Source organism: Flavobacterium tibetense (assembly GCF_003293845.1).
Lineage (GTDB): Bacteria > Bacteroidota > Bacteroidia > Flavobacteriales > Flavobacteriaceae > Flavobacterium > Flavobacterium tibetense.
The window spans coordinates 57,672-112,884 of sequence record NZ_QLST01000008.1 but is presented as its reverse complement, the minus strand read 5'-3'; the positions used below and the strand labels follow the sequence as shown (position 1 = coordinate 112,884).

Here is a 55,213-nt window from a genome sequence, read left to right as displayed (position 1 = left end):
TCGGCATCATAACCATATTTACCATCAGTAGCATATTCAGAAATAATAAAAGCTTTGTCCTTAATTGGCGGTTTTACAGCTGAATTATCAATATTTTTAATTGTGGATTGGGTACTCACACAAGCCGTAGTAATTAATAGAATAATAAGAATAGAAAAATAACGCATTAGTTTTCAGTTTTAAAGGTTTCTTCTGTTGTTTCCGTGTTTTTGGTTCTCAATAGATAAGCTGCTAAAGCTCCAATTACCAATCCTGTTGATAAGCCTCCAGAAATACTTTGCCAAATGGCACTACTTAAGTTGAAATTTGTTTGAGCTGCTTCCAAGGATAATTTATTGTTTGAAACCGTATAATTAATCATGTTTTCAAAATAATTGGGTGAAATAAATTCATAAATCACAAATTGCGACATCGGGCTTAAAATTACTCCTACTACGGCAATTATCATAGCAGAAATAAATCCTTGTGTCCAAGACATTTGGTCATTATAATAACGTTTTTTCTTTTCCCAAAGTCCAAAAAAATACAACGCAAATAGAGGTAAAACTACTAACATGGTAAATAGCATTTGCCATTTAATTTTAATATCGTGATAGCCCAATTGCTTTTCCAAAAGCATCCATAATAACTGAGCTACTATAATTATAAATCCCCATTTTATTTCGATTGCAAATTTTTTCATTGGTGTGTACTATAAATTTATATCTCAAATTTACTACAAATATTGGTATTTCTTAGTATTCCCAATTCAATTTTCTATTTTTGTGGAAAAATTGTTGACTATGGAATATCTTTTAGGTACTTGGCATTGGTCTATTTCCGGATTTTTAATTGGAATGACCATGCTACTTCTTACTTACTTTGGTAAATCTTTTGGAATGTCTTCCAATTTACGAACCATGTGTTCAATGGCTGGTGCTGGTAAATTCAGTGATTTCTTTAAAATGGATTGGCGCGAACAGAAATGGAGTTTAGCCGTAGTATTAGGTTGTATTTTAGGTGGATTTATTGCTTATCATTTCTTGTCCAATGGAACAAGAGTAAATTTAAATCCTGATACTGTTGCACAATTACAAACGTTATCGATTGATGCTCCAAATGGAAAATTACTTCCAGATGCTTTGTTTAGTATGGAAACCTTACAAACACCAAAAGGATTTGCTATTTTATTAGTTGGAGGTTTATTAATTGGTTTTGGAACACGTTATGCAGGCGGTTGTACTTCTGGACACGCGATTTCAGGATTGAGTAATCTACAATTACCATCATTAGTAGCTGTAATTGGATTTTTTATTGGCGGATTAGTAATGGCGCATTTTTTATTACCCATAATTTTAAAGTAAAGAGAACATGAAACTAGCAAGATTTTTTCTAACAGGAATATTTTTCGGAATAGTATTGACTAAAGCTGAAGCCGTTTCTTGGTATCGCATTTATGAAATGTTTCATTTTCAATCTTTTCATATGTTTGGAATTATTGGTACAGCATTAGTAACAGGAGTAATTGGTTTGCAAATCATCAAGAAAAAGAAAATAAAAGATTTTAAAGGATTACCCATTAACATTATTGAAAAGGAAAAGGGATTTTGGCGCTATATTCTTGGCGGAAGTATGTTTGGCTTGGGTTGGGCACTAGTTGGCGCTTGTCCAGGACCGATTTTCATTTTATTAGGAACAGGAACTTATGCTATTGTGGTTGTGTTAATTGGAGCCTTATTGGGAACTTATATTTACGGCTTACTGAAAGATAGATTGCCTCATTAAAAATAAGTTAAAGTAAAGGAAATCACGTACTATCGGTTTTTGTTTTTGTAAATTTGTGTATAATTAAAATTTATTATTATGGAAACGACTATTTATATACAAAATTTAAAATGTGGCGGTTGTGCCAATACGATTACCAAAAACTTAACAACTTTAGAAGGTATTCAAAATATTACTGTGAATGTTGAAGAAAGTGCTGTTGGATTTTCGTATGCTAATGAAGACCAACTTAATGCAGTAAAAGATAAATTGAAAGTTTTAGGTTATCCAGAAGATGGTGCAGCTAATTCTTTAGGTTCCAAAGCCAAATCGTATGTGAGTTGCGCTATTGGAAAAATGAGTTAAAAACAAAAAAAATCCTGATTTAATCAGGATTTTTTTATTGTATCTCAGCACTTAAACCAGCGTCTAAAAGTGCGGAACATTTAGGTTTTAATTCGTCTAATGATCCTGTTTTTACGGTGCATTTTCCTTTATAATGAACTAAAATAGCACATTGTTCGGCTTGTAATTCATCGTGATTACACACACGAATTAGCGTGTCAATTACATGATCAAAAGTATTTACATCATCATTATGAAGCACAATTTCATGATTAATACCAATAGCTTCTTCAACTAAAACGTCTTCTTGTATTTTTTCTATAGTACTCATTTTCATTTCGTTTTAAAGTGTTACAAATGTAAAAAATCAAATTCAATTTTCAAAAGTCAATTTCAAAAATCAATTTCAAATATTAAAACATAAAAGTCATAAAAGTTTTTAAAAGTCTATTTTGTTTGCGTTTAAAAGTTCATAAAAGATTTTAACTATTTCTAAAATTATTCCAATCTGTGTTCCAAAAAATCAATCCCGAAGCTTCGGGACAAAATTCAACAACAAACCACAAACTTGAAACCTGAAACTTGAAACTTGAAACCTGAAACTTGAAACCTGAAACTTGAAACAAATATCTGAAAATCCAACATCTGAAAATCCGAAAATCCAAAATCTATTTTCTCACAAACTTCAAAGCCACCCAATTATTTCGTTCGAATTGCTTTTCGTATGTTAATCCTTTGCTGGTGCAACTTTCAGAGATTGCTGGAATATCTTCAGTATAAAAACCGCTAAGGAATAAAATGCCATTTTCGTTTAAGCAATCTACGTATTGTTGCATGTCGTTTAGCAAAATATTACGATTGATATTGGCAATAATTACATCGTATTTCTTTCCAGCTAACAAAGCGGCGTCGCCTTCGTAAACCGAAATATGTTCGCAGTTATTACGTTCCGCATTTTCAATAGAATTCAAATAACACCAATTATCAATATCAATGGCGTCGATTGGTTTTGCACCTTTCATTTCGGCTAAAATGGCTAAAATAGCAGTACCACAACCCATGTCTAGAGTTTTTTTACCAGTCAAATCCGTTTCCAATAAGTGTTGAATCATCATGTGAGTCGTTTCATGATGTCCCGTTCCAAAACTCATTTTAGGCTCAATTACAATATCGAATTCCGCATTGGTTTTTTCGTGAAATGGCGCTCTAACATGACATTTTCCATCAACATCAATAGCTTCAAAGTTTTTTTCCCATTCTTCATTCCAATTCACTTGCTCTATTTCTTCAAAAGTATACGAAATTTGAAATTCAGCATTCGATAAAATTTGGATGTCTTCCAAAATGTTTTCGTTCCAAAAATCTTTCTGTATGTAAGCCGAAATTCCTGTTTCAGTTTCAATAAAGCTTTCGAAAGCAGTTTCGCCTAATTCTGCAATTAAAATTTCAGAGCCTAGTTCTAATGGTGAAATCGTAAAATGGTAACCTATATAAATATTTGACATCTTATATTTTTTGGCAAAGGTATAAATAAAAAAAGTTCGAACTAGTATAACCAGCCGAACTCTTTTATGAAAACAGTATTTTTTAGAAATTAATTTGTGCTTGCAAACGCAATAAATTTCCTTCTTGATGATTGTCTCTTAATATGAAATCTTCATATCTTCTGTTTGAGATAGTATACATGGCTACTAATTCAAAGTTTTTGCTAAACTGCCATTCTACGCCTAACTCCAATTCATTTACTTTATAACTTCTTGCATCCCTTTCATGTTTTTTTCCACCCATATAATATTGGTAACGTGTGAAAGGAAAAATAAATTGGTCTTTATGTTCAATTCTGTAGGTTAATGTGGCATAACCACCTTCTAATTTTTTGGTTTCAATAGTATTGGTTTCTTTGTTGAATTCTGGACCTTTTCCAATGTTATACTCTGCTTGAATACCAAATGGTTTTGGATACATAATGAAAGAAACCGCAGCTCTTTGGTCTGTGTAATTTAAATCGTGAGTAGTGGTTACACCAGAACTAACAGATGAAGTAGGCATTACCCAACGACCAGAATACCCTTGAATTCCTGGTTCAATTATTTGATTTTTTATTGTAAACGGATAAGCAATTCTGGCAACAACGTGTAAATTGTTGTTCAATTCTGGTCGGTTAGCCGTTTGCCCGTTGTAAGCTCCAATTCCAAAAACACCGTAATCTCCCGAACCTTTGAAATTGTTTTTTACAACAGATGAATATAATTTTCTGATTCTTTGTGGCGCCCAATAGAAAAATGCACCCATATCACGCTCGTTTGAAACCGCACTATTCAAAGCATCATTACGGTCAAGCGGTAAACGATTTTGACTCGATTGCATGTTTTCAAATCCAAACGGAACTTTACTTTGTCCAATTCTTATTCGGTATTCATTTTTCTCATCAAAACCAATATCAAAATAGGCATCACGCAATTGACCAAAATTTAGTCCAGTACTACTTGCTGAACTTGCAAAATCCGGTTGAATATAGAAATACACATTTTTATATACTTGTCCGTAAAAAATAATTCGAACTCGTCTTAAGAAAAAGCCACCTTCATCACCCCAAGAACGATCACATTGTTCACAACCTAAATCGGGATTGGTTTCTAATAATCGATTGTAACGAGCCTGAACATAACCCCTAATTTGAAAAGTGTCATACCATTTTGTTTCGGGAGTTGAAATGGCTTTAACTGTTGAATCCATAAGGATTTCTTGTGCTTGAGCTACATTAGTTAGTAGAAAACCTAAAATTAGTAATTTAAAAAATTTCATGTTGTTGTGTTGTTGTTTTTTAAAAATTTTGGCAAATGTATTAACATTGGACTAGTTTAATGTTAAGCTAATGTTATTAAGAAGTATACTTTACATTAAATAAACAATTCATAAATCATTTTTTAGTTATTTGATAATATTGTTTGTTTTTAACGTATTTAGTTTGGTAAAAGGATACGAAAACTTAGTTTTTTTTAAATTTTGACTGCTTTTAGGTAGTTTATATTGAAAGTATTAATTTATTGTTATTTGTAAGGTTGTTAAGAATTGCGCATTGGTTTTTTATCAAAGAATAGAAATAGGGTTTAAGCAATTGGATTTTAAGATTTTTTTTCTACTTTTGTTCTTCAAGGAAATGGTGTTCTTCCTACTTAACCGCTTATTGAGAAGCTGATGACGCCTGATAGTGAAATGATGTAATCATGTAATCAGGTATTTTTATGAAGTTTAATTGGCCGTTTTTTATTTCCCAAATTCAATTGTTTTTTCAATCTAAAAAGATGGTTTTTAGTTATGTAATCCAATGGCTTTTTATTGCCGTTGTGATTGGAGCTTGCATTGGAACTGCTTCCGCAGGATTTCTAATTTCATTAGATTGGGTAACGAATTACCGTGAAAATCATTTGTGGATTATTGCTTTGTTGCCCATTGGAGGTTTACTCATTGGATTGCTTTATCATTATTACGGCAAAAATGTAGTAGCTGGAAATCATTTACTTTTTGATACAATTCAGGAACCCAAAGCAATTATTCCATTTCGAATGGCGCCTTTTGTTTATTTAGGAACCATTGTTACGCATTTATTAGGAGGTTCGGCAGGTAGAGAAGGAACAGCATTACAAATGGCTGGTGCTATTGCGGACCAATTTTCAAAACCTTTTCGATTGTCTACTGAAGAAAGACGGATTTTAATTATTGCGGCAATCGCGGCTGGTTTTGGTTCTGTTTTTGGAACGCCATTAGCTGGAGCTGTTTTTGGATTAGAAGTCATTTTGGTTAGAAAATTTCGCTATAATGCTATATTTCCTGCATTTGCAGCGGCATTTTTTGCAGATTGGGTTACCAGAGCTTGGAACGCACCGCATACGCATTATGTGGTGAGTTTTGTTCCTGAAATTTCAACAATTACTTTGTTTTACAGCATTATAGCTGGAATTGCATTCGGGCTTTGTGCTAGACTTTTCACGCAGTCGATGCATCGTTTGACTGTTATTGTTGCAAAAAAAATCAGTTTTCCACCATTACGACCTTTTTTGGGTGGAATTTTAATTGCTGCTGTTGTATTAGCCATTGGAACTACAAAATATATTGGTTTAGGAATTCCAATAATTGAAAGTGCTTTTCATCAAGAACTTCCACCGTATGATTTTATACTGAAATTACTGTTCACCGTGGTGACTTTATCCGTTGGTTTCAAAGGAGGTGAAGTTACGCCGTTGTTCTTCATTGGCGCTACCTTAGGAAATGCACTAGCTTTTGCACTTCCGTTGCCCATTGGTTTACTTTCAGGAATGGGATTTGTAGCTGTTTTTGCAGGAGCAACTAAAACTCCTATTGCTTGTTTTCTTATGGCTATTGAACTTTTTGGTGTAGAAAGTGCTGTTTATACTGCAATTGCTTGTATTGTTGCGTATTTGGTCTCGGGAAATAGTAGTATTTATAGCAATCAGAAGTTGGGCGCACCAAATTAAATTTAAAACAGTTTTTTGTAATTCCAATTATTGTTCGTAATTTTACGAAATGAAAACAACAAAGGAAGCCTATTTTACCACTACTCAAATTGACACCGCACGTTTTGCTAAAGCATTTAGTCATCCAGTGCGAATTGCTATTTTAGAATTGCTAAATTCACAAACGTGTTGTTATCATGGCGATATGGCGGAAGAGTTGCCTATTGCGAAATCAACACTTTCTCAGCATTTGAACGAATTGAAAGATGCAGGGTTAATTCAAGGAACGATTACTCCGCCAACAGTTAAATACTGTATAAATCGCGAGAATTGGGCTTTAGCCAAGTATTTATTGGGAAGTTTATTAAAGTAAAAAAATAACTATAATATTCGTTAAACTACGAATTACGAATAATAACATTAAAATATAAGAATCATGAGTAAAGTAATTAAAGTGTTAGGTCCAGGATGTCCGAAATGTAAAACTACTTACACTAATGCATTGGAAGCAGTGAAACAAAGTGGAGTTGCGGCAGAAGTAATAAAAGTAGAAGATATTATGGAAATGATGTCTTATAATATTTTGACAACTCCAGTATTAATGGTTGATGAAGTCGCAAAAATTAAAGGGAGAATCGCTCAAATTGATGAAATTGTGCAATTATTAAAAGAGTAACAATGGAAGCACAAAATTTAGTAAAAGAAATTTGTCCAACAACCACTCAAGCGTATATTGCCAATGGCGCTTTATTGGTTGATGTGAGAGAATTAGATGAAGTTGCAGAAGTAGCTTTTGATGTGCCAAATATCATTAGTATTCCACTTTCTGAATTTGAAAATCGTTTTAACGAAATTCCAAAAGACAAAGAAGTGGTGATCGTTTGTAAGAGTGGTGTAAGAAGTTTGAGAGCGGCAGGTTTTTTAATTAATCATGGTTATGAAAATGTTGTAAACATGAAATTTGGAATACAAAGATGGCTTGAAAAAGGATTTCCTGTAAAAGGTGAAATCAAAAAAACAGAAAATAATTTGGGTTGTTGTTCTTCTTCAAGTTGTTGCTAATTTTAAATTCGAAACATGTTTGATTGGATACAAAATTTTGCCGATTGGTTAATTTATTCCATTTTTTCTATTGATGCATCAAGTCATTTGGGAAAAGCGTTGAATTTCTTTGTCTATGATACATTAAAAATTGTATTGCTACTCTTTTTGATTGTTTTCATTATGGGAATTGTTAATGCTTATTTGCCTATAGAAAAATTAAAAAACTATTTGACTCAGAATAAGTTATTTGGTTTAGAATACTTTTTTGCATCACTTTTTGGTGCCATTACGCCGTTTTGTTCTTGCTCATCGGTTCCATTGTTTATTGGTTTTGTTCGCGGCGGAATTCCGTTGGGAGTAACTTTTTCCTTTTTAATAACTTCTCCTTTGGTTAATGAGGTTGCAGTAGCTATGTTTTTAGGAATGTTTGGCATAAAAGCAACAGTAATTTATGTTACTAGCGGTATTTTGTTAGGAACTTTTGGAGGTTGGTTATTAGGTAAAATGAAATTGGAACATCTATTAACAGATTGGGTTAAACAACTTTTGAATCAATCCAGTTCACAAAATGATTCGTTTGAAGAAGAGCAACTCACGTTTCGTCAGCGATTACCAGAAATAACCAGAAGTGCTTGGGGAATTGTTAGAGGCGTATTACTTTATGTAGTAATTGGAATTGGAATTGGAGCAGCCATGCACGGTTATGTTCCCGAGCAGTTTTTCGCAACTTATTTAGGTAGTGGTGCTTGGTGGACGGTTCCATTGGCAGTTATTTTAGCTGTACCAATGTATGCCAATGCAGCTGGAATTGTCCCTGTGATTCAAGTTTTTGTAGCTAAAGGCGTTCCAATAGGTACCGCAATTGCATTCATGATGGCAACTGTAGGTTTGTCTATTCCAGAGGCTACACTTTTAAAAAAGGTCATGACATTTAAGCTAATTGCTATCTTTTTTGCAGTGGTGACACTATTTATTATTTTATCAGGATTTTTATTTAACGCATTATTATAAACTTATGAATTTTAAAGACATCCATACCAATGAAAAAGATTTGGAAACCAAAATCTTATTTACACCTAATGATGGAAAAGCAATTGCAATTCGATTAGCAAATCAGGCCATTTTGAAAGAGCATATTACAACTGTTCCTGCTTTTCTAATTTGCATTTCAGGAGAAACGCTTTATGAAGACGAACAAGGAAAATCTATTCTTCTAAAAAATGGTGATTTCACATCCATTGAACCTAATGTAAAACATTGGCTAAAAGCAATTTCAGAAAGTCATTTATTACTTTTAAAATAATTTTTAATCGCAACTATTTCAATATGAAAAAATTCCTATTATTATCCGTTTTGTTGTTTGTTTTGCAATCGTGTAAAAAAGAAACAACCAAATCTAACGAACTTTCAACGACCAATGAAGCCACATTTTTTGAATCTCCTGTCGTAATCCAATTCCATTCGGAAAACAGATGCATGACTTGCAATAAAATTGAAGCATTGACATTGGAAACATTAAAAAGTCATCCAGAATTGGAATTCAAATTAGTGAATGTTGATGATGCAAAAAACGAGAAAATAGCAACAGCATTTGAAGCTACAGGAACGGCTTTGTATTTATATAATCCAAAAACAAATGCTAAATTAGATTTAACCGATTTTGCTTTCATGAATGCTGGTGACGAAGAAAAATTCAAATTGGAACTGAACCAAAAAGTCAACGAATTTATTCAATAAATGGATTTTTTAAACCAATTAGCACAAAATCAAGATTTTCCTATTTTGGCTGCTTTTGCATTAGGATTACTGACAGCGGTTAGTCCTTGTCCGTTAGCAACAAATATTACAGCAACGGCATTTATTTCGAAGAATATTACAAGCAAACGAAAAGTAGTTTTAAGTGGATTGCTCTATACTTTTGGAAGGGTTTTTTCGTATACGTTAATTGGGGCATTAATTTATTTTGGATTAAGTAAATTTCAAGTAGCGAAACTTTTTCAGGGAAATGGAGAGAAGTTTATTGGCCCAATTATGATTGTTATTGGATTAATAATGCTCGATGTGATAAAGTTGAATTTTGGAAAAACAAGTAATTTAACCAACCAACTTTCAGAACAATTTAAAACCAAAGGTTTACTAGGTTCTTTTTTAATGGGAGCTTTGTTTGCCATGGCTTTTTGCCCATATAGTGGCGCCTTGTTTTTTGCTATGTTAATTCCAATGACTTTGGCTTCTGATTTAGGTTTAGTTTTACCTGTTGTATTTTCCATTGGAACAGGATTACCCGTAATACTTTTTGCTTTAGTTATTGCTTATAGTATGGAAAAATTAAGCTATTATTTTAAAATGGTAACTCAAATTGAAAAAATAATGCGAAAAGTTGCAGGAATTACCTTTTTCCTAACGGGACTATACTATATCAATATCTATTTAAAAATAATCAACTTTTAAATTGTACTTTTGCACTTTAAAAGCACACCGAATATGCAAATTGGCGAATACAATACATTAGAAATTTTAAGAGATACAAAAGTTGGATTATTTTTAGGTGATGGCACTAACGATGTGTTATTACCCAATAAATATGTACCCAAAGAATTTCAAATAGGAGATAGCTTAACCGTTTTTGTATATTTAGATCATGAGGAAAGACCCGTTGCTACGACTTTAAAACCTTACGTAAAACTGAATGAATTTGCTCATTTAAAAGTGAATTATATCAATGAATTTGGTGCGTTTTTAAATTGGGGAATGGAAAAGGATTTGTTTGTTCCGTTTAGAGAGCAAGCCCGACCAATGGAAGAAGGCAAACGTTATTTGGTCTATTGTTTCATGGATGAGAAAACCAATCGTTTAGTTGCTTCAAGTAAAACCCAACAATTTTTAGACAAAGAAGAAGCCAATTATGCCAATGGTGAAGAAGTAAACTTAATTATTTCGCACATTTCTGATGCTGGAATTAATGTAATTATCAACGAAAAACACCGCGGTTTAGCTTATGCTAATGAAGTCTATGATGACATTAAACCAGGTTTGCGCATGAAAGGGTATATCAAACAAGTGCGACCAGATGGCAAATTAGATGTTTCCTTAAGAAAATTAGGAGTGGAAGCCATTGAACCTTCGGCACAAGTTATTTTAGACGAGTTAAAAGCCAACAAAGGTTTTTTACGTTTAAATGACAATTCGCACCCAGAAGATATCAAAACGGTTCTAAAGATGAGTAAAAAAACCTTCAAAAAAGCCATCGGAACACTCTACAAACAAAAACAAATCGAAATCAAAGACGACGGAATTTACTTGGTATGTTAAACCTTAAAAGATAACAATGCCGACAATAGAAATAGCATCATTTAACTCAATAGGACTTGGACTAAACCAAGCAGATTTTGATGTTGCAATAATTGAAGATAATAAACTTGAAAGTCACCGTGGACTTTTTAACGAGTTGCTTCGACAACAAAATGGGGTAATTGTTCACATTGGTAATCCTGATTTTAAAGACGACAAAGAAGGTGGTTTTTTTGCTGGACAAATTATTGATTGGGACTTTGAACCAAAAGAAATTTTCTTCCCAGAGTTTGACGAAAACGACCCGACAGAAAATCGTGGAGCAAACCAACAATTTAAGTTCAAGTTTTTGAACAATTACAAAACAGACATTGACAATTTATTAAAAATTGCACTTGACAATTCGCCAATTAAAAAGGTCTGTTTTTTAACTGACTATCAATTTGGACCTGAAGAGGGAAAGACTGAAATAATTTACACAATTACAGACTTTTGGAAAGAACACGACAACGAAGGACTTGAATTAAATACTTTGTATGAAATGTATGGAAAATAGAAATTCAGTAAATCACATGAGTTTGACAAAAGAAAATATGGATTCAGTGTTTAAATATTGATTTTTGTTTCGTATCAAGTTCATCGTTGGTAGATAGTTTAGAAGTTTAAATTCGCTTGTTTGCAAAGCGCCAAAATGATATAATTCATGAACAAAAAGAATATTTATTTAGCACTAAGTCTGCTTTCTTTTTTGTTATTGGTAATCGCCATGTTTACCAATGGTGTTAAAATTACTTTATTCGAAATGGAATTTACTGTAATTTGGATTCCCGTTTGGATTTTGTCTTTATTTCTTCCTTTATTCATTTTAGCTGAATTGGCTTTACATCGTGATGAAATTAGTAAACGATTGATTATTGCTTTAGTATTTACAATCGTAAATATGTTTTACATCATTCGTTTTTTTGGATTTCAATTTTTCCCAGAATAAAATTAATCCAATTCAAACGGATAATTACCAAAAAGTGAAGCTAAACGCTTGGCTTGGTAAACTTTTTTGGTGTATTTATTGGACAATGCAATAATCGTAACTTTTTCATTTTTCAATGACACATAGGAAGTGGTATTACCGTGCCACCAACCGTTATGATAATGTACAGTGGTTCCGTTGTCAAATTCATTCAAACGAATGCCTAAACCATAATTTTTTACTCCTTTTTTCTCGTAACTGTAGCCTTTAAATGCTTCTTCTTTTGAAGTTTTAGAAATAAACGCATCGGAATATAAAGCCAAATCTAATTTCAATAAATCTCTTGGTGTTGAATAGATGTTTTTGTCACCATAAATAGCATCTAAATGGTCTAAAGGAACTTTTTGCCACGTACTTTTGTAAGTCAAACTAGCTAATTCTTGTTGATTCTCGAAGTCTAAAACAAAAGAGCTATTCATTTCCAAAGGTTCAAAAACACGCTTTTTTACTGCTGTTTTGAAATCGAGCTGGGTTATTTTTTCTACTACCAATGCCAAAAGTGCGTAATTGGTATTACAGTAAGCGAATCGAGTATTGGGTTTATATTCTAAAGGAATTCCTTTGGTACTTAGTAAATCCAGGATTATTTGATTGGTTAATGTTTTGTTACTGTTCCAAATGTTTTTATTTTCAGAAAAATAGGAATAGTGCGGCAATCCACTACGATGATTCAATAGCATTCGAATCGTAATGGCTTCATGCGGAAATTCAGGAAATAGCGATGTTACTTTTTGGTCTAAATCCAAAAGTTTTTCATCTACCAATTGTAAAATTACAGCCGCTGTAATCACTTTACTAATAGAGGCCAAATGAATGGGAGTTTCATTTGTCATTTCTTCTTTGGTTTTGTAATTAATGTAACCGTTATAATTTTCGTAGATAATTTCTCCGTTTTGGGCAACTAAAAAACCACCACTAAATCCATCATCAGCAATCACATCTTGGTAAAATTGGGCAACTATTTGTTTTTTTTCTGCTACATATTTTTTTGGCAATTTTTCAAATTCAACTTCATACGGATTTACAGGAATAGGTTTAATATATTGCGCAATTTCTTTAGGTTCTTCTTTGGTTTGACAAGAAAAAACAACAATTAGGATTAGGAATAGAGTGGGGACAAATTTTATCATTTTTTGGCTTGAATAATTTCGATAGTGGGGTTAATAGCTAATAAATCTTTTATGAAAAGGTCAACATTTTCGGGCGAAATGTAAATATCATCGTATTTGTTGTAAGTTATAATAATTCCAATGTGACTCAATCCCAATTTCCATGTTACTGGAACAATAATTCCTTTGTGATGTTCGATTTTTCTGATATTTTTAATTTTAATTTTCGATCGAAAAACAGAAGATTTGCAAAATAACTCTTCGTTTTGAATCCTATAATTGGTGTTAAACAAAATGGTGATAAAGAAAATAATGAAAACCAAATGAAAAATACTTATCAAAATAATAGGCAAAGTAAAGCCTTCTTCCAAAATTGGAAAAACAAGTATAACTAGCATAAAAACCATCAAAAACCAATACAACCAGATAGTTAGCTTGTGTTTTGCAGAAGGATAAAATTTCACTTACCAAGTTTTAAGATTCGTCTTGCAATATAATGCAAAAAATGAATTATTTTTACGGAAATTTACATTTAACATAATTTACAATCATCTATTAAATACTTAAGAAATGAGCAAAATCGAATGGGAAACCGTTAGAGAATTTGAAGATATTACATATAAAAAATGCAATGGAGTAGCAAGAATCGCTTTTAATCGACCTGATGTAAGAAATGCATTTAGACCCAATACTACTAAAGAATTAATCCAAGCTTTTTACGACGCACAAGAAGATACTTCAATTGGCGTTGTTTTATTGTCAGCTGAAGGACCAAGTTCAAAAGACGGTATTTGGAGTTTTTGTAGTGGTGGTGACCAAAAAGCCCGCGGACATCAAGGTTACGTAGGTGAAGATGGTTACCACAGATTAAACATTTTAGAAGTACAACGCATGATTCGTTTTATGCCAAAAGCGGTGATTTGCGTGGTTCCAGGGTGGGCTGTTGGTGGTGGACATTCGCTTCATGTGGTTTGCGATTTAACTTTGGCGAGTAAAGAACACGCCATTTTCAAACAAACGGATGCTGATGTAACGAGTTTCGATGGCGGTTACGGTTCAGCGTATTTAGCTAAAATGGTGGGACAAAAGAAAGCCAGAGAAATTTTCTTTTTAGGAAGAAATTATTCCGCTCAAGAAGCTTTTGAAATGGGAATGGTAAATGCCGTAATTCCACATGCGGAACTAGAAGACACAGCTTACGAATGGGCTCAAGAAATTCTAGCGAAATCACCAACGTCAATTAAAATGCTAAAATTTGCCATGAATTTAACCGATGACGGAATGGTAGGCCAACAAGTTTTCGCAGGTGAAGCCACGCGTTTAGCCTATATGACAGACGAAGCCAAAGAAGGAAGAGACGCATTTTTGGAGAAACGTAAACCGAATTTTGAGAAGAAGTATTTGCCTTAAGAAAGGTGTTAGGTGTTGGGTGATGGGTGATGGGTGATGGGTGAAAGAAGATAGATTTTAAGATTTCAAGTTTGTAGTTTATTGTTCTTGGTTTGTTGTTGAATTTTGAATTTGAACTTGATTTTTGATTTTTGAACTTGATTTTTGTCTTTGTTCTTGAACTTGATTTTTGAACTTGAAATTACTCTTGATTTTGTCATTCCGAGCTTGCTAGGAATCTCCTACGAAGTAGGCTAATCCTTGAGCGAAGCGAAAGCAATTGCCCTTGATTTTTGAACTTGTAATTGATTTTTGAATTTGAATTAAATATTGCCTTTGGGTGTCAAAACACTATGAAAAACAAATTTTTAGCCCTATTTTTAGGTTGTACAAGCCTTTTATTTGCCCAAGAAGAAGTTAATGAACCAACAAAATTTCAAGTTGGACTGCATTATGTTGGCAACATTAGAAACAACAATATTATCAGCGATGGATTCAATGGAATCATAGGGATTTCAGGAAGTTATGCTGTTTATCAAAATGAAAAAGTAGCAATTTCTGGTGGATTAACAGTAGATTATTTGCAATCAAGAGATTTATTTTTACCCAATGATATTCTGATTTGGAACCCAAATGCAGCAATAGAAGTGAATATTTTTAATGGAAAAGTGCGACCTTTTTTAGGAATTGGTTACGCTTTCTTTTCTAATGATTTAAAATTTGCAACAGGTGTTTTTGATCCTATGGATCCTGCGATTACCGTACGAGAGAAAAAGCTTAATTTTAACGGATTGACAATTAATCCAGGATTAAAATACCATGTTTCTGATTTGCTTTTTCTTGAAGGAAGTTACAAATATTTCCCAGTAAATTCAAGTGATTTTGAAGGTTCAGCTAATACACATTTTATTACTTTTGGATTAGGAATTAAATTTTAATTATGCAACAACAGCCATTCTCAAACGAACCCCTTTCCATTTCAGATTTACCAAAATTTGAAACGGTGCCCTTGCAACCTTTACAAAAGAAGTATTTCAAAGTAATTGCTTTCAATATATTGGTATTTACCATTTTTCTGTTTTCAGGAATTTCAATTGCTTATACTATGTTTATTGAAGAGTTTACGGTCATGACTGGTGTAGTTGTGGTTGGTTTTCCTTTGGTTGTAATAGTGATAATTTTATTTTTTGCCCGATTGGGATTTCGTAAAAAAGGGTATGCTTTTCGTACACACGATGCCATTTACAAATCAGGAATTATTGTAGAATCCACTACGATTATTCCTTTTAATAGAGTGCAACATGTGGCTTTGCATCAAGGGTTTATCTCTAGAAAATTAGGTTTGGCTACTATCGAATTGTTTACCGCTGGTGGTAGTACTTCCGATTTGCAAATTCCAGGCTTATTGTTGGCTGATGCGCAAAAAATCAAAGAATTAATTGCCAAAAAAATAAATCCAGCTGCTACTGAAAATGTAGTATCAATTGAAGAAGAAAATAAACCTCAAAGTGAAGCAAACGATGCCTAATTCTTCCAATTTCTCTGAACCGCAACGACAATCACTCATTGGAGTCGTGGTTTTATTTGCCAATACCATTCAAAAGACAATTCGTGCTTTTTGGCCATTGGTTTTGATTTGGATGGTGCGTATTGAGTCCATGAACAAGTTGGTTTTGTTCGGAGGAACTTTCGTGGTTTTGGTATTGTTGGCGCTTTTTTCTTATTTGCAATACTATTATTTTACCTTTCATATTGACGAAGAAACCGAAGAATTTGTCATTCAAAAAGGCGTTTTCAACAAAACCAGAATTACGATTCAATTACATAAAATCCAGCAAGTGAACATCAATCAGAGTTTGATTCAGAAATTGGTAAATGTGCATAAATTGGAAATTGATACTGCGGGAAGCGACAAAAAAGAAGCTTCCATTAGTGCTATTTCACACGAATTGGCATTGGCACTAAAAGAACGATTGATTGCGCTTTCAAAAACTTCCAATGAAACAGCAGTAGATGAAATTTCCGAAATAGAAGAGAAGCAAACCTTCATTGCAATCAATTTAATTAGTTTGCTAAAAATTGGAATAACATCTAATTATGTGAGAAGTTTTGCCTTGATTTTATTGTTTTTCTCCACCATTTTAGAGAATATACAAAAGGTGGTTGGCGATGAAGTTTTGGATGAAAACCAAGTCACTAATTATTTGGATTCGTTGCCTATTATAACTTCAATTGTTTTGGTTTTTGGTATCTTTTTTACACTGATTTTGACAGTAAATTTGGTTCGAACGGTAATTAAATATTTCAATTTTACGATCCAAAAAAGTCGAAATTCCATTTCATTGCACTATGGATTATTGGCAACAAAAAATATATTATTGAATCCAAATAAAGTCCAAAAAGTTACCGTTAGTCAGAATTTTTTCCAAAAGAAATTGGACGTAACTTCAGTAAAAGTATATCAAGCATCGAGCGGTGAGCAAGAATTAAAAGCGAAAGATCAAATTGAAATTCCAGGTTGTTCTGTTGCTGAACGCGATAAAATTTTGGCTCTTTTATACCAAAATCTTCCAGTAAAAGGTAAAAAGTTCAAACCCAATTGGCGAAAATTGGCAGTAAACTTGTTTTTCTTCTTACTTTTTCCCATTGCCATTACGTTTTTCTTGAATTGGAGTTTTCAGTGGATTGAATGGGATTTATGGATGATTTACAGTTTGATTTTCATCGTTTTCGCTGGAATATTGGTTTGGTTTTCTTTTAAAAATTACCGATTATTTGTTTCCAATACATTCATTATAAAACAAAATGGCGCTTGGGATATTGATACTTCCATTATAGAACCGTATAAAATTCAAGCGATTGAAACCCATCAGTTTTTTTGGCAAAAAGTAACCAATATTGGCTCCGTAAGTTTGTCAACCGCTGGCGGAACCATTAGTTTTACAACAGCCAATTTTGATGAAATTAAACAATTGGTCAATTATTGGTTGTATCAAGTGGAGATTTCTGAGAAGAATTGGATGTGATGATGATGGGTGATGGGTGATAGGTGGTAGGTGATGGGTGATGGGTGTTTTTGCTAAACTTTGTTTAGCGTTAGCCTAAGGTTAGGAGTTTCCTCGCAAGCTCGGAAAGACAAAAATGTAAACCTGAAACCTGAAACTTGAAACCTGAAACTTGAAACTTGAAACTTGAAACTTGAAACAACAAACAACAAACAACAAACAAACAAAAATAATGAAACACTGGATACAAGCCGCACGATTACGAACTTTACCGCTTTCCGTTTCGGGAATTATAGTCGGAAGTGCTTATGCTTATCATCAAGGATTTTCGGATTGGCGTATTTTGGTATTGGCGTTGTTAACTACATTAGGTTTACAAGTTTTGTCCAATTATGCCAATGATTACGGAGACGGAGTAAAAGGAACCGATGCCAATAGAATTGGTGAAAAACGAATGGTTGCCGCTGGAATCATCACATCGGCTCAAATGAAAAAAGCGGTTTTGATTACCGCTGCAATTACTTTTGTTTTGGCATTATTGCTAATTTACATCGCATTTGGAAAAGAAAACTTTGCCTTGAGTTTGATCTTTATTTTATTAGGAATTGGTTCTATTGGAGCAGCAATCAAATATACGGTTGGGAAAAATGCTTATGGTTACAGTGGCTTTGGTGATTTGTTTGTGTTTCTTTTCTTTGGTTGGGTTTCTGTAATTGGTTCCAATTTTTTGTTTACGCACTTCATTGATTGGAAGTTATTTCTACCCGCAACAGCTATTGGATTATTAAGTGTTGCTGTTCTAAATTTGAACAACATGCGCGATATTGAAAACGATAAAATTGCAGGTAAGAATACATTGGTAGTAAAAATGGGATTGGTTTGGGCAAAAAAGTATCATCAAATTATTTTATTAATCGGGATGATTTGTTTCATGGTTTTTATTTTATTAATCAAATCTTCTTTGTTGCCTGTTTTACTAATTAATATTCCTATAATTATGCATATGAATAAAGTTAATAAATCAGAAAGTTATGAAGACTTTGACCCAGAATTAAAAAAAGTGGCACTAAGCACATTTGCATTAAGTGTATTATTTTGGTTATCTTTATATTTATAAATTCAGTCTTACTACTTTAGTCTAAAATCTTAATACTATCATTATGAAAATCACTTTTTACGGACACGCTTGTATCGGAATTGAAGTAAATGATACACATATTCTAGTTGATCCTTTTATTTCTGGTAATCCAAAGGCTTCTCATATTGATATTCATTCATTGAAAGCCGATTTCATTTTGTTAACACACGCGCACCAAGATCATATTTTGGATGTAGAAGCGATTGCAAAACGAACAGAAGCAGTAATTGTTTCCAACTACGAAATTGCTTCTCATTACGGAAATAAAGGGTTTAATTTCCATCCAATGAACCATGGTGGCAGTTGGGATTTTGAATTTGGCACCGTAAAATATGTAATTGCACATCATACCTCTTCATTTCCTGATGGAAGTTATGGCGGTCAACCGGGCGGATTTGTTATAGAAGGCGAACATAAAAACATCTACATCGCTGGTGATACGGCTTTGACTATGGATATGAAATTAATTCCAATGCGAACGAAATTAGATTTAGCGATTTTACCAATTGGAAGCAACTTCACTATGGATGTCGAAGATGCCATCATCGCCTCTGATTTCATCCAATGTGATAAGATTTTAGGCTATCATTTTGATACATTTGGTTACATCGAAATCAATCACGACGAAGCCAAACGCAAATTTTTCGACAAAGGAAAAGATTTGATGCTATTAGAAATTGGAGCTTTTGTGGAACTTTAATAGAATAATTTAACCGTAAGGTTCGCAATTTTATAAGATCTTCGTGAAACTCTGTGTAAAGCTTCGTGCAACTTTGTGTACCAAAAAAATGATAGCAACCTACAAAAAATACATCCTAAATTTCAAACGCCCAAGCGGCACTTCTCGTGGTGTAATGACCGAGAAAGAAACTTGGTTTTTGATATTGGAAGAAAACGGAAAAATCGGAATAGGTGAATGTGGTATTTTACGAACCCTTTCCATTGACGACCGACCAGATTATGAAGAAAAATTGCAATGGGTTTGCCAGAATATTCATTTGGGAAAAGATAAATTGTGGGATGAATTAATGGAATTTCCTTCCATTCAATTTGGCGTTGAAATGGCTTTTCTTTCGTTACAATCGAAAACACCCTTTGACTTATTTCCTTCGGAATTTACAGAAGGCAAAAAAAACATGTTAATCAACGGTTTGGTTTGGATGGGCGAGGAGCACTTCATGAAAACCCAAATCGAAGAGAAATTAGCACAAGGATTTTCGTGCATCAAATTGAAAATTGGTGCTATTGATTTCGAAAAAGAATTAGGATTATTACGATTCATTCGTCAAAATTTTGATGCTAAAACCATCGAAATTCGAGTAGATGCTAATGGTGCTTTTAATTCAAATGAAGCTTTAGATAAATTAAATCAATTAGCTGAATTTGAATTACATAGTATTGAACAACCAATTAAAGCGAATCAAATTCAAGAGATGAAAATACTATGCCAAAAAACGCCTTTCCCAATTGCTTTGGATGAAGAGTTAATTGGTGTTTTTGGAATAGAAAAGAAACGAAAATTATTGGAAGAAATTCAGCCGCAATACATCATTTTAAAACCTAGTTTGGTGGGTGGTTTCAAAGGAACATTAGAATGGATTTCCATTGCTGAAAGTTTAAATATTGGTTGGTGGATCACTTCTGCTTTGGAAAGTAATATTGGGTTAAATGCCATTACGCAATTTACTTATACTTTAGAAAATCCAATGCCACAAGGTTTGGGAACAGGAGGTTTGTATACCAATAATTTTGATTGCCCGTTAGAAATTGAAAACGGAAACATTGGTTACCATCCAAATAAAGATTGGGAAATATCGAGTTTACTATAAAAAAAACTGTCTAAAAAGTTTTAGTTTGATTCCAAATTTACTTTTTAGACAGTTGTGGATTTAGTCTTTTTTTACTTCACCACCATCTTTAGAAACTTCAATTTCTGTGTTTCCATCAGAATATTCAACACCATCAGCGTTTACTTTTATTTTTGTTCCTTCATTTTCAGTTGCTTCTGGTGCAACTTCAACTGGAGCAGCTTCAATTGGCTCTTCTTCTTTTTCCTTACATGAAACCAAAACTACCATTGTTAAAGCGCCTAATAATAAACTTAATTTTTTCATCGTACAAAATTTTATTTGTTTGACTTACAAGGTAATGCTAATAAATGAGTTTTTCTTCTTTTTTGTGGTTTATTATTGTTTTAATCAATACAAAAACCTTGATTATAAAGAATAAAGTTGTGTAGTTTTACCGATTAACTTACTAAATTTGCACTTTGTATTAGATATTTTATAATCCGCTATTTTATATGTTTCGTTTAAAACTACCAACCGACCCAAGATGGGCAAATATTGCCGAAGGAAACTTAGAAGAAATTCTAACTGATCATGCTTGGTGTGAGTTGAAAGCTGCTTCCAATGCGATTATGTTAATTAATATGTTACCTGAATTTACTGAAATTACAACAGAGTTAACCAAGATCGCCAAAGAAGAGCTAGATCATTTTGAGCAAGTGCATGAAATTATCAAGGCTCGTGGTTGGGTATTGGGTCGCGAACGAAAAGACAGTTATGTAAACGATTTATTCAAGTTCATGAAACCAGGAAACCGCAAGCATTTGATTGTGGAACGCATGTTATTTGCTGCTATGATTGAAGCCAGAAGTTGTGAGCGTTTTAAAGTGCTTTCAGACAATATTCAAGACGAAGCATTAGCTAAATTTTATCGTGAATTAATGATTTCTGAAGCCAATCATTATACATCATTCTTACAATTTGCTCATGAATTAGCAGAAGAAGGGTATGATGTTAAAAAACGTTGGGAAGAATGGTTAGAATTTGAAGCAAAAGTAATTGCAAGTTACGGGAAATCAGAGACGATTCATGGATAAAAAGTTTACAGTCTCAGTCTCAGTTATCAGCTAAAAACTGTGACTGAAAACTGCGACTGCGACTATCAACTATTCTTCGCTTCAATCCACTTACTCATATATTTCGTGCTTTGTAAACTTTGATGTTGTAGTATTTGACCTAAGAAGTTTTGGTTTCTATGAGATTTCAAATTCATTTGAAGTGTTTCTACTTTATTCATAAAATCACTCGCAAATAACTCTTTTTTGAATCGTTTTTCAATGATTTTGTAACCGTTTTTCTGAGCGGTTTCCCAAAGTGTTTTATCGCTATACAATTTTACCGATTTGGTAATAAAATCATTTTCATCTGAAGTGATAAATCCATTCCAATCTAAATTTCCGTTCATTCCTTCGGCGCCCATTTCTGTTGTAATTGAAGGTAATCCCAATTGCATCGCTTCAAACAATTTGCCTTTCAAACCTGCTCCGTAAGGAATTGGTGCTAACAAAACTTTTGCTTTAGAATACGCTTCAGCAACACTTTCGGCTCTACCTTTGATTAGAAAACCTTCTTTTTCGTTGTGTAATTGCTTGGCTTTTTCGGTTACATAAGCGCCATAAACATGTAATTCGGCTTCTGGAAGTTGCTTTTTTATTGCTTTCCAATATTTTTTCAATTCCAAAACCGTTTGCCAATTGGGTTCGTGCAAAAAGTTGCCAATACTAATAAAATGCTTTCTTTCATCGAATTTGGGAACATTGGTAGTAATTTCTTCCGACAAAAAGGGCAAATAATGTAAAAGTGAGGCATTAATTTGAAACGTTTCGGTTGCCAATTGCATTTCGTATTCCGAGATAATTAAAGTCAAATCGCATCTATAAATCGAAGCCATTTCGCGCTTAAAAACATCCGAAATATAATCTTCAAAAACCAATTCCCGATTTTGTTTAAAAGTAACTTCGCGAGCTTTTCTGAGAAAATGTAAGTCTTCCGTATCTAAAACTCGTAAAGCATTTGGACAGTTTTCCATTACACGCCAACCGTATTGTTCTTCTATCATGAATCGGTCAAAGAGTACCACATTTGGGTTTAGCTCTTTTATAATACTGTCAAAACTACTGTCATTCAGTTGAATAGGTTTGGTTTGAACTGAAATTGTATTCAAATCAAAAGAAAAATCCGATTTTGAAGCCGAACACAAAAATGTAATTTCATATCCTTGATTTTGGAACAATGAAATGATTTGCAGCATTCTACTTCCAGCAGCTGTTGAATTAGGTTCAGGCCAAACGGCTCCTATGATGATTAAATGCTTCATGAAACAAATATAGTTATTATGGGAAAAGTAAAAAGGGAAAAGTAAAAAGTAAAAAGTATTCAGTAAATTTGCCTAATCCCTAATCCCTAATCCCTAATCCCTAATCCCTAATCCCTAATCCCTAATCCCTAATCCCTAATCCCTAATCCCTAATCCCTAATCAATGACTTTTTTCAAATTTTGTCCGAGTTGTGCTTCCACGCATTTTGAATTTCCAGAGAATAGAAGATTCTTATGTCACGATTGTGGATTCACTTATTATCATAATATTGCTGCAGCGGTAGCTATTGTTTTTACGTTTGAAGATAAAGTTTTGTTTACGGTTAGAAATGTTGATCCCGACAAAGGAAAATGGGATTTACCAGGCGGATTTATCGATCCAAATGAAACCGCAGAAGAAGCAGCTTCTAGAGAAATCAAAGAAGAATTAGGTATTGAGATTTCAAATCGTGATTTAAAATACATCACGACTTCGCCCAATAATTATTTGTATAAGAATGTGCCATACAGAACTATGGATATTTTTTACGAATGTCAATTGACTTCCGATGTTATTAAAATAGAAGCAGAAGACGAAATACAGGAATTGATTTGGGTAAAACGTTCTGAAATTGATTTGAATCAAATTGGTTTTGTTTCGATTCGAAAAGTGATTGGGGAAAAATATTTAACTTAAGCACAATTAAAATGTCCGCTTGGCATTGGGCGGTAAGCATAATATTGCAACACTTCTTCAATAGCTAGTTTTAATGCTTTATTTATTGGAACTATTACATTTCCCAATTGAAAATCGATTTGGGATAAATTCATGTAATAATCGGTGAAAATGGGAATAGGTAATCCTTTATTGATTAATTCGGTTGACTTATTGTAATTTTCGGCTTGACCTTCTTTGATGATTTTACAAGTCGCCAATCGCAATTGACCGTATTTATCAGTATTAGCTCCAAATCCGAAAAGACGGCAAATTAAGCCTCGATATTGATAATTACTGCAATTTCCTTTGTTTTTATCCAACAACGAAAGCGGATTGTAAATAAAACATCGGTTTACTGTTGATTGGTTTAGTGTGGTTAATACTTTTTCGGCTTCACCATTTAGAAATAGATGAAAAGCCCAAGGTAAAAATTCTAAAGGTGACGCATCAATTTCAGGATGATTGCAACATTTGCCGCAACCAGCAACGCAACTCAATTGGGTATGCGATTTGAATTCGGTTATTTCTATATCTAGATTATGGAATAATTCTTCTACCAAAACAACCCGTTGCTCAATGGTCATAATTTTTTACCGAAGGTAGACTATATTTTGATAGTATTTTCGAATTTCAGTTTTATTTTAACTACTTGAAAATAAAAGAATTAAATCGGTTTTTTGTAGTTTTCTGGAAAATCTCTGTAGGCATAATATTGTAACACTTCTTCTAAAGCAGTTTTCATAGCTTTATTTACAGGTTGAAAAGTATTACCTAGTTTAAAATCGATTTGTGAAAGTTGCATATAGTATTCCGTAAAAATGGGAACCGATACATTTGCATTTATAGCCATTGTAGCTGCGTCATAATTTTCTTTTTGACCTTCTTTTATGATGTTGCAAGTTGCAATTCGTAGTTTTCCATATTTATCGGTTGTAGCACCAAAACCGAAAAGTCTACAAATTAAACCGCGATATTTGTAATTGCTACAATTGCCTAGTGTAAATTCTGCCAATGATTTTGGACGATATAAAAAACAAGTTGATTTTGTATTTTGTTCCAATTCTAAAAGCGTTTCTTCGGCCAGACCCTTTAAGAAAACATGGAAAGCCCAAGGTAGAAATTCTAAAGGAGAAGCATCAATTTCTGGAGTTGAACAACATTTTCCACAACCAGCCATGCAACCCAACTTTGTTTCCTTTTGAAATTCTATAATTTCCACGTCCAAATTTTGGAACAGCGTTTCTACTGATCTAACGCGATTTTCTATAGAATTATCCATCTTTTTTTTGTTGGTTTACAAGGAGTTAAGATACAAAAAAAGCGCTCAAAAAAATTGAACGCTTTACTTTTTTAGTGACCTCGACTGGATTCAAACCAGTAACCTTCTGAGCCGTAATCAGATGCGCTATTCAGTTGCGCCACGAGGCCGATTTTGTGAGTGCAAATATAGATATTATTGTGTAAATTGCAAACCTAAACATGAAAAAAAACATAAAAAATGAATATTGAAAACTACATCCGTGATATTCAGGATTTTCCAAAGAAAGGAATTGCCTTTAAAGATATAACTCCGTTGTTAAATTCACCAGAAGCCACCAATGCTTGCTTGGATTTATTAGTAAGTCAGCTAGAAAATCAAAAAATTGATAAGGTTGTTGGGGTAGAAAGTAGAGGTTTTTTCTTTGGGATTTTATTAGCCCAACGATTAAATGTAGGTTTTATTCCTGTACGTAAGCCCAATAAATTGCCATTCGAAACCATTTCAGCAAGTTATGAGTTGGAATACGGTACCGATACTTTAGAAATTCATATTGATGCGATACAACCAGGAGATAAAGTACTCATCCATGATGATGTTTTAGCCACTGGTGGAACTGCAAAAGCCGTTTGTGAATTGGTAGAACAATTAGGTGGCGAAATCGTGCAAGTCAACTTCTTGATGGAATTAACTTTTTTAAATGGTAAAGAAAAATTATCTGGTAAATCTGTTTTTTCTGCTTTGGTTTATTAAATTTGTAAAAAAAAATAAATATGAAAATTCAAGTTTATAAATTATTAGTGCTATGCATTTTCTTTGTTTCTTGTTCAGAAGGTGAAAATGAATGCAGTTACGAAGCTAATTCTCCAACTTTATTGGTTGAGGGTTCAAATACAACAACTATTAATCAACCTATTGATCTTACATTGACATACGAAGTTATTTCGGAATGTGGAAATTTTAAAAGTTTTACGGAACAAGTTACGGGTAATACAACAGAAATTATCGTTAAAGCTCGTTATGTTGGGTGTGATTGTCCACAGTTATTAACCAATAAAACAACAACTTACACTTTTAATAAAAGTCAAGTAGGAACTTATGTTTTAAAATTTAGAACATTTAACAATTTTATTGAACACACCATAGAAGTAACTAATTAATCCAAAGCTCTAACTGTAACAAAATAGCGCCAAGCAATAATAGCTTTTTGCCATTTTTTTGCTTTTATAGGATCTAAACCTTGCTTGGTAAAACTTGGTAATATAGCTTTATTTATTTTAGCTAGAATTTTATACATCGTTTAATTTTTTGCAAATATAAACAAATAAAAAAATCCCGAACCTTCGGGATTTTTTGGCTTATTTGATGAAGTTTTTTTTAAGAATTATTCTATGATGTAAAGTTTTTTAATCACCTTACTTTCTTTTGAATCTGATTCCAATTCAATTTTTATATCTTTTATTTTCTTTAAGTCATAGTTTTTGAAAAATTCGATATTGTCTTCCAAAATTTTACCTTTTGACTCAATTTTTAATCGGTTCAAAAAATGTGTTGGATAGCCAGGAAACTTAATTTTATCACCATCAAAAACAACGACTACAACACCATTTTTTAATTCAATTGTCTTGGGTTCTGGTTTCTCTTGAGGCGTAACTTTTAGTTTTATTTTTTTATTGTTTTCTAAAATTTCAACATCTATAATCCTATCTGAATTTATATTTTTCAAATAGCTAATACTGTTTTTAATTAAGACATCATTGGAATAAAATTCCACATTATTTAAATCTAAAGCCGGATATTTTGGAGCTTTGAACATATTTCCCGATACTATTATGGTTTTACCATTACTAAGTTCAAAGACTCTTGTTTCAACAGTACTTTTAGTTGTTTCTAATGAAATTATTTCTTTCGAATTCCAACTTCCAGCATCTTCTAAAACATCACCAGAAATTGTTACAACTCCATTTTTTTCTTCAATTTTGTTTGGAGTTTCTGCGTATAGCCATAAGTTTTTATCTTTTAAATCGTCATAACTATATTTTCTTCCTCCAATAATATACGTTTTTCCTTTTTCAAAATTTAACTTTATATTTTTTGGTTTGGTATTTTTAAATTCTTTAGCCTCATAGCTAATTTCTTTATTCGTACCTTCTGAAATTGTTGATTTTCCTTCAAAAACTAAAACCCCATTTTTTCCTTTTTTTCCATACTTTTTAATTGCTTCTTCAGCAGAATAATGAATAATACTTCCATCAAGAACAATTTTTTTACCTTTTAAATCTTCACTTTTATATTCTTTTCCATTAATAATATAAAGTTGGTTTTTATTTGGTTGTGTTGGTAAGTTTTCATTTTCTACTTTCTCATACATTTCTTTCAACAAAGGGTTGTTTTCCATATCATACTCTTTCGTATTAATGAAAATAACACCATTTTTTGCTTTATTACCATATTTTTTTACTGCATGTTTAGCTCCTGAATTTCCAGACGAACTAATGGTTTTTTCATCAATTTTATCCAAATCTTTATAGCTAATTTCTTTTCCATTGAATAAAATCAAAGCTTTTTTGGCATCGACCATTTTATTGTTTTTGATTCTTTCGATGTGAGTTAAGGCTTCATTTTCTGAATAATCAACAGCTAATTCAATAGCATAAGCAGCTTCCGAATCAGTTTTTTTTGCTTCTTTTTTAGTTGTAATTTCATAATAATTGCCATCTTCTTTAACGTCTAGGTTGTATTTTTCTTTAACTTCTTTGGCAGTTATTTGCTTCATTACATCAATTTCATGGTCATTAGGAATGGCAATTTTCTTGTTCTCGGTTTGTAGTTTTCCGTTGATAATCAATTGGGCTTTTTTGTTTCCAATTACTATCTCATCTAATGTCCATGAGTTGGTATCTAATTCTGATTTTTTCTTACCAATATTTAAAGTTCCTTCATAATCAGAATTGCTATATTCATAATATTTAGTTTCAGTAAGTTTTCTAAAACCAAAATAATCATCTGAATTTTGGTCTTCGTTTTTATACAATTCAATAGTTTCAATAGGAATAGATTTATCAACTTTATATTCTTTAATTTCTCCTTGTTTGGAACGAAATTCAATTTTTATTCGGGTAATTTCTCCTGCTTTGTTTCTTTTTACATTCGAAAATTTTAATTTAAGATTACTATCGGTAAAAAGTTCTTCAAGCTCTTTAAAGTTAGCATCCGTTGTTTTGGCGTCAATTATAACAGAAAAGCCATCTGAAACTATATTATCATTTTTGTTTTCATCTTTAACTTGTGCAACTGTTTCAATTTGGAACATTAAAAAGAAAGCAGTCAATAACGGAAGTACAACGGCATACTTCCAAAGGCTTTTTTTATTAGACGGTGTTGTATTTATCATAAGAATACGTTTTTTAATTAATGATTGATAAAAGGGATTGGTTAAGGCCAATTGTGAACCACTACAAGTTGCTTTAACAATCAAGTTTTGATAGATGAAACTATCGGTTTGGGCTACCGTTTGCGCATCGGCGATGTACTCCAAATTTTGTTGCATGGCTTTTTTGTACCACCAGCACACCGGATTCACCCAAAAAACACAACAAAACAACTGACTAAACAAAACATCAATTGAATGTTTTTGCCTTACATGAACTGTTTCATGCTGTAAAATAGCTGCAATTTCCGTTTCTGTATAGTTTTTTTTCTGGAAAACTACATAGTTAAAAAACGAAAAGGGCTGACCAGACGTTTGCTCGATTAAAAAATAAGAACCCACTTTTGTTTTTTTATTTTTGACCAGGAAGACAAGTAATTTGGTTAGTTCGACCAACATTTTTCCCACCAAAATCAAAATTATCAAACCATAAAACAGTAAAAAAATAGTATTCCAATCAATGGATTCTTCAATGATTACAGGTGTTTCTGTTTGTTGAAAAGGTATAAATTCAGGAAGTTCAGGCATTGGAGTAGGAGCTACCCAAATAATTTTGGTATAGGTAAGCAACGGTACAACCAATGACAAAATAATTCCCAATAAAAAATACCAGCGACTCCAGTTGAAAAAGGTTTCTTTCTTCAAAAAAAGAAAATACATTAGATAAAAACCGATTAACAATCCGTTTACTTTTAGAAAATAGGTGATTAGCGTTTCCATACGCAAGCAGTTTATAAGTAATTACTCTTTTTTTGATTTTTCAATGATGGCAAGAATTTCTCGTAGCTCGTCAGCCGAAATTTTTTCTTCCTGGGCAAAATAGGAAACCATACTTTTGTACGAATTATTGAAGTAATTTTCAATAGCCGTATGCATAAACGTTTTTCGGTAATCTTCTAATGAAACTATTGGAAAATATTGATGCGAATTTCCAAAGGCACGATGCGAAACATATCCTTTTTCTTCTAAAATCCGGATGATTGTTGATAACGTATTATAATGTGGTTTGTCATCGGGAAAAGCTTCCAAAACTTCTTTTACAAAAGCTTTTTCAAGCTTCCATAATACTTGTATTACTTCTTCTTCTTTGTTGGTCAATTTTTGCATAACTAGTTAATTTTGTGGTTCTATCAGTTAACTAGAACAAACTTAAAACTATTTTTTTAGTTACACAACTATTTTTTTAGTTTTTAAACTAAATTTTTAGTTTGTTTTCTCTTCTAACCAAAATCATTACCCAATAACACAGCAAAGCACCAACTAATCCAAGTGTCCCCATGAATAACCAATTGGCTTGGTAACCGTAATTATCAATGATGGTCATTCCTGTTTTGGCACTTAAAATATGCGCTAAACTATAACTCATAGTAAAAATTGCCATATAACGCCCTTCATGACCTTTAGGCGCACGACTCAAAGCAAACGAATTAGAAAACGGAAACGCAAACATTTCACCAATGGTCATAAATAAAATCATGATGATTAAAATACCAGCCCAAAAATTAAATAACAACAAGAGCATGCTCATTGCCATTGCGAAAGTTCCAATGGTAATTATCTTGATTTTATTGACTTTGTTTTTTTCAATATAATTGACAATTGGCATTTCTAGAAGAAAAATAACAACACCATTTAATGTTAAAAGTAAACCGCTTTGAAACTCGGTTAAATCAAATTGTTCTTTGTGATAGAGTGGAAGCGTAGTGAATAATTGGAAGAATAAAATTCCTGTAATCAAACAAGCCGTCAAGAAAATCCAAAACGGACCATCTCTAAAAACGGATTCGGTTAAAATTTCTCCTGGATTTTTTTTGTCTAAATAGGAAGATTTCTCTTTTTCTTTGACCAAATACCAAAAAATTAAAATAGCAATAATGCACGAAGCACCATCTATCCAAAATAATCCTTCATATCCAATATTCATTATGATTAATCCACCCAAAGCGGGTCCAGCAGCAAATCCTAAATTAATAGCTAAACGAACTAATGTTAAGGCTCTAGTTCTATTTTCAGGTTTGGCATAAGCGGCTAACGAAACAAACATGGCGGGACGAAACATATCCGCAACAACCATGATTAAGAAAATAGCCACCATCAAACCTTCGAAAGAAGTAATTTTTTGTAAACCAAAGAACATTAATCCACTAGTAAACAAACTGAAAACCATTACTTTATAAAACCCAATTTTATCCGAAAGTTTGCCGCCTAACCACGAACCCAACATAGAACCAAAACCAAAACTTACCATAATCCAACCGACTTGACTATAAGTAAATCCTAAGTCTTCTTTCAAATATTTGGATAAAAATGGCAAAACCATGGTTCCCGCTCGGTTGATAAAGGTAATGATAGCCAAAATCCAGATTTCTCTTGAAAATCCGGTGAAGTTATTGATGTATTTTTGTAAGGCTTTTTTAATCATGGGGAATTGAAAGCACAAAAGTACAAAAGGCACTTTCAATAAATGTTAGAGAAATTATATATTTTTGTAAAAAATCAAACCATGTACAAAATCCTGATCGCTCTTTTTTGTTGGACAACTTTTTATGCCCAAACCAATGAAATTCAAAAGGCAGAAGATTTCCAAAAGAACATGAATGCTTCCTTTGCTGATGGTACTTCAAGTCCGTTGATGGAAGACGATTTGAAGTCATTTGAAGGTTTAGATTTCTTTCCAATTTCAGAGGAATTTATTGTAAAAGCTAAATTCATTCGTTCGAAGAAAGAGAAACCGTTCCAAATGAAAACCACAACAGAAAGAACACCGATGTACAAGAAATTTGGTGAATTGCATTTCGAAATAAACGGACAAAAAATGCAACTGAATGTGTATCAAAATCTAGAATTAATTCAAAAACCAGGTTTCAAAGATTACCTGTTTTTACCGTTTTCGGATGCTTCTTGTGGAAAAGAAAGTTACATTGGCGGCAGATATATTGATATGCGAATTCCAACATCGAAAGAAGTTGTCATCAATTTTAATTTGGCATACAATCCGTATTGTGCTTACAATTACAAATATTCATGCCCGATTGTTCCTTTAGAAAATGATTTGCCAATCGCTATTTTGGCTGGCGTAAAAAAGTTTCATGACTAAGTTTATCAATTTACATACGCACCAATTTTCCAATGATTCCAATGTTTTGGAAGTGGTAAACCAATATCCTTGGGAATTTGACCCGAATATTCCAACATATTCCATTGGGATTCATCCTTGGTATATTGACGAAAATCGCTTGCTTTCGGATTTAGATTGTATTGAAGAGAAATTAAAAGAAACTTCTTGTTTGGCATTGGGCGAATGTGGATTGGATAAACGAATAGAAATTCCATTGGAAACCCAAATTCAAGTTTTTCATCAACAATTGGATTTAGTACAAAACACCGAAAAACCAATTATTCTGCATTGTGTAGCGGCCTATCAGGAAATTATTTCCATTAAAAAAGATAGAAACATTCAAAATCCCATGATTATTCACGGCTTTTCGAAAAACGAACAAGTAGCGCAATCGTTATTGAGTAACGGATTCTATTTGTCTTTTGGAAAGTACTTGATGCGTAATCTAGATTTGGAAAAAGTGTTTACCTTTGCACCCGAAAATAAAATTTTGTTAGAGACCGACACCATTGAAGAATCTATTTTTGATGTCTACGAAAAAGCAGCCAGAATGAAAGGACTTCCAATGGACGAAATGAAAAATATGATTTTCCAAAATTTCAAATCAATATTCAAACCATAAACCATTAACAACAAACCATTAACAACAAACCATTAACAATAAACTTATTATGGCAAAGTGGAAAGAAAGAGCCGTTTTATTATTTAAAGAAGAAGGCATACAAAAATTAGAAAATGCCAATGTATTAGTCGTTGGTTTAGGCGGAGTGGGCAGTTTTGCAGCCGAATTTTTAGCACGAGCTGGCGTAGGAAAAATGACCATAGTTGATGGCGATACCGTTGATATTACTAATATTAATCGTCAGTTACCAGCTTTACATTCGACAGTGGGTGAACCAAAAGTCACTATTGTTGGCGATAGATTATTAGATATAAATCCTGAATTGCAGTTGACAAGAATTCAAGAATTTTTGTCACCAGAAAGGGCTTTTGAATTAGTTTCTCCAGAATTTGATTATGTACTGGATTGCATTGATAGTGTTACTCCCAAATTGAATTTGATTATAGCTTGCAAACGTAAAAAAGTAAAAATCATCAGTAATATGGGCGCTGGAGGAAAATTCAATGCCGAAAACGTAAAAGTGCGCGACATCAGTAAAACCGAATATTGTCCGTTAGCAAAAAATATTAGAAAACGTTTGAAGCAAGAAGGAATTTCAAAAGGCGTGAAAGTAGTGTATTCTGACGAGCGCCCAGACTATTCGAGTATTAAGACTACGGATGGCAGTAATTTTAAGAAATCGTTTTATGGGACTAATAGTTGGATGCCGGCTTTATTTGGTTTGCATGCCGCTGAAACCGTTGTAAAAGGAATTATAAAAAGTTAAAAAAAACGCTGATTTATTCAGCGTTTTCTATTTTATTTCCTGATGTTGTCAAAGAATCTTGAACGGTTTGAATTACAATTTTTTTCCTCACTGGAATGATGATTTCCACCGTTGGATTATGTTGTTTTTTATCTTTTTCTGTTGGATAAATTTCAAGATAATAACCGCCGTAATCTTCTTCGTATTTGTTTTTGGCAATATATTTTATAGCGGCATCGTATGCTTTTTTTCTGTGAAGTGCTGTATTACCAATTAATTTTGTTTTTAGAGCTAAATAATTTGGGATGTTACCACCTGTAATGTTAGGATTGGTTGTGGAAACAATTTCTTCTTCAATGGGTATACAAAAAGCATATACCACAAAGTTTTTTCTTTCTTCCCAACGATCAAATAAAACAAACGGATTTCCAGTTGGTTGAATGCCGTTTTGTTCAACGAATTGGTTTACTTTTTTCAGAATTTCTTTGGAACGAATATCAAAATCTTTGATAGAACAACTGTCTTTCTGTTTGATGAAATTGGTTCCTTTTTGGTAAGAAAATCCTTGAATAGTAATAGAATGTTCAACAAATGAAGCATTTAATCTGTTCTCAATATTGGTTAATGCTACTTCTAATTTTGGACCAAAAACATTTTCAGCTCCACCATGAAATAACGCATTTAGTTTTTGTTTGAAACTAAGATTTCCAGTGACTTTTAATACAATTTTAGTTTTTTCTTTTTGTTCTTCAAGTTTCCAAATTAGCTTTTGAATGTTGTCGTTTTCTTGAAAATTTTGGTAGAGAGAATCAGCATTAAAAAGAGTTTCGTTTGTTAATTGGTATTGTGAAGTTGTAGATTTCCAATTAGCGGAAGAAATACTATTGTTCTCGTTTTTTGTAAAATCTAGATTGTCATCTGACAATATATAAGGAAACCATTGCGTTGCGTTTTCTAGATTGGAAATAAAATCAAAAACAAGAGTCTTTGAAGTATCAATATTTTTTTCTTTTACAATTTCAAATGAACCAGGTTGAGTGGCGACGAATACTGAAAATGCAATAGAAAAAAGTGCTAGTAACAGCAGTATGTATTTAGCTATCTTCATTTCTAGTAGGTTGGGGTTTCCCAAATATAAAAAATTATTCTCTTAAAAAGAATTTAATGATAAATAAAAATAAAATAAATAATAAAAATCCAATTAAAATCCAATACGTTCCTTTGTATTGGTTTTTCATTTCTTTTAAGTCTTTTTTATAAACTAAAATCATAGTGATTATAAATATAATGACAAAAAATATAGCAAAGTAGGCTTGACCCGTTGAAAACATGATGATAAATATTTACACAAAAGTAAGAAATGATTTCAGCAAATTAATATATTTAGCCAATTAAAAATTAGCATATGCAAAAACAATTAAAAGCAGTACAATTATTTCATGAAACCTACGGTTTAGGAGTAAGCAACGAATTAAAAGCAGATTTAGGAAATTTAAAAAATGAATTGCGTTTTAATTTGATGAAAGAAGAAAACGAAGAATATTTAGAAGCGGTTCAAAACAATGATATTGTTGAAATTGCCGATGCTTTAGGTGATATGTTATACATTTTATGCGGAACTATCTTAGAACACGGTTTACAACATAAAATTGAAGAAGTTTTTGACGAAATTCAACGTTCCAATATGAGTAAATTAGGCGAAGACGGCAAACCTATTTACAGAGAAGATGGTAAAGTAATGAAAGGTCCCAATTACTTTAAACCAAGTTTTGAAGCGATTTTGAAATAGTCACAGTTATCAGTGTGATAATTTTACTGATAACTGCGACTGAATACTATATTTTAACTGTCCAGCCAAAAGTGTCTTCAGCTAATTTATTTTGAATATTAGTCAATTTGGTTTTTATTTCCACTGCTATTGAATCAGCTAATTTTGGTAATTCAAAATAATCGCCTTTGTATGAAAATCCAGCAATTGGATTGATTACAGCTGCAGTTCCCGCTCCAAAAATTTCTTTTAAAGAATCATTTTTAGCAGCTTCGACTAATTCTGTTACCAAAACCGAACGCTCTTCAACAGCAATATTTTCTCTTTTTGCTAGTTCAATTACACTTTTTCTTGTTACACCATCCAAAATTCTCTCGCTTGTTGGAGCTGTATAAAGGGTATCATTAATTCTAATAAACACGTTCATAGTTCCCGCTTCTTCTAATTTGGTATGCGTTGCATCATCAGTCCAAATTACTTGTTGGAATCCTTGTTCGTTTGCTAATTGTGTTGGGTAAAATTGCGCAGCATAATTTCCAGCGGCTTTTGCAGCACCAATTCCTCCATTTGCAGCTCTACTGTAATGTTCAGCAATTAACACTTTTACTTCACCAGAATAATACGCTTTTGCTGGTGATAAAATAATCATGAATCTATAAAATTTGGCAGGAGCAGCAATTACACCAGGACCAGTAGCAATCATAAACGGACGTATATATAAGGAATTGCCTAATCCTTTTTTTACCCAATCTTTTTCAATTTCCAATAAACGTTTCAATCCGCCTAAGAAAACTTCTTCTGGAACTTCAGGCATTGCCATACGAACAGCACTTTTGTTAAAACGCTCGTAATTTTGATCTGGACGAAATAACCAAACAGCATCGTTGGCATCTTTGTAGGCTTTCATTCCTTCAAAAATAGCTTGTCCGTAATGAAAAACTTTAGCAGAAGGATCAATAGTCATTGGCGCATAAGGCTGAATAACTGGTTTTTTCCATTCTCCATCAGCAAAATCACATACCAACATATGATCTGTAAAAGTGGTTCCGAAAGTTAGATTATCAAAATCAACTTCATTAATCTTTGATGTTGGAGCTAATTGGATGTCAATTTCTTCTAAAGTTTTTAATTCCATTAGGATAAGTATTATAAAATAAATAATAAAGAAGCTCAAATGCTTCTAATGTTTGCAAAAATAGCAAAAAAAGAATTCATTTTTTTGAGATGATTAAAAATTATTAAGATGTGATGTTAATAAATAAAAATTTACTAATTCTTTTAAAATTAGTACTTTTGCTTAAACAAAATTTAATTATCATATGAAAAATATCTTTTTGATGCTTTCTTTAGCATTAGTAGTAGCAAGTTGCAAGAAAAATGAAACAGAAGTAGCAGTTGTTGAAGAACCGACTGTAGAATATGCTGTTTTTGGAGATTCAATTGTTGCAGCAGAAGCTTTATCCAATGAAGAAATGGCAGCTATGTATGCTAGTTTAAAAGAAGGTGATACAATTAATGTAAAATTCAAATCTGCTATTAATGAAGTTTGTCAGAAAAAAGGTTGTTGGATGACATTGGATTTAGCTGAAGAAAAACAAGCTTTCGTTAAATTCAAAGATTACGGCTTCTTTGTTCCAATGAATGCACAAGAAAAAGAAGTTATTGTTAGTGGAAAAGCTTATGTAGGTATTGAAAGTGTTGACGAGTTGAAACATTATGCTAAAGATGCTGGAAAATCACAAGCTGCAATTGATAGTATTGTTGCTCCAAAAGTTACTTATTCGTTTATGGCTGATGGTGTTTTAATTGCTAAATAATGAAAAATATTTTTTTACTTTTTGGGTTTTTAGTGGTATTTGGTTCTTGTCAAAAAGCAAATCAAGAAGAATTGAGTACATCAGAATCGTCTGTTGAAAAGAAAACGGATGAAGGTTTCGAAATGTATGAAATGTCGGAAATGGCAGCTTTAATGGAGCAAATGTATGTGGATAATGAACGTTTGAAAGCGAGAATTATCAAAGGAGATACCATTGGGCAATTTCCTCAACATTTTAAAAGAATTCACGAAGCTGTTTTGACTGATGAAACTGATAAAGATGCTTTTTTTGAAGAGCAATCAGCAAAATTTATTCAAGCACAGGAATTAATCTATAAAGATCCCAAGAATGCGAAAGAACATTTTAATAATGGAATCAATGCTTGTATCAGTTGCCATCAAGTAAAATGTGGCGGACCTATTCCAAGAATTAAGAAATTGTATATTGAGTAATTCAAAAAAAATATTTTAAAAAGGTTTAAGGGTTTGTAAATCAAATTTTTAAACCTTTTTTTTCGAAGTTATGAAAAGAGAAATCATTATCACTCAGGATGGTTCTACATCTATTTATTTGCCTGAATTAAACGAAAGTTACCATTCTAAATTCGGAGCTATTCAAGAAGCCCAACATGTTTTTATAAAAAACGGAATGGATTTATTTCAGTTAAATGATACGATTCATATTTTGGAAATTGGATTTGGAACAGGTTTAAATGCATTTATTACTTTTTTAGAAGCCAGCAAAAGAAAGCAAAACATTCATTATGATGGAGTAGAGGCTTATCCTGTTTCTATAGCTGATGCTAAACAAATGAATTATGTGAATGAATTAAAAGCTTCCGATTTTGAAGCTATTTTTGATAAAATTCATTCTACGCAATGGGAACAAGAAATTGAATTAACATCATTTTTTTCTTTAACCAAAAGAAAGCAATTTTTTCAAGAGCTTACAGATAAAGAAAAATTTCATTTGATTTATTTTGATGCTTTCGGATTTGAAGTTCAACCCGAATTATGGGATGAAACTATTTTTAAAATCATGTTTGATGCATTATTGCCCAATGGCATTTTGGTAACTTACGCCTGTAGAACAAGTATAAAAAAAGCGATGCTAAGTGTCGGATTTTCAGTGGAAAAATTGCCTGGTGCTCCAGGAAAACGTGAAATGTTACGAGCAATAAAAAAATAAGTAAAACTGTTAAAATTTGCGTATTTAATAAAATTTTAGCATTTTTTTTATGTAGTGCATTATTTTATGTTCTTTTTTTTGTTTATCTTTACATCAAGTTCTTATCCCTAGTCTAACTTTAATTAATTAATACCTATGTCTAGAACAATGTTTTCGTACACGAAATCCATACTAGAAAGAGTGAGTTTTGACCCCAAATTATTTTGTAAAGAGCTTGAAAAAGCAATCAAAGTATTACTGCCTTACGAAATTGACCAACTAAGAGACTGGCTTTTGAATTATACAAAAGAAAAACCGGAATTACGCCAATGTTTAATTTACATTAACTAAAATATAAAGGAGCTAAAAAGCTCCTTTTTTTATTTCTTCGGTTTTGGACTAATGATTTGCACATCTTGAAAAGCAATTGCTCCACGAACTACTCCTGCTATTGTATCTCTTAATGCATTAATAATATGAATTTTTAATTCACTTTTAGGGTAAATTAAACTGACTTCTCGAGCTGGTTTTGGATCTTGAAAGTGACGAAGTTTGGTTTTGTTCTTTTCGTTTAAATCTAAAGTATGTAAAAAAGGTAACAATGTAGTGCCTAAACCTTCGTCAGCTAATTTGATTAGTGTTTCAAAACTTCCACTTTCTAATTGAAAGTTACTGTCATTGATGTATTTATTATTTTTACAAAGGTTTAGAATACCATCTCTAAAACAATGGCCGTCTTGTAAAAGTAGGATTCGGTCTAAATCTAAATCTGAAATTTCAATTTCTTCTTTATTGAAACTATCATGATGATCAGGTATATAAGCCACAAAAGGTTCGTAGTACAAAACAATTTCCTTAAGTGTTTCTTCTTCCAATGGAGTTGCGGCAATAGCACAATCTAAATGGCCGTTTTTGAGTTTTTTGATAATTTCTTCAGTAGTTTGCTCTTCCAAAATCAAATTTACTTTTGGATATTTTTTAATGAAATTATTTAAGAACATTGGAAGTAATGTTGGCATTATCGTTGGAATAATACCAACTTTAAATTCACCGCCAATATATCCTTTTTGTTGCTCTACAATGTCTTTAATTCGTCCTGCTTCATTCACAATACTTTTAGCTTGCACTACTATTTTTTCACCAATTTCAGTTAATGAAATGGGTTTTTTACTTCTATCAAAAATTAAAATATCCAATTCATCCTCTAATTTTTGAATTTGCATACTAAGAGTTGGTTGAGTCACAAAGCATTTTTCGGCTGCTTGGGTGAAATTTTTGTGTTCAGCTACTGCTAAAACATAATAGAGTTGTGTGATAGTCATTCAGTATAGTTTTTTGTGATGCAAATATAGTAACTATCAATTTAACTTATATTGCTTTTTTCTTGTAATCTTTGAAATCACAAAAAAATATTAAATTTTTTTTAATGATTTGTATTAATTTTTTTTATCATAAATTAGCCGAATGAAACTGATAATAAACATAGTCTTATTTTTATTCATTACATTTCTTTCCACACCCACAGTTGTTGGAATGATTGATGATGATGTAGATATTTCTTGTTTTTATAATTTGGCGGAAGAGGAAGAAACAAATCCAACAATTCAAGAAGTCAAAGTTTTACCAACTTCCCATTATACTTTTTTAATTTTTTTCACTTTTGAGACATTAAAATTTAATGTGAATTTGAATCAATTATTAAGTTACGATAATTTAGCTCACAAAATTTTCTCACCACCTCCTAACTGGTTATAATAAACTTTCCGATTTCTTAAACCCATTATTGGGTTGTATTCACGTTTATTACAGTTAATTATTTTTATGAGCAAAAATCATATGTTTTCAAGCGTTAAGGGTGACTTAGCAGCTGGTTTGGTAGTGTTTTTAGTAGCATTACCGTTGTGTTTAGGTATTGCGTTAGCTTCTGGCGCGCCATTATTTTCAGGAATTGTTTCTGGTGTTATTGGAGGTATTATTGTTGGGTTTTTAAGTAACTCTGCATTAAGTGTTAGTGGCCCAGCAGCTGGTCTAACTGCAATTGTTTTAACAGCTATTACAGATTTGGGCGGTTTTGATATTTTTCTTACAGCAGTAATATTGGCTGGTTTAATTCAAATCGTACTTGGATTTCTTAAAGCAGGAAGTTTTTCCAATTATTTCCCAACGAGTGTTATTGAAGGAATGTTAGCCGCAATTGGTATTATTATTATCCTAAAACAAATTCCTCATGCTTTTGGTCATGATGTAGATAATGAAGGTGATTTCTTCTTTATTGAAAAATCTGGAAATTCTACCTTTGATACACTTTTTGAATCAATTAATTACATTCATTTAGGTGCTTTATTTATTTCCTTGTTGTCTTTAGCAATATTAATTACTTGGGACAAAGTACCATTTCTTAAGAAAATAAAAATGCTTCCTGGTGCACTAGTTGTGGTTGCTTTAAGTATTTTACTTAATGAATTTTTTATTCAATCAGGTTCTTCATTAGCCATTACAACAACAAATCATTTGGTAAATTTACCATCAATTACTGAAATAAAAGATGGTTTTGCGTTACCAAGTCTATCTGCTTTTACCAATGAAAAAGTATGGATTGTTGCTATAACAATTGCTGTAGTTGCCTCTATTGAAACCCTATTATGTATTGAAGCAACGGATAAATTAGATCCATTAAAACGAGTTACGGATACCAATCGTGAATTGAAAGCACAAGGAGTTGGTAATTTAATTAGCGGCTTATTAGGTGGTTTACCTATGACGTCTGTTGTGGTTCGTTCATCTGCTAATATTACTTCTGGAGGAAGAACTAAATTAGCATCTATATTTCATGGATTTTTATTAATAACATTTGCACTTACAATTCCATTTGTTCTAAATAAAATTCCATTAGCGGCTTTGGCTGCAGTATTACTAATGGTTGGTTATAAACTAGCAAAACCAAGTGTTTTTGTTCATTTATGGAAAAACGGTTTGTCTCAATTTATTCCATTCATTATCACAATTTTAGCAGTAGTGTTGACAGATTTATTGAAAGGAGTTGCTATAGGATTACTAGTGAGTATAGGGTTTATTTTATACAAAAACTTGAAAATTGCTTATTCATTTAAGAAAGAGTCGTTACAGGATGGAGATATTATTACTATTAAATTAGCACAAGAAGTTTCATTCTTAAATAAAGCAGCAATTAAAAATACTTTACATAATATTCCCGAAAATGGGAAATTAGTTATTGATGCTTCAAATACCAATTATATTGATTTTGATGTATTAGAAATGATTAAAGATTTTACTTCGGTAAGAGCATTAGATAAAAATATTGATTTAACCTTGAAAGGATTTAAGGAAATTTATGATTTTGAAGAAGCGGAATTTAAACACGTGAAAATCAAGCATTCAAAATAATTTATGAATAAAAACATACAGCATGAAAACATTAAATAAAGAATTACAAGATTCAATTACACCAAGAAGAGCTTTAGAGATTTTAAAAGAAGGAAATGGTCGTTTTATTAACAATTTAAAAGCACACAGAAATTTATTAGAACAAGCTAACGATACAAGAGATGGGCAATGGCCTTTTGCTACTATTTTAAGTTGTATTGATAGTAGAACTTCTGCAGAATTAATTTTTGACCAAGGATTAGGTGATATTTTTTCGGTTAGAATTGCAGGAAACATTGTAAATACCGATATACTTGGAAGTATGGAATTTGCTTGTAAAGTAGCCGGTTCAAAGTTAATTGTGGTTCTTGGACATAGCAAATGTGGAGCCGTTAAAGGAGCTTGTGATCATGTAGAAATGGGAAATTTAACGGAATTATTGTCTAAAATTCAACCAGCGGTTTATTCTGAAAATAAAACCAAAGAAAATAGAACTTCAAAAAATGCAGATTTCGTTGAAAATGTTGCTGAAATCAATGTAAAAAGAAGTGTAAAAAGCATTATTGAAAGAAGTTTTGTTTTGGAACAAATGTTAGAAGAAGGTCAAATTGGTATAATTGGAGCTATGCATGACATTGAAACTGGAACAGTGACATTCTATGACGACGTTTTGTATATCAAAGATGAATTAAATCCTGAATTTTCTGTTGCAGAATTAAGACACTAATACTTGTTATTTAAAAGCATATTTGTACATTTATTCTACCAAATGATTGCTTTTCAATTAAAATCACATGATGACAGAATTTTATAAAAAGATACTAAAAAATAACCAAAAATGGGTTGAGGAAAAGTTAAGCCTCAACCCTAATTTTTTCAGTAAGTTAGCACAAGGACAACAGCCACCATTATTGTGGATTGGTTGTTCAGATAGTAGAGTTCCTGCAAATGAAATAATAGGAGCAGAGGCTGGAGAAGTATTTGTACACAGAAACATTGCTAATATGGTAATCCATACCGATATGAGCATGTTAAGCGTATTAGATTATGCCGTAAATGCTTTGCAGGTAAAACACGTAATCGTTTGCGGACATTACGGTTGTGGAGGAGTTAAAGCCGCTATGGGTAATACATCTATTGGCGTTATTGATAATTGGATTCGACATATTAAAGATGTGTATCGCTTTCACCAAGAAGAATTAGATACTATTACCGATGAAAACAAGCGTTTTAATCGTTTTGTGGAATTAAATACTATGGAGCAAGTGTTTGATTTAGCCAAAACTTCGATTGTTCAAAATGCTTGGAAAAACGGACAAGAATTACATTTACACGGTTGGGTTTACGGTCTCAATTCAGGTTTAGTGAATGATTTAGGTGTAAATTTTAGTTGCGATAAAGATTTGGACGCTGTTTACCAATTGAAATTTTAAAGCTATTCGTCTTCTAAATTTTCATTAAAAGCGGAAGGCAATAACTGCGGAATATATTTAATTAAAATAGGCAACAAAATGCCTCCACCAGGAAGTAAAAAAATAGTTAAAGACGGAATCGTTTTACAAATGTCTAATAATTGTTTTTTTACTTTCTTTTTTTCATTTTCATTCAATTCTCTTGTGGTTGATTGGGTTAATAACACCATCAACTCTTTGCTTTGAGAAATTTCCTTTACCAATCTATTTTTGTTTCTTCCAACTAGTTTACTAACTGTTTTATTAGTTTGGTCATAAAAATGCTTAACCGGATTGGAATAATTAAAATAAGGAATTTCCTCTTTATATGTGGAAATAAAATGCGCAATGGCAACACTACTTTCCAATAAATCATCAGTCGAAATTTCTAGTTTTTCAGCAATTCTATATAAAAAGGCTTGTTCTGAAGGCTCTAGTTTTTCATCACTCCACAATGCCATTTCGGTTAAATCTAGCAAGTAGAACTTTTCAATGGCGAAGTGCATTGGTGCTAAAGTAACTTTCTCGATATCAAATGCTTCTATCTTATGTAGTTTGGTGTAACGTAGCGAATTTTCAAATAATTTCACCAAAAGTTCATCGTATTTGGTTTTCTTTTCTTTGACTTGAAAAGCTAATGAAACTATTTTAATACAATTAAGTTCAAAGTCTTTTAAGTACTTATTAGAAAGTTCCCCATGAACTAAATAAGAATGAAATGCCAATACATCAATAAATAGTAAAGCATTGGTAATGATATGAGAAAAGTTTTTACTGAAAAAATTAGAATTAGTTTGAATGCGATTATCTAGTATCGTTTCCAATTTAGACAAATCAGATTCCGATGGGAAAATGGTTTTTAAGAAATTATAATTTTCACGTTGTATGGATTTATAAAACCCTTTTGCTTCTGAAATAAATACTTTGGAATCGTTTGTTCTTTTTACAATTCTAAAAACAGCGTATAATGCGTTTAAAAGTGCAATTTTGGTAACTTCATCTTGCGATAATCCTTTGGTACTAATTGGTTCTTCAAGTGGAATACTAACTGTATAGCCATAAATAAACCCAGAGTTTCTTATATCGTTATAAAAACGAGCATAATTGTCTGAATAATCAATAAAATGATGCTCATTTTTATTGAAAAATTTTTCAATCCAACCGTATGTAGAAGGGTTTATCATACTGTTTTATCTACAGGAATAAAAAATGAAATTGGATTTTTTTTGAATTTATCCCAAATTGCCAAACTCATGTAGCGAATTTCATAATAAGGAATCTCTCTGGACTTAATTGCAATAAACAAGGAAAGTCCAAAACTAACTAAAAAGTTAACTAAACCTATTAGAAAAACACCAATTATTGACCAAATTACCACACTTAGTTCAACTTGATAACCAGCTCCAAAAAGTCCAATAGCAAAATTTCCACTTGCAAAGGTAATGTGTCTAATGTCTAAATCCAAACCTAAAAACACTCCAATTGAACCGGTAGTTCCTAAACAAAAACCAAAAAATAAATTGGATATTACACCTGGCCATTTTTTCTCCAGCCAATTTGATATTTTCTTTGTTTTATTTTCACCTAGAAGTAATTTCAATTTAGGATGTTCGGCAATACGATAGTAAAAATTATTAAATTTATTATTGTTGGCTACATTTCCAGCAATAATTCCAGATAAAAATAGAAATATACCAGCAATTCCGGCATGAAAAATTGCCGCTGATTTAATTGGACTTAAATCATTTAGTAGTTTTGGTGCTTTTGCTACGGCCATATCATAATCAAAAAAGTGATAAATACTCCAAATTAAAAATAAGGCTACAGGAAACGCTATTATAACATTTCCTACGAATGCAATGAATTGAGAACGAAATAACTTAGAAAATAAAAGTGCAAAACTTTGGTATTGAGTTACTTTGTTTTTTTTATTTCTAATGTTTAGATTTTCTTCTAGGGTTCGAGCAATAGTTGTTGCTGTCATTGCGGGTTGTTTAGTGGCTAGTGTTGCACCAACTAAATAGATTAGAATAAAACCACTAGCATAGTTCATACTATACGCAAATGCATAACCAAAATCACTCATTTCCATTTTAGAAAAAGCCAATTTGAAAATACAAAGAAACGCAACAATGAATCCTCCAAAAGAAGCGGAATACAACATTTTAAAATATTCCGATTTGTTATTGGTTATGTAATGTTCGCCAGTTTTTGCTGTATGACTTGTAATTTCGTATGTAATATTGTAAAGCCCGTCATTGAATAATTCTCTTATGTTGTTTTTTCTACTATTGTACAGAACTAATTTTTGGTAGAAAAGAATTGTTTTTTCTTGTTTATCAGTTTCATCCTTAATAAAAAGATATTCTGTTAATTCTTTAATTCTAGTTAGCTGTTGCTTAATAGTTAATAAATTTTGATTTACTTTAAATGAAATACCAAATTTAGAACTGTTTTCGTACGCAGTTTCAATATAATCAAAACATTGACTTGCAATAATATCAAGTTGTTTTTTGTCAATGGTGTTAAATGGTAAATGAGTTGTTTTTTGAGTTTCTAATTGTTTAACGAGTTCACTCAGTTCTTTATCATATGCTATAAAAGGACTTTCTAAGTTGTTGTATTCAGGAACTAATTTTAAAATATCGGGTTGTAATGCTAATCCGCCCATTCGTTGCGAAAGTATGTGCATAGCCAAAAGAATTTCCGAGTTCAGTTTTTTAGAATCGTAAATAGATGGAAGTTGAAGGTGATTAATTAATGTTAGCCATTCTTCATTTGGAATTTTTGAAATCCAATCATAATCTCTAGAACTATACAATACCTGATTCAATACATATTGAAAACTATTTTTATCGGGTTGTTCAGGAATTAGCTTAGCAAAAATTCTTTTTTTTAACTCACCAAAGAAATTGGTATTATCTAAAATTCCTGTATCACTTAGTGTTTTTCTGAATTCTAAATTTTTAAAATTGGCAAGAATACATTTTCTAAAAACATTTGAATAGTAATTATCTTTTTGAAGCAACTCAATTAACTCTGTAATTGAAATAGTATTTTGTTTAGACTTGTTTCTGAAGTAGTCGGCTAAATCTATCAAAAAGCTAGTTTCATTTACAATTTCATTGTTTTCAATGTGTTTGATAAATAGGGAACCTATTGATTTTTTTTGCAGATTAACCATTTTATTTTTTTTGTAAAATTAGTAATAAATTTGAATGTTTTGGAACAAAAAAAGACTGCTAAAACTAACAGTCTTTTTTAACAAACTAAACCAGAATTACTGTTGATTAAAAGCAATATTTATTTTCGCTAATAATTTTTGCAGCAATTTTTTCACGAAGTCCAATTACATTTGGCATGTTCGTATATTTTGTAAAGCGCTTTAATCCCATTAACATCATACGTTGTTCGTCGCCTTCAGCAAAAGAAACAATTCCTTCTTTTCCTTTTTGGTTCACGATATCTACTGCATGATATAAGTATAATTTTGCCATAGCAATTTGCTCCTGAACTTTGTCTTCACCTTCTTTTTTAGCTAATTTTTCAGTTCTAAGAATCGTACTTTCAGCCATATAGATTTCGATTAAGATATCAGAAGCAGCCATTAGCAATTGTTGGTGTGATTCTAATTCTGGACCATATTTCTGAACTGCAGCTCCAGATACCATTAAGAAAACTTTTTTCAATTTGGCAATCATTTCCTTTTCTTCAGCAAATAATTCGGTGTAATCTGGAACATCAAAAGATGGAATTCCCATTAATTCTTCGGCAACAGCCATTGCTGGACCTAATAAATCAACGTGACCTTTCATTGCTTTTTTCACTAACATACCAACCGATAACATTCTGTTGATTTCGTTAGTTCCTTCGTAAATTCTAGCAATACGAGCATCTCTCCAAGCGCTTTCCATTGGTGCATCTTCTGAGAATCCCATTCCACCAAAAATTTGGATTCCTTCATCTGTACAAGCTTGAACATCTTCAGAAACGGCTACTTTTAAGATAGAACATTCTATTGCAAATTCTTCAACACCTTTTAATTCTGCTTCTTGGTGCGAATTTCCTTCACTAACTCTAATATTAATTCTGTTTTCAATATCAGCTGCAGCTCTGTAAGTAGCGCTTTCTCCAGCATATGAATTTGTTGCCATTTCAGCAATTTTAGCTTGGATAGCTCCAAAACTTGAAATAGGTGTTTTAAACTGAACTCTTTCGTTAGCATAATTAACTGCTCCAGTAATTGTTCTTCTTTGCGCTTCTAAACACGCAGCAGCTAATTTAATACGTCCAACATTTAAAGCATTCATCGCAATTTTAAAACCTTCGCCACGACCAGCCAACATATTTTCTACTGGTACTTTTGTTTCATTAAAGAAAACCTGACGCGTAGAAGAGGAGCGAATTCCTAATTTGTGCTCTTCATCACCCATTGAAATACCGTTTGAAGGATCATTTTCAACGATGAAACCAGTAATATTTTTATCATCTTCAATACGAGCGAAAACAATCATTACGTTACAAAAACCAGCATTTGAAATCCACATTTTTCCACCTGTGATTTTATAATGTGTTCCATCTTCTGAAAGAACAGCTTTTGTTTTTCCTGAATTCGCATCCGAACCTGCTCCTGGTTCTGTTAAACAGTAAGCCCCAAACCATTCGCCAGAAGCTAATTTTGGTACATATTTTTGTTTTTGTTCTTCTGTTCCGTATAACGTAATTGGCATAGTTCCAATTCCAGTATGCGCTCCAAAAGCAGTTGAAAACGAACCAGTTGCTCCTGAAATATAATCACAAACCAAAACGGTATTTACAAATCCCATTTCCATTCCGCCATAAGCCGCAGGAACAGCCACACTTAAGTAACCTAATTCACCAGCTTTACGCATGATGTCTTCTGTTAGAGCGTAATCTTTCTTTTCGAAGCGCTCTTTGTTTGGCCAAATTTCTTTGTCTACGAATTCGATAACCGAATCACGCATCATAACTTGTTCTTCATTGAAGTCTTCTGGTGTGAAGATGTCTTCGCATTTTGTTTCTTTTACTAGGAATTGTCCTCCTCTGATGATATCTGACATAACTTTTATTTTTTAGAGAAAAGAAATTTTAATTTCTATTTATTAATGGTTAATTATTTTTTTGGAACACAGATAGAAGAAATGGATGAAATTTTAGAAATTTCTTTAATTTTTCCAATCAGTGTTCCTTTATTTTATTTCAAAAATTCAAAAACTCCAGCAGCACCTTGACCTGTTCCAACACACATCGAAACAATTCCATATTTGCTGTTTCTCAGGCGCATTTCGTCAAACAATTGAACGGATAGTTTAGCACCAGTACAACCTAGTGGGTGACCTAAAGCAATGGCTCCACCGTTCACGTTAACGATTTCAGGATTTAAACCTAATTCTCTAACAACGGCCAATGATTGCGCTGCGAAAGCTTCGTTTAGTTCAATTAAGTCGATTTGGTCTTGTTTTAATCCCGCTTGTTTTAATGCTTTTGGAATTGCGGTAACTGGTCCAATTCCCATAATTCTTGGTTCAACACCAGAAGCAGCGTAGCTTACCATTCTTGCAATTGGTTCTAAGTTTAGCTCTTTAACCATTTCTTCGCTCATGATTAAAACGAAAGCCGCTCCATCACTCATTTGTGAAGAGTTTCCAGCTGTAACCGAACCATCAGCTGCAAATACCGGTCTTAATCCTGCTAAAGCTTCAATTGAAGTTCCAGCTCTTGGTCCTTCGTCTTTATTCACTACATATGATTTGGTTTCTTTTTTACCGTTTTCATTTACGAAAGTTTGCTCCACTGTAATTGGAACAATTTGTTTATCAAATTTACCTTCCGCTTGCGCTTTCAAAGCTTTCATGTGAGAATGATACGCAAACTCATCTTGGTCAGCACGAGAAACGTTGAATTGTTTTGCAACAGCTTCAGCCGTTAATCCCATTCCCCAGTAATAATCTTCGTTACCTGCAGCGGCAACTTTATAATCTGGTGTTGGTTTGTAACCTCCCATTGGAATATAACTCATACTTTCTGCACCACCAGCAATGATACAATCTGCCATTCCTGATTGAATTTTAGCTGTTGCCATAGCTATAGTTTCTACTCCAGAAGCACAATATCTGTTTACTGTAACTCCAGGAACATCGGTAATTTTTAATCCCATTAACGAAATTAAACGTGCGACATTTAAACCTTGTTCAGCTTCTGGCATGGCATTTCCTACCATTACATCATCAATTCGCGTTTTATCGAAATCAGGCAACTCTTTCATCATGTGTTCGATGGTTTCTGCTGCTAATTCATCAGGTCTTTTGAATCGAAATAAGCCTTTTGGAGCTTTTCCAACTGCTGTTCTATATCCTTTAACTATATATGCTGTTTTCATTTCTTAGTTTCTTAATGGTTTCCCTTTGGTTAACATGTACTGAATTCTTTCTAAAGATTTTCTTTCTCCAGTTAATGATAAAAATGCTTCTCTTTCTAAATCCAATAAATATTGTTCAGAAACTAAAGTTGCTTCTGATAAATCACCACCAGCCATTACATAAGCTAGTTTGTTTGCAATTTTCTTATCGTGTTCAGAAATGTATTTACCAGCTTCCATTTGGTCAGTTCCTACTAAGAACATACCTAAAGCTTGTTTACCTAATACTTTAATATCTTTTCTTCTTACAGGTTGTGTGTAACCTTGCTCTGCCATTTGTAAAGCTACTTGTTTAGCAGTTGCAATTTGACGGTCTTTGTTTACCACTACGATATCTCTTCCTTTTTGTAAAACGCCAGTATCAAAACCTTCATAAGCTGAAGTAGCTACTTTTGCCATTCCTACAGTTAAGAAATATTCTTGTAAAACATTTAATTCCACATCGTTTTTACGAAATAAATCAGAAGCTCTTAAAGCCATTTCTTTAGAACCACCACCACCAGGAATTACTCCAACACCAAATTCTACTAATCCGATATAAGTTTCTGCAGCAGCAACGGCTCTGTCAGCGTGCATAGTTAATTCGCAACCACCACCTAATGTCATTCCGTGAGGAGCAGCAATAACTGGAATTGCAGAATAACGACAACGCATCATCGTGTCTTGGAACATTTTGATAGCGATGTTTAATTCGTCATATTCTTGTTCGACAGCCATCATGAAAATCATTCCTAAATTGGCTCCAACTGAGAAATTAGCGCCTTGATTTCCAATTACTAAACCATTGTAATCTTTTTCAGCAATGTCAATAGCTTTATTGATTCCTTGTAAAACACCAGCGCCAATAGAATTCATTTTTGAAGTAAATTCTAAATTGATGATTCCATCACCTAAATCGGTAATGATTGAATCGCTGTTGTTCCATATTTTTTTGCTTTCGCGAATGTTATTTAAGATAATGAAGGCATCTTGACCAGGAATTTTCTCTACTTTTTTGTTTGTGATAGAGTAGAAGTGTGTTGCTCCATCTTTAATCGAATAAAAAGAAGTATTTCCAGAAGCTAACATATCGGTTACCCAAGAAGCAGGTTGATAACCTTCCGCTTTCATTAATTCGATTCCTTTTTCCACTCCAATGGCATCCCAAATTTCGAATGGACCGTTTTCCCAACCGAAACCAGCTTTCATGGCATCGTCGATTTTGTAGAAAGCGTCTGTGATTTCAGGAATTCTGTTTGAACAATATTGGAACATAGAAGCGAAGTTTTTTCTGTAAAAATCTCCAGCTTTGTCTTTTCCTGTGACTAAAACTTTGAATCTATCGATTGGTTTTTCAATCGTTTTAGTTAATTCTAAAGTAGCGAATGATGCTTTTTTATTGGCTCTATATTCTAATGTATCTAAATCTAAAGTTAGAATGTCTTTTCCTTCTTTTTTGTAGAAACCTTGTCCTGTTTTGCTTCCTAACCATTTGTTTTCCATCATTTTGTTAACAAATTCTGGAAGCTTGAATAATTCATGCGCTTCGTCGTTTGGACAATTCTCATAAATTCCGTTAGCTACGTGAACTAAAGTATCTAAACCAACCACATCAACTGTTCTGAAAGTTGCGGATTTTGGACGACCAATAACTGGTCCAGTTAATTTATCCACTTCTTCAACCGTTAATCCCATTTCTTTTACTTGGTGGAATAAACTTTGAATTCCGAAGATTCCAATTCTATTTCCGATAAAAGCTGGAGTATCTTTTGCTACAACTGAAGTTTTTCCTAAGAATTTTTCACCATATCCATTTAAGAAATCTAATACTTCGTTGGATGTTTTTGGTCCAGGAATGATTTCAAATAATTTTAAGTAACGTGCTGGATTGAAAAAGTGTGTTCCACAGAAATGTTGTTGAAAATCGTCGCTTCTTCCTTCGCTCATGAATTGGATTGGAATACCAGACGTATTTGAGGTTACTAAAGTTCCTGGTTTTCTATATTTGTCAACTTGTTCAAAAACAATTTTCTTGATGTCTAATCGTTCCACAACCACTTCGATAATCCAATCTGCAGTTGCAATTTTTGACATATCATCTGTTGTGTTACCTGTTGTAATTCTATTGGCAAAACTTGGATGATAAATAGGAGAAGGTTTTGATTTTAAAGCATTGGCTAAATGATCGTTTACTAATCGATTTCTAACCATTTTGTTTTCTAAAGTCAATCCTTTTTTCTGCTCTGCTTCGGTTAGTTCGTTTGGTGCAATGTCTAATAATAAGACTTCGACACCAATATTGGCGAAATGGCAGGCAATGCCACTTCCCATAATTCCGGAACCGATAACAGCCACTTTTTTAATATTACGTTTCATATTATATAGGTTGGTTATTTGTCGTTATAGATTTTTTTATCTGCAATTAATTCGTTTATAATTTCGGCAACTTCCATAAAGTGTTGTAATTTTTCTTCTGAAACATGTTGTTTTATGGTTTCGTTGAATTTCAGTACCGTTGTTTTAGAAAGTTCCCTTTTATCTTGACCTTCTTTGGTAAGATGAATCAAAACGCCTCGACCGTCAATTGGATTTTTCTTTTTACTAATTAAACCTCTGTCTTCCATTGATTTTAAGGTTCTTGTTAAGCTAGTTGCTTCCATTCCCATTTTCGGACCTAGTGCGGTTGATGGTGTTCCTTTTTCTCTGTCAATACTCAACAGAGCAAAACCTGTAGCCATAGTAGCCCCGTATTTGGCAGCTTCTTCGTTGTACATTCTTGCAACAGCTTGCCAAGTTGCTCTTAATATATAATCTATTGTTTTATCTTTCATTGGATTGAATTCTAAACTTTTTCAAATATAAAAAAAAATACTATGCATGCATAGTATTTTTTCATTTTTTTACAAAAATTAACATTTTATAAACATGAAACCCACAAAAAGTGGGCTTCATTAGGTTTAACTATAAATTTTTTGATATAAATCGTTGTATTTTTCTTTAATTATTTTACGTTTTAATTTCATGGTTGGAGTTAAATGTCCAGCGTCAATTGACCAAACATCAGGGGTAAGTTCAAAACGTTTTACTTTTTCCCAGTTACCAAAACGTTCGTTGATTTCATCAACTTCTCTTTGGATACGTTTGATAACGCGTTCGTTTTGCACAATTTCTTCATTAGTAGCCCCTAAGTTAATTCCTTTTCTTTGTGACCATTCTGCTAAGAATTCAAAACTTGGTTGGATAAATGCTCCTGGCATTTTTTCTCCATCACCAATAACCATAATTTGTTCAATGAAACGAGACTGCTTGAAATGGTTTTCTAACATCTGTGGCGCAATATATTTTCCACCAGAAGTTTTGAACATTTCTTTCTTACGATCGGTAATTTTTAAGAACCCATCAGCATCAATTTCTCCGATATCACCCGTATGAAAATAGCCACCTTTGATTACATCGTTTGTTTGTGCTTCGTCTTTATAGTAACCAATCATAACATTTGGTCCTTTGCAAAGAATTTCGCCATCTTCAGCTATTTTTACTTTAACACCTTCTAATACTTTACCAACAGTACCAACTCTAAAACCTTTATTTCTCATGTCATTAACAGAGATAACAGGTGATGTTTCCGTTAAGCCATAACCTTCCATAACTGGAATTCCTGCTGCGCAAAATACTTTTGATAAACGCGTTTGTAAAGCTGCACTTCCACAAACTAATAATTCTAGTTCGCCTCCAAGAGCTTCTTGCCATTTGGAGAAGATTAGTTTTCTAGCAATTTTTAATTTGAATTCGTACCAACCTCCATTTTCATTGTAAGGTTTGTAGTTCATTCCTAAATCTAAAGCCCAAAAGAATAATTTTTTCTTGATTCCTGTTAAATCTGCTCCTTTGGCATAAATTTTATCGTAAACTTTTTCTAATAATCTTGGTACAACCGACATTACGTGTGGATGTACTTCTTTTAAGTTGTCTGAAATTTTTTCAATGCTTTCAGCGAAGTAAATCGAAATACCATAATATTGGTATAAATAGGTCAACATTCTTTCGAAGATGTGACAAATAGGTAAGAAGCTCAATGCTCTTGTATCACCAGCACGTAATGGAACTCTTGGAGCACTCATTAATACGTCGGAAACGATATTTTGATGCGTTAACATTACGCCTTTTGGTCGACCTGTTGTTCCAGAAGTATAGATGATTGTTGCTAGATCAGTTGTTGCAATTTCGTCTTTTCTTTTTTCAACATCTTCTTGGTTGGAAGTATCAGCTCCTAGTTCTAAAATTTCTTTCCAATTTTTACAACCTGGAATTTCGTTGTAGGAGAAAATTTCTTTTAACGAAGGAACATTGGCTTTAATTGAAATTAATTTGTCGTACACTTCACTATCTGAAACGAAAACATATTTTGACTCTGAATGGTTTAAAATGTACTCATAATCTTCCGCAGAAATGGTTGGATACATTGGAACCGTTTGTGCTCCTGTTTGTAATGCACCAATATCTGTTATGTGCCATTCGGTTCTATTGTTTGAGGAAATAATCGCTATTTTGTCGTTTCTATTAACACCCAATCGAAGTAAACCTCTTGAAAGCGCATTAGCTTTATCAAGATATTCTTGAGTAGAAGTTTTAATCCATTCTCCATTGTATTTGGTTACCAATGCATCTGAAAGTTTGTACTTTTCTAATTGGTAATATGGAAATTCAAATAATCGTGTAATTTGGTTCATAATTTACAGTTTTATAATGTTGCAAATTAAGAAAATATAATTAATTAACCAATTTTTTATTGTTTTCCTATTTTCTGGTTTTACTAATTTGATTATTAATTTATTATGCAAGCATAATAGATGTTTTTTCTCGAAGAAAATATAGGTGTGAATTAGAATATAAGCTAAAAAACAACTTTATCTTCATTAAAAGTTCACAATATGTGAATTATGCAAACATTAAATCGTAGAATGTAATTTTATTAGATATTATTAGTCGATATTTGTATACAGCAGCTAATAGGTTTATCTATTTAAAATTAATTGCTTGACAAAAAATGAAAAAAGTAAACGAGTTTATTGAAGTTGAAAAAGGAAAAATCCACATTGTTGTGGAACTAATTGAATACATACCCAATGCAGTGGTGAGTAAAACAATTATAAAAAAAGTAACTGGAAATGTTACAGCATCTTCCTTTGATGCTGGAGAAGAGCTGGATGAAAAAAAATCTCCTTTCGACACCTACATTCAAATAATTGACGGTGTAGCAGAACTTTCCATTGACAAAAAGAAATTCAAGTTAAAATTAGGTGATGGTATGGTTATTCCAGCGCATTCCAATCATCAATTTAGTGCTAATCAACAATTCAAAATGATTTCAACAGTAATTAAAAGTGGTTATGAAGATTAAATAATACAGAGCAAAAATTAATTTGCTTTTAAATACCAAAAAAAACAGTATGATACTCTACATTAAATACATGGTTAGTCTTCGCTGTAAAATGATGGTCAAAGAAGAATTAAAAAAAATTGGGTTGCACCATGTTAATGTTGATTTAGGTGTGGTTGAGATTATGGAAGACATAACACCTGTCAAATTTGAATTATTAAAAAATAATTTAGCCAAGTCAGGTCTGGAATTACTAGATGATAAAAAATCAATCTTAATTGAAAAAATAAAAGATGTAATTATTGAAATGGTTCACTATACCGATGAACTACCCAAAGTAAATTACTCCGATTACATTAGTGAAAAGCTGAACCAAGATTATACTTACCTTTCCAATATCTTTTCCGAAGTAAAAGGAATTACCATTCAAAAATTTATCATCAATCACAAAATTGAACGTGTCAAAGAGTTGTTATTGTATGATGAGTTGAACTTAACCGAAATAGCCTATTTGTTAAACTATAGTAGTGTAGCTCACTTATCAGGACAGTTTAAAAAAGTCACAGGTTTATCTCCGTCTTACTTCAAACAGCTAAAAAAGAAAAGAAAATCAAAACTTAGAGAAAATTTAGAGAGTATTTAGAGTTAAATATTTGTAAATGTGTGATTTATATAATATTGTTTTTTAATGCTATAACTTTTTTAGTTTTATATAAACCACCTTTGTTTAATAAGATTATAACATTTAAAAACAATTAAAAATGGAATCAAAAGAAAACAAAGGGACAGACGTTTTTAAAATTTCTGGTGATTGGAAACCACAAGCAGTTAGACTGAAAGAAGAATTTCCACAACTAACAGATTCAGATTTGAAATTTGAAAGTGGAAGAGAAGATGATTTAATTAAGAGAGTGGAAACTCGTTTGCATAAAAAACGAGAAGAGGTAATTAATATTATCAAAAAAGGGCAACCTACAAAATAAAATTGACTTTTTTTGTGGGCAACTTAGTAACTGAAAAATGCTAAGAATACACAAAATTGCCAATAAAGGGCGTAGGTGAGTTTTCATCTACGCTTTTTTTGTTCATCTAACTACTATCCAAAAATGATACCAATCAAAAAAGAAGGAATCCTTCTTACAAAAACCGAACTTTCTTTTGAAAATGACAGTGTTTTAAATCCTGCAATTATGCAAGAAGGAACTACGGTTCATATGTTGTATCGTGC

At 32.4% G+C, this 55,213-nt stretch carries 67 protein-coding genes, 1 tRNA gene and 1 riboswitch (2 of these 69 only partly in view); of the genes, 41 read left to right on the top strand and 27 right to left on the bottom strand.

All coding sequences use genetic code 11. The features are described from left to right. Together DPN68_RS07970 and DPN68_RS07965 are read right to left on the bottom strand one after the other, a co-directional pair. On the bottom strand, positions 1–167 hold the beginning of the coding sequence (locus tag DPN68_RS07970) for a 2-dehydro-3-deoxyphosphooctonate aldolase (protein ID WP_113989122.1). The gene continues 295 nt to the left of window position 1, outside the view; the window shows 167 of its 462 coding nt (coding positions 1–167); the start codon lies at positions 165–167; the stop codon falls past the left edge of the window. Further along, complete coding sequence (locus DPN68_RS07965; RefSeq protein WP_113989121.1) at positions 167–682, bottom strand: DUF4199 domain-containing protein; 516 nt, start codon at positions 680–682, stop codon at positions 167–169. Before DPN68_RS07965 ends, DPN68_RS07970 begins: the two co-directional genes overlap by 1 nt. A gap of 100 nt (positions 683–782) precedes the next feature. Between DPN68_RS07965 and DPN68_RS07960 the strand changes: the two genes are divergently transcribed. The 3 genes from DPN68_RS07960 to DPN68_RS07950 all read left to right on the top strand — a co-directional run bounded on the left by DPN68_RS07960 (position 783) and on the right by DPN68_RS07950 (position 2,109). Beyond that, positions 783–1,343: a YeeE/YedE family protein gene (locus tag DPN68_RS07960; RefSeq protein WP_113989120.1), complete on the top strand. Its 561-nt coding sequence runs from the start codon at positions 783–785 to the stop codon at positions 1,341–1,343. Between the two features lie 7 nt (positions 1,344–1,350). Beyond that, entirely contained in the window at positions 1,351–1,764 is a 414-nt protein-coding gene (locus DPN68_RS07955) for a DUF6691 family protein (protein WP_113989119.1), read from the top strand. Positions 1,765–1,842: 78 nt separating this feature from the next. Beyond that, the gene (locus DPN68_RS07950) at positions 1,843–2,109 is read left to right on the top strand and encodes a heavy-metal-associated domain-containing protein (RefSeq protein WP_113989118.1); all 267 of its coding nucleotides are present in this window, start codon (positions 1,843–1,845) and stop codon (positions 2,107–2,109) included. A gap of 34 nt (positions 2,110–2,143) precedes the next feature. Here the strand turns inward: DPN68_RS07950 and DPN68_RS07945 are convergent, their stop codons facing one another. The 3 genes from DPN68_RS07945 to DPN68_RS07935 form a co-directional block, all read right to left on the bottom strand. After that, positions 2,144–2,419, bottom strand: a complete 276-nt coding sequence (locus DPN68_RS07945; RefSeq protein WP_113989117.1) for an ATP-dependent Clp protease adaptor ClpS — start codon at positions 2,417–2,419, stop codon at positions 2,144–2,146. A 337-nt stretch (positions 2,420–2,756) separates the two neighbouring features. Further along, the gene (gene prmA, locus DPN68_RS07940) at positions 2,757–3,593 is read right to left on the bottom strand and encodes a 50S ribosomal protein L11 methyltransferase (RefSeq protein ID WP_113989116.1); all 837 of its coding nucleotides are present in this window, start codon (positions 3,591–3,593) and stop codon (positions 2,757–2,759) included. Positions 3,594–3,675: 82 nt separating this feature from the next. After that, positions 3,676–4,893 (bottom strand): porin, encoded by a 1,218-nt coding sequence (locus DPN68_RS07935; protein ID WP_113989115.1) that lies wholly within the window; start codon positions 4,891–4,893, stop codon positions 3,676–3,678. A 342-nt stretch (positions 4,894–5,235) separates the two neighbouring features. Further along, positions 5,236–5,303: riboswitch (Fluoride riboswitch) on the top strand. A 30-nt stretch (positions 5,304–5,333) separates the two neighbouring features. Here DPN68_RS07935 and DPN68_RS07930 point away from each other — a divergent pair. The 11 genes from DPN68_RS07930 to DPN68_RS07880 all read left to right on the top strand — a co-directional run bounded on the left by DPN68_RS07930 (position 5,334) and on the right by DPN68_RS07880 (position 11,886). Next, complete coding sequence (locus tag DPN68_RS07930) at positions 5,334–6,584, top strand: voltage-gated chloride channel family protein (RefSeq protein WP_193477859.1); 1,251 nt, start codon at positions 5,334–5,336, stop codon at positions 6,582–6,584. Between the two features lie 49 nt (positions 6,585–6,633). Beyond that, the gene (locus DPN68_RS07925; protein WP_113989113.1) at positions 6,634–6,936 is read left to right on the top strand and encodes an ArsR/SmtB family transcription factor; all 303 of its coding nucleotides are present in this window, start codon (positions 6,634–6,636) and stop codon (positions 6,934–6,936) included. A gap of 63 nt (positions 6,937–6,999) precedes the next feature. Further along, positions 7,000–7,239 (top strand): thioredoxin family protein, encoded by a 240-nt coding sequence (locus DPN68_RS07920; RefSeq protein ID WP_113989112.1) that lies wholly within the window; start codon positions 7,000–7,002, stop codon positions 7,237–7,239. A 2-nt stretch (positions 7,240–7,241) separates the two neighbouring features. Next, positions 7,242–7,625, top strand: a complete 384-nt coding sequence (locus DPN68_RS07915; RefSeq protein ID WP_113989111.1) for a rhodanese-like domain-containing protein — start codon at positions 7,242–7,244, stop codon at positions 7,623–7,625. Positions 7,626–7,640: 15 nt separating this feature from the next. After that, entirely contained in the window at positions 7,641–8,618 is a 978-nt protein-coding gene (locus DPN68_RS07910) for a permease (protein WP_113989110.1), read from the top strand. A 4-nt stretch (positions 8,619–8,622) separates the two neighbouring features. Further along, complete coding sequence (locus tag DPN68_RS07905) at positions 8,623–8,910, top strand: cupin domain-containing protein (RefSeq protein WP_113989109.1); 288 nt, start codon at positions 8,623–8,625, stop codon at positions 8,908–8,910. 23 nt (positions 8,911–8,933) lie between these two features. Beyond that, on the top strand, positions 8,934–9,344 hold the full coding sequence (locus DPN68_RS07900) for a nitrophenyl compound nitroreductase subunit ArsF family protein (protein WP_113989108.1): 411 nt from the start codon (positions 8,934–8,936) through the stop codon (positions 9,342–9,344). After that, positions 9,345–10,058: an aromatic aminobenezylarsenical efflux permease ArsG family transporter gene (locus tag DPN68_RS07895; protein ID WP_113989107.1), complete on the top strand. Its 714-nt coding sequence runs from the start codon at positions 9,345–9,347 to the stop codon at positions 10,056–10,058. A gap of 33 nt (positions 10,059–10,091) precedes the next feature. After that, on the top strand, positions 10,092–10,919 hold the full coding sequence (locus tag DPN68_RS07890; RefSeq protein ID WP_113989106.1) for a CvfB family protein: 828 nt from the start codon (positions 10,092–10,094) through the stop codon (positions 10,917–10,919). A 16-nt stretch (positions 10,920–10,935) separates the two neighbouring features. Next, positions 10,936–11,454, top strand: a complete 519-nt coding sequence (locus DPN68_RS07885; protein WP_113989105.1) for a hypothetical protein — start codon at positions 10,936–10,938, stop codon at positions 11,452–11,454. A gap of 147 nt (positions 11,455–11,601) precedes the next feature. Beyond that, positions 11,602–11,886, top strand: a complete 285-nt coding sequence (locus DPN68_RS07880; protein ID WP_113989104.1) for a hypothetical protein — start codon at positions 11,602–11,604, stop codon at positions 11,884–11,886. A gap of 2 nt (positions 11,887–11,888) precedes the next feature. Here the strand turns inward: DPN68_RS07880 and DPN68_RS07875 are convergent, their stop codons facing one another. Together DPN68_RS07875 and DPN68_RS07870 are read right to left on the bottom strand one after the other, a co-directional pair. Then, complete coding sequence (locus DPN68_RS07875; protein WP_113989103.1) at positions 11,889–13,055, bottom strand: serine hydrolase domain-containing protein; 1,167 nt, start codon at positions 13,053–13,055, stop codon at positions 11,889–11,891. Then, positions 13,052–13,498, bottom strand: a complete 447-nt coding sequence (locus tag DPN68_RS07870) for a PH domain-containing protein (RefSeq protein WP_113989102.1) — start codon at positions 13,496–13,498, stop codon at positions 13,052–13,054. Before DPN68_RS07870 ends, DPN68_RS07875 begins: the two co-directional genes overlap by 4 nt. Positions 13,499–13,604: 106 nt before the next feature. Between DPN68_RS07870 and DPN68_RS07865 the strand changes: the two genes are divergently transcribed. The 7 genes from DPN68_RS07865 (at position 13,605) to DPN68_RS07835 (ending at position 20,395) form a co-directional block, all read left to right on the top strand. After that, positions 13,605–14,444, top strand: a complete 840-nt coding sequence (locus tag DPN68_RS07865) for a 1,4-dihydroxy-2-naphthoyl-CoA synthase (RefSeq protein ID WP_113989101.1) — start codon at positions 13,605–13,607, stop codon at positions 14,442–14,444. Between the two features lie 332 nt (positions 14,445–14,776). Continuing rightward, positions 14,777–15,361 carry an outer membrane beta-barrel protein gene (locus DPN68_RS07860; protein WP_113989100.1) on the top strand — a complete coding sequence of 195 codons (585 nt, stop codon included), beginning with the start codon at positions 14,777–14,779 and terminating at the stop codon, positions 15,359–15,361. 2 nt (positions 15,362–15,363) lie between these two features. Further along, positions 15,364–15,951, top strand: a complete 588-nt coding sequence (locus DPN68_RS07855) for a PH domain-containing protein (protein WP_113989099.1) — start codon at positions 15,364–15,366, stop codon at positions 15,949–15,951. Beyond that, positions 15,908–17,449, top strand: coding sequence for a PH domain-containing protein (locus tag DPN68_RS07850; RefSeq protein ID WP_133256581.1), 1,542 nt, complete (start codon positions 15,908–15,910; stop codon positions 17,447–17,449). The genes DPN68_RS07855 and DPN68_RS07850 overlap by 44 nt, the downstream gene beginning before the upstream one ends. Before the next feature lie 211 nt (positions 17,450–17,660). Further along, complete coding sequence (gene menA, locus DPN68_RS07845) at positions 17,661–18,545, top strand: 1,4-dihydroxy-2-naphthoate octaprenyltransferase (protein WP_113989144.1); 885 nt, start codon at positions 17,661–17,663, stop codon at positions 18,543–18,545. Between the two features lie 43 nt (positions 18,546–18,588). Continuing rightward, positions 18,589–19,266: a metal-dependent hydrolase gene (locus DPN68_RS07840; RefSeq protein ID WP_113989097.1), complete on the top strand. Its 678-nt coding sequence runs from the start codon at positions 18,589–18,591 to the stop codon at positions 19,264–19,266. A gap of 88 nt (positions 19,267–19,354) precedes the next feature. After that, a complete protein-coding gene (locus DPN68_RS07835; protein WP_113989096.1) occupies positions 19,355–20,395 on the top strand; it encodes an o-succinylbenzoate synthase in 1,041 nt (346 codons plus the stop codon). Positions 20,396–20,455: 60 nt separating this feature from the next. On the opposite strand, the gene DPN68_RS07830 is transcribed toward DPN68_RS07835, so the two are convergent. Beyond that, positions 20,456–20,680 carry a hypothetical protein gene (locus DPN68_RS07830; RefSeq protein ID WP_113989095.1) on the bottom strand — a complete coding sequence of 75 codons (225 nt, stop codon included), beginning with the start codon at positions 20,678–20,680 and terminating at the stop codon, positions 20,456–20,458. 188 nt (positions 20,681–20,868) lie between these two features. Between DPN68_RS07830 and miaE the strand changes: the two genes are divergently transcribed. Then, positions 20,869–21,450, top strand: a complete 582-nt coding sequence (miaE, locus tag DPN68_RS07825) for a tRNA-(ms[2]io[6]A)-hydroxylase (protein ID WP_113989094.1) — start codon at positions 20,869–20,871, stop codon at positions 21,448–21,450. Between the two features lie 65 nt (positions 21,451–21,515). Here miaE and DPN68_RS07820 read toward each other — a convergent pair whose 3' ends face one another. Next, the gene (locus tag DPN68_RS07820) at positions 21,516–22,730 is read right to left on the bottom strand and encodes a glycosyltransferase family 4 protein (RefSeq protein WP_113989093.1); all 1,215 of its coding nucleotides are present in this window, start codon (positions 22,728–22,730) and stop codon (positions 21,516–21,518) included. 163 nt (positions 22,731–22,893) lie between these two features. Here DPN68_RS07820 and DPN68_RS07815 point away from each other — a divergent pair, with 163 nt between their 5' ends. Further along, positions 22,894–23,406 (top strand): NUDIX hydrolase, encoded by a 513-nt coding sequence (locus DPN68_RS07815; protein WP_113989092.1) that lies wholly within the window; start codon positions 22,894–22,896, stop codon positions 23,404–23,406. Here DPN68_RS07815 and DPN68_RS07810 read toward each other — a convergent pair. The 3 genes from DPN68_RS07810 to DPN68_RS07800 form a co-directional block, all read right to left on the bottom strand. Continuing rightward, positions 23,403–24,011 carry a YkgJ family cysteine cluster protein gene (locus DPN68_RS07810; protein ID WP_113989091.1) on the bottom strand — a complete coding sequence of 203 codons (609 nt, stop codon included), beginning with the start codon at positions 24,009–24,011 and terminating at the stop codon, positions 23,403–23,405. The two genes, DPN68_RS07815 and DPN68_RS07810, sit on opposite strands and share 4 nt — an antisense overlap. 80 nt (positions 24,012–24,091) lie before the next feature. Continuing rightward, positions 24,092–24,706, bottom strand: a complete 615-nt coding sequence (locus tag DPN68_RS07805; RefSeq protein ID WP_113989090.1) for a YkgJ family cysteine cluster protein — start codon at positions 24,704–24,706, stop codon at positions 24,092–24,094. A gap of 75 nt (positions 24,707–24,781) precedes the next feature. Beyond that, positions 24,782–24,855 (bottom strand) — tRNA-Arg (locus DPN68_RS07800). Between the two features lie 70 nt (positions 24,856–24,925). Here DPN68_RS07800 and DPN68_RS07795 point away from each other — a divergent pair. Next, positions 24,926–25,438: an adenine phosphoribosyltransferase gene (locus tag DPN68_RS07795; RefSeq protein WP_113989089.1), complete on the top strand. Its 513-nt coding sequence runs from the start codon at positions 24,926–24,928 to the stop codon at positions 25,436–25,438. A gap of 20 nt (positions 25,439–25,458) precedes the next feature. After that, complete coding sequence (locus DPN68_RS07790) at positions 25,459–25,845, top strand: hypothetical protein (RefSeq protein WP_113989088.1); 387 nt, start codon at positions 25,459–25,461, stop codon at positions 25,843–25,845. Here DPN68_RS07790 and DPN68_RS07785 read toward each other — a convergent pair. The 4 genes from DPN68_RS07785 to DPN68_RS07770 form a co-directional block, all read right to left on the bottom strand. Further along, positions 25,842–25,982: an SsrA-binding protein gene (locus DPN68_RS07785; protein WP_113989087.1), complete on the bottom strand. Its 141-nt coding sequence runs from the start codon at positions 25,980–25,982 to the stop codon at positions 25,842–25,844. The two genes, DPN68_RS07790 and DPN68_RS07785, sit on opposite strands and share 4 nt — an antisense overlap. An 87-nt stretch (positions 25,983–26,069) precedes the next feature. Next, positions 26,070–28,835 (bottom strand): M56 family metallopeptidase, encoded by a 2,766-nt coding sequence (locus DPN68_RS07780; RefSeq protein WP_113989086.1) that lies wholly within the window; start codon positions 28,833–28,835, stop codon positions 26,070–26,072. A gap of 21 nt (positions 28,836–28,856) precedes the next feature. Next, positions 28,857–29,222: a BlaI/MecI/CopY family transcriptional regulator gene (locus tag DPN68_RS07775; protein ID WP_113989085.1), complete on the bottom strand. Its 366-nt coding sequence runs from the start codon at positions 29,220–29,222 to the stop codon at positions 28,857–28,859. Positions 29,223–29,310: 88 nt separating this feature from the next. Beyond that, on the bottom strand, positions 29,311–30,537 hold the full coding sequence (locus DPN68_RS07770) for an MDR family MFS transporter (RefSeq protein ID WP_113989084.1): 1,227 nt from the start codon (positions 30,535–30,537) through the stop codon (positions 29,311–29,313). Between the two features lie 81 nt (positions 30,538–30,618). Between DPN68_RS07770 and DPN68_RS07765 the strand changes: the two genes are divergently transcribed. From DPN68_RS07765 to DPN68_RS07755, 3 genes are read left to right on the top strand one after another with little or no spacing between them, the layout of a single operon-like run. Further along, entirely contained in the window at positions 30,619–31,212 is a 594-nt protein-coding gene (locus DPN68_RS07765; RefSeq protein ID WP_113989143.1) for a DUF1684 domain-containing protein, read from the top strand. Further along, positions 31,205–31,855: a TatD family hydrolase gene (locus tag DPN68_RS07760; RefSeq protein ID WP_113989083.1), complete on the top strand. Its 651-nt coding sequence runs from the start codon at positions 31,205–31,207 to the stop codon at positions 31,853–31,855. Before DPN68_RS07765 ends, DPN68_RS07760 begins: the two co-directional genes overlap by 8 nt. A gap of 49 nt (positions 31,856–31,904) precedes the next feature. Next, on the top strand, positions 31,905–32,621 hold the full coding sequence (locus DPN68_RS07755; RefSeq protein WP_113989082.1) for a tRNA threonylcarbamoyladenosine dehydratase: 717 nt from the start codon (positions 31,905–31,907) through the stop codon (positions 32,619–32,621). A 13-nt stretch (positions 32,622–32,634) separates the two neighbouring features. Here the strand turns inward: DPN68_RS07755 and DPN68_RS07750 are convergent, their stop codons facing one another. Further along, entirely contained in the window at positions 32,635–33,708 is a 1,074-nt protein-coding gene (locus DPN68_RS07750; protein ID WP_113989081.1) for an SRPBCC family protein, read from the bottom strand. A 34-nt stretch (positions 33,709–33,742) separates the two neighbouring features. Beyond that, positions 33,743–33,871, bottom strand: a complete 129-nt coding sequence (locus DPN68_RS07745; RefSeq protein ID WP_317047775.1) for a hypothetical protein — start codon at positions 33,869–33,871, stop codon at positions 33,743–33,745. A gap of 134 nt (positions 33,872–34,005) precedes the next feature. Between DPN68_RS07745 and DPN68_RS07740 the strand changes: the two genes are divergently transcribed. Continuing rightward, positions 34,006–34,389, top strand: coding sequence for a pyrophosphohydrolase domain-containing protein (locus DPN68_RS07740; protein ID WP_113989079.1), 384 nt, complete (start codon positions 34,006–34,008; stop codon positions 34,387–34,389). Positions 34,390–34,435: 46 nt separating this feature from the next. Here DPN68_RS07740 and DPN68_RS07735 read toward each other — a convergent pair whose 3' ends face one another. Beyond that, positions 34,436–35,503: a branched-chain amino acid aminotransferase gene (locus tag DPN68_RS07735; RefSeq protein WP_113989078.1), complete on the bottom strand. Its 1,068-nt coding sequence runs from the start codon at positions 35,501–35,503 to the stop codon at positions 34,436–34,438. A 184-nt stretch (positions 35,504–35,687) separates the two neighbouring features. Here DPN68_RS07735 and DPN68_RS07730 point away from each other — a divergent pair, with 184 nt between their 5' ends. From DPN68_RS07730 to DPN68_RS13300, 4 genes are all read left to right on the top strand, one after another. After that, positions 35,688–36,185 (top strand): DUF4920 domain-containing protein, encoded by a 498-nt coding sequence (locus DPN68_RS07730; RefSeq protein ID WP_113989077.1) that lies wholly within the window; start codon positions 35,688–35,690, stop codon positions 36,183–36,185. Beyond that, entirely contained in the window at positions 36,185–36,637 is a 453-nt protein-coding gene (locus DPN68_RS07725; protein WP_113989076.1) for a hypothetical protein, read from the top strand. The genes DPN68_RS07730 and DPN68_RS07725 overlap by 1 nt, the downstream gene beginning before the upstream one ends. Positions 36,638–36,707: 70 nt before the next feature. Continuing rightward, positions 36,708–37,373 carry a tRNA (5-methylaminomethyl-2-thiouridine)(34)-methyltransferase MnmD gene (gene mnmD / locus DPN68_RS07720; protein WP_113989075.1) on the top strand — a complete coding sequence of 222 codons (666 nt, stop codon included), beginning with the start codon at positions 36,708–36,710 and terminating at the stop codon, positions 37,371–37,373. Between the two features lie 135 nt (positions 37,374–37,508). Next, a complete protein-coding gene (locus DPN68_RS13300) occupies positions 37,509–37,703 on the top strand; it encodes a hypothetical protein (protein ID WP_113989074.1) in 195 nt (64 codons plus the stop codon). A 29-nt stretch (positions 37,704–37,732) separates the two neighbouring features. Here DPN68_RS13300 and DPN68_RS07710 read toward each other — a convergent pair whose 3' ends face one another. After that, complete coding sequence (locus DPN68_RS07710; RefSeq protein WP_113989073.1) at positions 37,733–38,674, bottom strand: LysR substrate-binding domain-containing protein; 942 nt, start codon at positions 38,672–38,674, stop codon at positions 37,733–37,735. Positions 38,675–38,816: 142 nt separating this feature from the next. On the opposite strand from DPN68_RS07710, the gene DPN68_RS07705 reads away from it, so the two are divergent. From DPN68_RS07705 to can, 4 genes are all read left to right on the top strand, one after another. Beyond that, positions 38,817–39,107, top strand: a complete 291-nt coding sequence (locus DPN68_RS07705; RefSeq protein WP_133256580.1) for a hypothetical protein — start codon at positions 38,817–38,819, stop codon at positions 39,105–39,107. Between the two features lie 66 nt (positions 39,108–39,173). Continuing rightward, positions 39,174–40,757 (top strand): SulP family inorganic anion transporter, encoded by a 1,584-nt coding sequence (locus DPN68_RS07700; RefSeq protein ID WP_113989071.1) that lies wholly within the window; start codon positions 39,174–39,176, stop codon positions 40,755–40,757. A 22-nt stretch (positions 40,758–40,779) separates the two neighbouring features. After that, entirely contained in the window at positions 40,780–41,463 is a 684-nt protein-coding gene (locus DPN68_RS07695) for a carbonic anhydrase family protein (protein ID WP_113989070.1), read from the top strand. A gap of 70 nt (positions 41,464–41,533) precedes the next feature. Further along, positions 41,534–42,169, top strand: a complete 636-nt coding sequence (gene can / locus DPN68_RS07690) for a carbonate dehydratase (protein WP_113989069.1) — start codon at positions 41,534–41,536, stop codon at positions 42,167–42,169. A 2-nt stretch (positions 42,170–42,171) separates the two neighbouring features. Here the strand turns inward: can and DPN68_RS07685 are convergent, their stop codons facing one another. The 7 genes from DPN68_RS07685 to DPN68_RS07655 all read right to left on the bottom strand — a co-directional run bounded on the left by DPN68_RS07685 (position 42,172) and on the right by DPN68_RS07655 (position 53,335). After that, positions 42,172–43,371: an LETM1-related biofilm-associated protein gene (locus tag DPN68_RS07685; RefSeq protein ID WP_113989068.1), complete on the bottom strand. Its 1,200-nt coding sequence runs from the start codon at positions 43,369–43,371 to the stop codon at positions 42,172–42,174. Next, a complete protein-coding gene (locus DPN68_RS07680; protein ID WP_113989067.1) occupies positions 43,368–45,371 on the bottom strand; it encodes a recombinase in 2,004 nt (667 codons plus the stop codon). Before DPN68_RS07680 ends, DPN68_RS07685 begins: the two co-directional genes overlap by 4 nt. 106 nt (positions 45,372–45,477) lie before the next feature. Then, complete coding sequence (locus tag DPN68_RS07675) at positions 45,478–47,268, bottom strand: acyl-CoA dehydrogenase family protein (RefSeq protein WP_113989066.1); 1,791 nt, start codon at positions 47,266–47,268, stop codon at positions 45,478–45,480. Positions 47,269–47,402: 134 nt separating this feature from the next. Further along, positions 47,403–48,587, bottom strand: coding sequence for an acetyl-CoA C-acyltransferase (locus DPN68_RS07670; RefSeq protein WP_113989065.1), 1,185 nt, complete (start codon positions 48,585–48,587; stop codon positions 47,403–47,405). A gap of 3 nt (positions 48,588–48,590) precedes the next feature. Further along, positions 48,591–50,981 carry a 3-hydroxyacyl-CoA dehydrogenase/enoyl-CoA hydratase family protein gene (locus DPN68_RS07665; protein ID WP_113989064.1) on the bottom strand — a complete coding sequence of 797 codons (2,391 nt, stop codon included), beginning with the start codon at positions 50,979–50,981 and terminating at the stop codon, positions 48,591–48,593. A 14-nt stretch (positions 50,982–50,995) separates the two neighbouring features. Then, complete coding sequence (locus DPN68_RS07660; protein WP_113989063.1) at positions 50,996–51,436, bottom strand: MarR family winged helix-turn-helix transcriptional regulator; 441 nt, start codon at positions 51,434–51,436, stop codon at positions 50,996–50,998. A gap of 126 nt (positions 51,437–51,562) precedes the next feature. Further along, positions 51,563–53,335: an AMP-dependent synthetase/ligase gene (locus tag DPN68_RS07655; protein WP_113989062.1), complete on the bottom strand. Its 1,773-nt coding sequence runs from the start codon at positions 53,333–53,335 to the stop codon at positions 51,563–51,565. 317 nt (positions 53,336–53,652) lie between these two features. Between DPN68_RS07655 and DPN68_RS07650 the strand changes: the two genes are divergently transcribed. The 4 genes from DPN68_RS07650 to DPN68_RS07635 all read left to right on the top strand — a co-directional run. Next, positions 53,653–54,006, top strand: a complete 354-nt coding sequence (locus DPN68_RS07650; RefSeq protein WP_113989061.1) for a cupin domain-containing protein — start codon at positions 53,653–53,655, stop codon at positions 54,004–54,006. A 49-nt stretch (positions 54,007–54,055) separates the two neighbouring features. Then, entirely contained in the window at positions 54,056–54,628 is a 573-nt protein-coding gene (locus DPN68_RS07645) for a helix-turn-helix domain-containing protein (RefSeq protein ID WP_113989060.1), read from the top strand. A 118-nt stretch (positions 54,629–54,746) separates the two neighbouring features. Continuing rightward, complete coding sequence (locus tag DPN68_RS07640) at positions 54,747–54,968, top strand: hypothetical protein (protein ID WP_113989059.1); 222 nt, start codon at positions 54,747–54,749, stop codon at positions 54,966–54,968. 123 nt (positions 54,969–55,091) lie between these two features. Next, positions 55,092–55,213 carry the start of a glycoside hydrolase family 130 protein gene (locus DPN68_RS07635; protein ID WP_113989058.1) on the top strand. The gene runs 913 nt beyond the window's last position, so 122 of the gene's 1,035 nt are visible here — the first part of the coding sequence; it begins with the start codon at positions 55,092–55,094; its stop codon lies beyond the right edge, outside the window.

Coding starts and splice junctions, on each gene's coding strand:
- DPN68_RS07965 (WP_113989121.1), bottom strand. CDS start 682: ATGAAAAAATTTGCAATCGAAATAAAATGGGGATTTATAATTATAGTA.
- DPN68_RS07960 (WP_113989120.1), top strand. CDS start 783: ATGGAATATCTTTTAGGTACTTGGCATTGGTCTATTTCCGGATTTTTA.
- DPN68_RS07955 (WP_113989119.1), top strand. CDS start 1,351: ATGAAACTAGCAAGATTTTTTCTAACAGGAATATTTTTCGGAATAGTA.
- DPN68_RS07950 (WP_113989118.1), top strand. CDS start 1,843: ATGGAAACGACTATTTATATACAAAATTTAAAATGTGGCGGTTGTGCC.
- DPN68_RS07945 (WP_113989117.1), bottom strand. CDS start 2,419: ATGAGTACTATAGAAAAAATACAAGAAGACGTTTTAGTTGAAGAAGCT.
- prmA (WP_113989116.1), bottom strand. CDS start 3,593: ATGTCAAATATTTATATAGGTTACCATTTTACGATTTCACCATTAGAA.
- DPN68_RS07935 (WP_113989115.1), bottom strand. CDS start 4,893: ATGAAATTTTTTAAATTACTAATTTTAGGTTTTCTACTAACTAATGTA.
- DPN68_RS07930 (WP_193477859.1), top strand. CDS start 5,334: ATGAAGTTTAATTGGCCGTTTTTTATTTCCCAAATTCAATTGTTTTTT.
- DPN68_RS07925 (WP_113989113.1), top strand. CDS start 6,634: ATGAAAACAACAAAGGAAGCCTATTTTACCACTACTCAAATTGACACC.
- DPN68_RS07920 (WP_113989112.1), top strand. CDS start 7,000: ATGAGTAAAGTAATTAAAGTGTTAGGTCCAGGATGTCCGAAATGTAAA.
- DPN68_RS07915 (WP_113989111.1), top strand. CDS start 7,242: ATGGAAGCACAAAATTTAGTAAAAGAAATTTGTCCAACAACCACTCAA.
- DPN68_RS07910 (WP_113989110.1), top strand. CDS start 7,641: ATGTTTGATTGGATACAAAATTTTGCCGATTGGTTAATTTATTCCATT.
- DPN68_RS07905 (WP_113989109.1), top strand. CDS start 8,623: ATGAATTTTAAAGACATCCATACCAATGAAAAAGATTTGGAAACCAAA.
- DPN68_RS07900 (WP_113989108.1), top strand. CDS start 8,934: ATGAAAAAATTCCTATTATTATCCGTTTTGTTGTTTGTTTTGCAATCG.
- DPN68_RS07895 (WP_113989107.1), top strand. CDS start 9,345: ATGGATTTTTTAAACCAATTAGCACAAAATCAAGATTTTCCTATTTTG.
- DPN68_RS07890 (WP_113989106.1), top strand. CDS start 10,092: ATGCAAATTGGCGAATACAATACATTAGAAATTTTAAGAGATACAAAA.
- DPN68_RS07885 (WP_113989105.1), top strand. CDS start 10,936: ATGCCGACAATAGAAATAGCATCATTTAACTCAATAGGACTTGGACTA.
- DPN68_RS07880 (WP_113989104.1), top strand. CDS start 11,602: ATGAACAAAAAGAATATTTATTTAGCACTAAGTCTGCTTTCTTTTTTG.
- DPN68_RS07875 (WP_113989103.1), bottom strand. CDS start 13,055: ATGATAAAATTTGTCCCCACTCTATTCCTAATCCTAATTGTTGTTTTT.
- DPN68_RS07865 (WP_113989101.1), top strand. CDS start 13,605: ATGAGCAAAATCGAATGGGAAACCGTTAGAGAATTTGAAGATATTACA.
- DPN68_RS07860 (WP_113989100.1), top strand. CDS start 14,777: ATGAAAAACAAATTTTTAGCCCTATTTTTAGGTTGTACAAGCCTTTTA.
- DPN68_RS07855 (WP_113989099.1), top strand. CDS start 15,364: ATGCAACAACAGCCATTCTCAAACGAACCCCTTTCCATTTCAGATTTA.
- menA (WP_113989144.1), top strand. CDS start 17,661: ATGAAACACTGGATACAAGCCGCACGATTACGAACTTTACCGCTTTCC.
- DPN68_RS07840 (WP_113989097.1), top strand. CDS start 18,589: ATGAAAATCACTTTTTACGGACACGCTTGTATCGGAATTGAAGTAAAT.
- DPN68_RS07835 (WP_113989096.1), top strand. CDS start 19,355: ATGATAGCAACCTACAAAAAATACATCCTAAATTTCAAACGCCCAAGC.
- DPN68_RS07830 (WP_113989095.1), bottom strand. CDS start 20,680: ATGAAAAAATTAAGTTTATTATTAGGCGCTTTAACAATGGTAGTTTTG.
- miaE (WP_113989094.1), top strand. CDS start 20,869: ATGTTTCGTTTAAAACTACCAACCGACCCAAGATGGGCAAATATTGCC.
- DPN68_RS07820 (WP_113989093.1), bottom strand. CDS start 22,730: ATGAAGCATTTAATCATCATAGGAGCCGTTTGGCCTGAACCTAATTCA.
- DPN68_RS07815 (WP_113989092.1), top strand. CDS start 22,894: ATGACTTTTTTCAAATTTTGTCCGAGTTGTGCTTCCACGCATTTTGAA.
- DPN68_RS07810 (WP_113989091.1), bottom strand. CDS start 24,011: ATGACCATTGAGCAACGGGTTGTTTTGGTAGAAGAATTATTCCATAAT.
- DPN68_RS07805 (WP_113989090.1), bottom strand. CDS start 24,706: ATGGATAATTCTATAGAAAATCGCGTTAGATCAGTAGAAACGCTGTTC.
- DPN68_RS07795 (WP_113989089.1), top strand. CDS start 24,926: ATGAATATTGAAAACTACATCCGTGATATTCAGGATTTTCCAAAGAAA.
- DPN68_RS07790 (WP_113989088.1), top strand. CDS start 25,459: ATGAAAATTCAAGTTTATAAATTATTAGTGCTATGCATTTTCTTTGTT.
- DPN68_RS07785 (WP_113989087.1), bottom strand. CDS start 25,982: ATGTATAAAATTCTAGCTAAAATAAATAAAGCTATATTACCAAGTTTT.
- DPN68_RS07780 (WP_113989086.1), bottom strand. CDS start 28,835: ATGGAAACGCTAATCACCTATTTTCTAAAAGTAAACGGATTGTTAATC.
- DPN68_RS07775 (WP_113989085.1), bottom strand. CDS start 29,222: ATGCAAAAATTGACCAACAAAGAAGAAGAAGTAATACAAGTATTATGG.
- DPN68_RS07770 (WP_113989084.1), bottom strand. CDS start 30,537: ATGATTAAAAAAGCCTTACAAAAATACATCAATAACTTCACCGGATTT.
- DPN68_RS07765 (WP_113989143.1), top strand. CDS start 30,619: ATGTACAAAATCCTGATCGCTCTTTTTTGTTGGACAACTTTTTATGCC.
- DPN68_RS07760 (WP_113989083.1), top strand. CDS start 31,205: ATGACTAAGTTTATCAATTTACATACGCACCAATTTTCCAATGATTCC.
- DPN68_RS07755 (WP_113989082.1), top strand. CDS start 31,905: ATGGCAAAGTGGAAAGAAAGAGCCGTTTTATTATTTAAAGAAGAAGGC.
- DPN68_RS07750 (WP_113989081.1), bottom strand. CDS start 33,708: ATGAAGATAGCTAAATACATACTGCTGTTACTAGCACTTTTTTCTATT.
- DPN68_RS07745 (WP_317047775.1), bottom strand. CDS start 33,871: ATGATTTTAGTTTATAAAAAAGACTTAAAAGAAATGAAAAACCAATAC.
- DPN68_RS07740 (WP_113989079.1), top strand. CDS start 34,006: ATGCAAAAACAATTAAAAGCAGTACAATTATTTCATGAAACCTACGGT.
- DPN68_RS07735 (WP_113989078.1), bottom strand. CDS start 35,503: ATGGAATTAAAAACTTTAGAAGAAATTGACATCCAATTAGCTCCAACA.
- DPN68_RS07730 (WP_113989077.1), top strand. CDS start 35,688: ATGAAAAATATCTTTTTGATGCTTTCTTTAGCATTAGTAGTAGCAAGT.
- DPN68_RS07725 (WP_113989076.1), top strand. CDS start 36,185: ATGAAAAATATTTTTTTACTTTTTGGGTTTTTAGTGGTATTTGGTTCT.
- mnmD (WP_113989075.1), top strand. CDS start 36,708: ATGAAAAGAGAAATCATTATCACTCAGGATGGTTCTACATCTATTTAT.
- DPN68_RS13300 (WP_113989074.1), top strand. CDS start 37,509: ATGTCTAGAACAATGTTTTCGTACACGAAATCCATACTAGAAAGAGTG.
- DPN68_RS07710 (WP_113989073.1), bottom strand. CDS start 38,674: ATGACTATCACACAACTCTATTATGTTTTAGCAGTAGCTGAACACAAA.
- DPN68_RS07705 (WP_133256580.1), top strand. CDS start 38,817: ATGAAACTGATAATAAACATAGTCTTATTTTTATTCATTACATTTCTT.
- DPN68_RS07700 (WP_113989071.1), top strand. CDS start 39,174: ATGAGCAAAAATCATATGTTTTCAAGCGTTAAGGGTGACTTAGCAGCT.
- DPN68_RS07695 (WP_113989070.1), top strand. CDS start 40,780: ATGAAAACATTAAATAAAGAATTACAAGATTCAATTACACCAAGAAGA.
- can (WP_113989069.1), top strand. CDS start 41,534: ATGACAGAATTTTATAAAAAGATACTAAAAAATAACCAAAAATGGGTT.
- DPN68_RS07685 (WP_113989068.1), bottom strand. CDS start 43,371: ATGATAAACCCTTCTACATACGGTTGGATTGAAAAATTTTTCAATAAA.
- DPN68_RS07680 (WP_113989067.1), bottom strand. CDS start 45,371: ATGGTTAATCTGCAAAAAAAATCAATAGGTTCCCTATTTATCAAACAC.
- DPN68_RS07675 (WP_113989066.1), bottom strand. CDS start 47,268: ATGTCAGATATCATCAGAGGAGGACAATTCCTAGTAAAAGAAACAAAA.
- DPN68_RS07670 (WP_113989065.1), bottom strand. CDS start 48,587: ATGAAAACAGCATATATAGTTAAAGGATATAGAACAGCAGTTGGAAAA.
- DPN68_RS07665 (WP_113989064.1), bottom strand. CDS start 50,981: ATGAAACGTAATATTAAAAAAGTGGCTGTTATCGGTTCCGGAATTATG.
- DPN68_RS07660 (WP_113989063.1), bottom strand. CDS start 51,436: ATGAAAGATAAAACAATAGATTATATATTAAGAGCAACTTGGCAAGCT.
- DPN68_RS07655 (WP_113989062.1), bottom strand. CDS start 53,335: ATGAACCAAATTACACGATTATTTGAATTTCCATATTACCAATTAGAA.
- DPN68_RS07650 (WP_113989061.1), top strand. CDS start 53,653: ATGAAAAAAGTAAACGAGTTTATTGAAGTTGAAAAAGGAAAAATCCAC.
- DPN68_RS07645 (WP_113989060.1), top strand. CDS start 54,056: ATGATACTCTACATTAAATACATGGTTAGTCTTCGCTGTAAAATGATG.
- DPN68_RS07640 (WP_113989059.1), top strand. CDS start 54,747: ATGGAATCAAAAGAAAACAAAGGGACAGACGTTTTTAAAATTTCTGGT.